We start from the raw sequence: 56471 nt of genomic DNA, 5'->3' as shown, positions 1-56471 counted from the left end.
AGGTCAGCACCTCGAGATAAGGAGGCAGCCGGTCGGCGAACGCCTCGGCCAGCGGCTCGAGCCGCGCGCCCCAATCGCGATTCCCATGCCGGGCAGCTTCGTCGTGCAGTGCCAGCAGCCAGCCCCAGCCATAGGGGCGCTCGAACCCGCGCGCTTCGGGTCGCTCGAGATAAACGAGTTCGGCGGCCAGCTTTTCGTGCGTAAACGTCGCATCGGCGAGTGCCGCGATCTCCTCCGCCTCCGCCATATCGGGATAGAGCCGCCGCAGCGTCAGCAACATCCACCAGGAATGGACGCAGGAATGCCAGTCATAGCTGCCGAAGAACGCCGGATGGAGCGCGCGCGGCGTCCGGGCATCGGCGTCGCCGGTCATGACATGATCGAGCTTGTTGGGATATTCGCGCGCGACGTGCCCGAGCGCGATCCGGGCAAAGCGCCGCGCCAGCTCTTCGGTCAGTTCCATAGCAGGAATGCCCCGACATAGATGATGACGACATTGCATACCCAGAGCGGGATTGCGGTGCCCACCTGCTGGCGAATGACCGCATTCTGGTCTTTCAGTTCAAGCAGTGCTGCGGGCACGATGTTGAAATTCGCCGCCATCGGCGTGAGCAGGGTGCCGCAGAACCCCGCCAGCATCCCCACCGCGCCGATCACCGCCGGCTCGCCGCCGTATGTTTCGACCAGCAGCGGGATGCCGATTGCCGCCGCCATCACCGGGAACGCGGCAAAGGCGTTGCCCATAATCATGGTGAACAGCGCCATGCCGAGCGCAAAGACCACCACCGTCAGAAAGACGCTGCCTTCGGGGATCGCACTGCCCGCCGCACCGCCGATGATCTCGCCGACGCCGGCGAGCGCGAATACCGCGCCAAGAGCCGCCAGCATCTGCGGCAGGATCGCGGCCCAGCCGATCGAATCGATCAGGCGGCGGCCCTCTTCGACTGGCGCCAGAGCGGGCGGCCGCAGCCAGAGCATCGCGGCAATCAATGCGGCGACGACGCCGACGCCGAACAGGATCAGCGTTTCGCGCCGCGGCTCGAACAGTCCGGTCTCGGACAAAGGGGTGTAATTGTAGAGCAGCGTCCCCGCCACTGCCGTCACCGGCACGATCAGCGCGGGCACGAATAGCCGGTTGCCGAGCGTTTGGGCGAAGGCGCGCCGTTCTTCGAGGCCGGTCGTGGCCGGTTCGCTGCGCGTCAGCCGGCCCGTTCCCGCAATCGCTACGAGTGCGAGAACCAGCCCTCCATTGGCGAGATCGGAGAGATGGCTGCCGAGGAAGAAACTTGCCGCAAGCAACCCCCAGAACGCCGCGTTGCCGAACCGCCGATCGCGCAAGCTGAGCAAGGACCAGGCCGCGAAGAAAGCGCCCGCGAGCCAGTAGAGCCACTCATAGGTGATCATGCGCGCACTCCGGCCAACCGCCGATCGAGCGCGCGGATACGCCAGCTATGGATGATGAAAGCACAGATCGCGGTCGGGATCGCCCAGACTGACAGTTCGAGCGGGGTAAGCGGATAGCCGTAGCTTTCGAACACGCCCTGAATCAGGAGGATAGAGGCGATTGCGAAGAAAATGTCTTCGCCGAAAAACAGCCCGACATTGTCGGTTGCCGCCGACATCGCGAGCACCCGCTCGCGGTTGTCATCGCCCAGCCGCCCGTGTGACTTTTCCGCCGCCGCCTCCGCCATCGGCGCCACCAGCGGACGCACGGCCTGAGGGTGGCCACCGATGTCCTTCATGCCGAGCGCGGCGGTGATCTGACGAAAGCCGAGATAGATGGTCAGCAACCGCGCCATGGTCGCCCCGCGCATGGTCTCGATCAGGCCGCGGGCGCGCTGTTGCAGGCCGTAGCGCTCGAGCAGGCCGATGACCGGCAGAATGATCCAGGTGACCGAGATGTAGCGATTGTCGTTGAAGGCGCGGCCCAGCGCCTCGATCACCGCGACGAGGTCGAGCCCCGCAAGCAGCCCCGTCGCCACCGCCGCGCCGACCACCACGAGAAGCGGATTGAACTTCAGGGCAAAGCCGATGACGACCAGCGCGATGCCAAGCAGCGGCCAGTAATTCATTCCGCTTTCCCGAACCCGCCGCCGCCCGGCGTCAGGATGACGAAGCTGTCGCCCGGCTCCATCTGAGCCGAACCCGTCGCGCCTAATTCCTCGCGCGAGCCGTCCGCCCGCTCGACCCAATTGCGCCCGGCCTCTGCATCGCCGCCGCCCGCCAGCCCGCGTGGCGGTACTTCGCGGCGATTGGCGAGCATGTTGGCACGCATGGGGGCAAGAAAGGTGATGCGCCGCTCCACTCCGTCGCCGCCGCGATATCGCCCCTCGCCGCCCGAGCCGCGGCGGATCGCGAACCGATCTAGCCGCACGGGGAAGCGGGTTTCGAGGATTTCCGGATCGGTCAGCCGGCTGTTGGTCATGTGGGTCTGCACCGCGCTCGTCCCGTCGTGATCGGGCCCCGCGCCAGAGCCGCCGCAGATCGTCTCGTAATATTGGCGCTCTTCATCGCCGAAAGTGAAGTTGTTCATCGTCCCTTGCGCGGGCGCCAACCGCCCGGTCGCGGCGAACAATGCATCGGTCACGACCTGGCTCGTTTCGACATTGCCCGCGACCACCGCCGCGCCGGGGCGAGGACCCAGCATTGAGCCTTCGGGCACAATCAGCTCGACCGGGCGCAGGCATCCATCGTTCATCGGGATGGCATCATCTATTAGCGTGCGCAGGACATAGAGCGTGGCCGCACGGGTGATCGATCGCGGGGCGTTGAAATTGTCCGCGAGCTGGTCGCTTGTCCCGGTGAAGTCGATGGTCGCGCAGCGGCGTTCTCGGTCGACCCGGATCGCCAAATACACCTCGGCGCCATTGTCCATGGCGTAGGCGAAACTGCCATCCTGGAGCCGATCCAAAAGGCGGCGCACGCTCTCCTCGGCATTGGCGAGCACGTGCTCCATATAGGCTGCGACGCGCCCCGCCCCCTGTTCGCGTGCCGCGTGTTCGAGCAGCTCCGCGCCGCGCGTGCAGGCGGCAAGCTGGGCGCGCAAGTCGGAGAGGTTTCGCTGCGGCGCGCGGGCCGGGTAGCGCCCGCTTGAAAGCACCTTGCGGACCGCCTCGGTGCAGAATGTGCCCTCATCGACCATCAGGAGGTTGTCGATTAGCACCCCCTCCTCTTCGATAGTCCGACTTTCAGGCGGCATCGATCCGGGCGCGATGCCGCCAATATCGGCATGGTGCCCGCGCGCCGCGACGAAGGCGTCGGGCGCCTGCGATGCGTCATCGTAGAAGACCGGAACGATGACGGTGATGTCGGGAAGATGGGTGCCGCCGCGATAGGGGTCGTTGAGGACATAAGCATCACCGCGGCGGAATCCGCGGCCATCGCGCGCCGTCCCGTCCGTATCCTGCCCGCGCTCCTCGATCACTCGCGCGATGCTGTCGCCCATGCTGCCAAGATGCACCGGAATATGCGGTGCATTGGCGATCAGCGCGCCGCGCGCGTCGAACAGCGCGCAGGAGAAATCGAGCCGCTCCTTGATATTAACCGAAGTCGCGGTCGATTGGAGGACCACGCCCATTTCCTCGGCGATCGCCATGAACAGATTGTTGAAGATCTCGAGCCGGACCGGGTCGACACAGTTGTCGTACTTGTCCCCGACCGAGTGCTCGGGCCGCAGCGGTACGGCGCGAGTCAGGACCAGGGTGCCCTCCTCAGCGAGGTGCGCCTGCCAGCCTTCCTCGACCACCGTGGTCGAACCGGGGTCGATGACGAGCGCGGGCCCTTCGACCCGTTCATCGGCACTCATGCCTGCGCGCTCGATCGTGCGCCAAGTGCCCGAAGCCTGCGCGCCGACACCTGCAGGCGCCGCCTCGACCTTGCCCAGCCCGCCCGCATCGCCATTCGCCTCGACGCTGAGCGCTTCGACGATGATCGGCGCGTCTGCATCCGAATAGCCGAAGCGATGGCGGTGCCCTTCGCGAAAGGCGCGCGCCATCTCGTCGCTTTCACCGCACGCGATGGTGAGCATCGAATCGCTCCCCTCGAAGCGCAGCCGCGCTCTTGCCGTGAGTGTGATCGTTGCCGGCGAGATACCCTGCTGCATAAGTGCCTCGCGGGCCTCTTCCTCGAGAGCATTGCGTTCCGCCTCGAAGCCCTCTTCGAGCGGTCGCACCAGGCTTTTCTCTCGGATCGCCTTTACTGGGGCGAGGCCGATGCCGAAGGCCGAGAGGATGCCGGCAAGGGGATGTATCAGTACGGTTTCAATACCGAGCTCGTCCGCCACGCGGCAGGCATGCTGTCCCCCCGCCCCGCCGAAACAGGCGAGCGCATAGGTCGTCACATCGTGCCCGCGCGCGACCGAGATTTTGCGGATCGCATTGGCCATATTGTCGACGGCGATGGCGAGGAAGCCATGCGCCACCTCTTCAAGCGAGAGGTCCTGTCCGATTCGTTCGGCCACCTCTTCGAGCGCGCGGCGCGCCGCAACGGGGTCGAGCGGCTCGTCGCCGCCGGGTCCGAAGACGCTGGGGAAGAAGGCAGGGTCGATCCGTCCCAGGAAAAGGTTGCAATCGGTCACCGTCAGGGGGCCGCCCTTGCGATAGCAGGCCGGCCCCGGATCGGCGCCCGCGCTTTCCGGCCCTACCCTGAGGCGCGCACCGTCATACGAGCAGATCGAGCCGCCGCCCGCCGCCACGGTATGTATCTGCATCATCGGCGCCGCCACGCGAACGCCGGCGACCACGCTGTCGCCGGTCAGCTCGTAGGACCCGGCATAATGCGCGACGTCGGTGCTGGTCCCGCCCATGTCGAAACCGATCAACCTGTCATGGCCGAGCGGGGCGCATGCTTTCACCATGCCCACGACCCCGCCTGCCGGTCCGGAAAGAATAGCGTCCTTGCCGCGAAAGGCGTCTATTTCGGCAAGGCCGCCATTCGACTGCATGAAGCGCAGATGCTCCGCCTGCGGCAATCCGACGCGCAAGGCGTCGGTGTATCGGCGCAGCACGGGCGAGAGATAAGCATCGACCACCGTCGTATCGCCGCGCGGCACGAGCTTGATGAGCGGAGCCACCTCGTGGCTGGTGCTGACCTGCGCAAAGCCGATCTCGCGCGCGATGAGTGCCAGCTGCTCCTCGTGCTCGCGATAGTTCCAACCATGCAGGAGCACGATCGCCACCGCATCGAAGCCGGCGGCGCGCAAAGCCTCCAGATCGGCGCGCGCCGCCGCCTCGTCCAGCGGCTCCAGCACCTCGCCATCCGCCGCCACCCGTTCCGCGACTTCGATCACTCGCGAAGGCAGCTGTTCGGACAGTACAATATGCCGCGCGAAGATCTCCGGCCGCGCCTGCGTCCCGATCCGCAGCGCATCGGCGAACCCTCGCGTGATGATCAGCGCCAGTCGCTCGCCCTTGCGCTCGAGCAGGGCGTTCGTCGCAACCGTCGTCCCCACTCGCAACTCGGCGATCGGACCCTCGCCATGGCGCTCCATCAATCGCCGCACCGCCTCGCTCGCCGCATCGTCGTAGCGCTGCGGATCTTCGGAAAGCAGCTTATCGGTAACCAATTCGCCAGTCGGGGTTAGCGCAACGACATCGGTGAAGGTTCCCCCGCGGTCGACGGCGAAGCGCCAGGCGCTCATGCTCGGTTCTCTTGGAAATTTGGCGATTGCACGTTCAATCCATGTGCTTGAGGCCGACGCGCAGATAGTCCCAGCCGGTGATGCAGGTCAGCGCGGCTGCGGCCCAGAGCGAGGCGAGGCCGACGACATGAACCCAGCTTTCCGCGAGGGTCTGGCAGTCCGGCCCGGGCGACTGGCACGGCTGGCCATGCACCGCGCCCCCCAGGATGAGCGCGCCGAGTGCCACCAGCTGGAACGTCGTCTTCCACTTGGCGAGCCGCGTCACCGGGACCGAGACCTGGATGCCGCCGAGGAATTCGCGCAGGCCAGAGACGGTGATCTCGCGAACGAGGATGACGAGCCCCGCGATCACATGCATGTCGCCCACATATGGGCCACGCAGATAGCCCTGCGCGGTCAGGATCAGGATGACGGCGGCGACCATGATCTTGTCCGCGATCGGATCGAGGAAAATGCCCAGCTTCGACACCGTCCCTTGCGCACGCGCGAGGTAACCGTCGAAAAAGTCGGTGATCGCGATCACGCAATAGATCGCAAAGCCGATCAGATAACCCACGCGCCAATCGGGCCACCACAGGAGGAAACCGAGCAGCGGAACGGCCAGAATGCGCGACAGCGTCAGGAGATTCGGCAGCGTCAACATCGTCTGGCCCAGCGCCTTAGCGGCTTGCGGACCCAATCGAAATACCGTCCGTCCGGCACGGGGACGCTCTTCCCCGGCATTCGACGCGCAGGCTTGTGCGCCCTCGCGTTGTGACTACATGGGCACATCGACCAGCTACGGGCCATCCAAGCGCTTCACGCATGACCACATCGACCAACCTCATGCGCCAGAAGCGGTTCCTGCCGCTGATGGTCACGCAGTTCTTCAACGCCTTCAACGACAATCTCTACAAGACCGCGCTGGTCCTGTTCGTAGTCTATTCGGTCTATAACGACGAGAAGCAGGAGGCGCTGTTCAGCGGGCTGGCCTCGGTCATCTTTATCGTTCCCTTCGTCATGCTCTCCGCGCTGGCCGGGCAGCTCGCCGACACGCGCGACAAGGCGGCGATCATCCGGCGGGTCAAGATTTGCGAAATCGGCTGGGCCTCTCTCGGCGCGGTCGGCCTGTTCCTCGCCTGGCAGGGCATCGCGGTGCACAGTTTCGCTATCCCGCTGCTGCTCTTCGTCGTGTTTCTCGCCGCAGCGCAGTCCACTTTCCTCGGGCCGATCAAATATGCGATACTGCCGCAACATCTTAAGAAAGAAGAGGTTTTGCCAGGCACCGGCCTGATCGAGGCGGGGACCTATATCGCGATCCTGGCAGGCACCACTCTCGCCGGGTTCATCAGCATCGAGGCGGCGCTTATCGTCGTCGTCGTCACCGCTTTTGTCGGCTATTTCGCCAGCACTTTCGTGCCCGACGCCCCGCCGCAGAGCAATTACGAGATGCACTATCCGTTGCTCGAACCCTTTGCGAAAAAAACGCCCTCCAAGCCCCTGCGCTGGCTTGGCTATCCCTTGGTCGCGATTGCGGACCAGGCGGTGATGAGCTGGAAGCTCGTGCGCGACACGATGCACAATCGCGAAATCTGGCTCGCCATCGTCGCGATCAGCTTTTTCTGGACCATCGGGGCGGTGCTGTTCATCCAGTTCCCGCCGCTCGCCAAGAATCAGCTGCTCGCCTCGAAAGAGGTCGCGAGCCTGTTTCTCGTCATCTTTTCGGTCGGCATCGCGATCGGATCGCTCGGCATCAATGCGCTGCTGAAAGGCGAGGTCTCGGCGCGCTATTCGCCCGCATCGGTGATCGTCATGGGATTGTTCGTCGCCGGCTTCTACCTGATTTCAAAAGCCTGGACGCCCAATGCGGGGGGCGAATTGCTGCCGATCGAGCTGTGGCTGTTGGAACCGCTTGCAATTCCGCTGATGTTGACCTTGCTCGGCGTCTCAACTGCCGGGGGCTTCTTCGTCGTGCCGCTTTACGCTTTCCTTACGACGCGCTGCGCCCACGATGCCGCGAGCCGCACCATCGCTGCGAACAATATCGTCAATTCGCTGGCGATGGTGCTGGGATCGCTGGTCGCGATCGGCCTTACCTCGCTCGGCATCGACGTGACCGAGCAATTGCTGCTTGCGGCCGCCATGTCGGTGGTGTCGGCATGGCTCGGCTGGCTGCTCTTGCAGGCGGAGCGCGATGCAGCGCAGCAGGCGGCCGGAGCCGCTGCACCTGCCGAATAGGGCCTAGACGATGAAGACCAGCACCGCCGCGAACACCGCGAAATAAACGCTGGCAAAGCCGCGCACATCCTCGCGCGTAAGGGTCCAGATATCTGCCGCCTCGGTGGGCGGCGCTTCCAGATCGAGCTCACCCTGTGTCGCATGGGGCGGCAGGAGAGCGCGGAAAGGATGGCGCGCCTGCTCGCTCGTCAGGACCAGCGCGCGGCGGCGACGCCCGGGAAGGCGGCGACGTTCGATTTCGGGGCCCGGGGGCGCGGAGAGCAGGGAGTCGATAGCAAAGCTCGTCTGTGTCATGCGTACGAGAATTAACACTTTTTTAAGGACTTGCGAGCCCCCGCCTTGCGCTGCCTCGAATAGGGACAGTCAGTTCGCGTTGTGGTTAAATCCGGGAACATCTCGCGGCAGGCGTCAGGTCCGCCGGGTGCAAGCGATTGCCCCGCGCGAGCGTGCTCGCTACGGGCCGTAGCGCCCCGTTCGCGAGGAGATTTCCGCTTGACCGATAATCGCCAGACCGCCGCACAACTGCTCGTCAGATGTCTCGAGGAGCAGGGCACAAACCGCATCTTCACCGTGCCGGGCGAGAGCTTCCTCGCGGTGCTCGACGCGCTTTACGATGCGAAAGGCATCGACGCCGTGACCTGCCGGCAGGAAGGGGGCGCCGCCTTCATGGCCTGCGCCGACGGGGCGATGACGCAGCGACCGGGCGTCGCATTCGTCACCCGCGGTCCGGGCGCGACCAACGCTTCGATTGGCGTGCATGTGGCGATGCAGGATTCGCAGCCGATGGTGCTGTTCGTCGGCGATGTCGCCCGCGACATGCGCGATCGCGAGGGTTTCCAGGAACTCGATTTCTCGGCTTTTTTCGGCCCCGTTGCCAAATGGGCGGCGCGGATCGACGATCCGGCGCGCATTCCCGAATATGTGACCCGCGCATTCTCGGTCGCGATCAGTGGGCGGCCCGGGCCGGTCGTCTTGGCCCTTCCCGAGGATATGCTGCGCGAAGAAGTGCCCACAGACCTTGCGCCTCGACCGGTCGCGGTTCGCCCGGCGCAGGCGGTGTGCCCCGATGCGATGCAGACGCTGTTCGCGCTGTTGGCCGATGCCGCCAGCCCGATCGCGATCATCGGCGGAGCGGGCTGGAACGCGAAGGCGCGGGACCATTTCGAAAGTTTCGCGTCCAGCATCGGCCTGCCGATTGCGACCGCTTTCCGTCGCCAGGACGCAATCGCCCCTACCTCCCCAATATATGCCGGGAACCTCGGCTACGGCCCGAACCCCAAGCTCGTCGAACGGGTGAGGTCTGCCGACCTCGTCATGGCGGTAGGTGCGCGGCTGGGCGAAGCGACGACCGACGGCTACACCATGCCGACGCCCGATCATCCGGGACAACTGCTGGTCCATGTCCACCCCGACCCGGACGAGATCGGCAGGGTCTACCGCACCGATCTCGGGCTTGCCGCAAGCGTCGATGAATTTGCCGAGGCGGCGGCGCTGTGGGAGGACCATGCGATCATCTCCTTCGACGCCGGCGCTGAGGCCAATCGCGAATGGCGCGACTGGGCGAGCTACACACCGTCACCGGATGCCTTCGCGCTCGATATGGCAGCCTGCGTCACAAGCTTGCGCGAAGCGCTCCCGGGCGATACGATCGTCTGCAACGGGGCGGGCAATTTTGCTGGTTGGTGGCACCGCTATTGGCGATACGAAGGCTTTCCCAGCCAGCTTGCTCCGACTGCGGGGGCCATGGGCTATGGTGTACCTGCCGCTATCGCCGCGGCGCTGCGCTATCCCGAACGCCAAGTGGTCGCAGTGGCCGGCGACGGCGATTTTCTGATGAACGGCCAGGAACTCGCCACCGCCGCACAATGCGGCATCGATCTGCTGGTGCTGGTGGTCGATAACGGCGCTTACGGGACCATCCGAATGCATCAGGAGCGCGACTATCCGGCGCGCGTCGCCGCGACAAGCCTTGCCAATCCAGATTTCGCGGCGCTCGGCGCGGCATTTGGCGCGTGGAGCGTGACGGTCGACACGACGCAGGGGTTCAAGAACGCGCTAGAGGATGCGAAGGGACGCAGCGGGCTGCGGCTTATCCATATGAAGATCGACGTCGAACAACTTTCAGCCAGCGGCGCGACCGTCTCCGGCCTTCGCGATTGCGCGCGCTGACCCCCGCACATCGCAAGGGCCGCTCCCCGGCGACGGGAAACGGCCCTTGCTAAGTTTTATAGAAGTGCGCGGGTTAGATGTCGTTACCCATCTTGCCCTTCACTTCGCCCTTGGCTTGGTCGACTTTGCCTTCCGCTTCCTCGGCGCGGCCTTCGGCGCGGGTCTGCGGATCGTTCGACTTCTGCTTGAGTTCGCCCTTGGCTTCCTTGAAGTTGCCTTTCGCTTTGTCGGTCAGTTCACCCATGATGTATCTCCTTGATATGGCGGGGTTTGACAGTCCTCATACAACTCACGTCCGCCATCATTGTTCCGCATTTCGAAGGTGTAATCGTCAGCGCAGCGTCATTCCGCCATCGACCATATATTGTGATCCGCTAACATAGGATGCCGCATCGGAGAGCAGGAACAGAGCGACCTCGGCGACCTCCTCCGCTTCGCCAAGGCGACCCAGCGGCACCTGCGATTTCACCTGTTCGAGAAACTCTTCCTTCTGCTCTTCGTCCAGACCCATGCCTTCCATGAAACTGGTGTCGATCGGGCCGGGTGCGATCGAATTGACCCGCACCCCGCGCTCCGCCAACGCCATCGCCCAGCTGCGCGTCATCGCCGTCACCGCGCCCTTGGTGCCCGCGTAGACCGTGCCCTCTGCCTGTCCGAGATAGGGCGCGACCGAACTGGTGACGACCACTGCGCCCTTGTCCGCAATAAGGTCCATCATTGCCGCCATCTGGAGAACGGGACCGCGCACATTTACATTGTGCATGGCATCGAAAAACTCGGCATCGTTCTGGTCGTTCGGGCGAAACTTGCCGTAGCCCGCATTGAGCCACAGTCCGTCGATCCCGCCCATCTGGTCCCGGACCTTTTCGGCAAGCTCCTTTGCGGCCGTCGGTTTGCTGGCGTCGTTGCGCAGGACGAGGGAACCTGAGGGGAGTGCGCGGCCCGCTTCATCGAGGTGATCCTGGCTGGTGCCGGTAACGGCGACCTCGCCGCCCTCCTCGACGATCTTCTTCGCTGCCGCGAGCCCCATACCGCTGGTGCCGCCGGTGATGAGAATGCGCTTATTTTCGAACCTGTTCATGATGTCTCCGTTGCAAAGGGGGTGCTTTCCCTCATTCAACGGAGCAAAGGCGCGCCGCGTTCCGGCCCCTTGAAGCAGGCGGGCTCAACTCTCCGCCATCTCGCAGATGATCGACCATTCCTCGGGCGTTATCTTCGCCACCGAAAGCCGCGACTGGCGCACCAGTTCGCACTGCTCGAGCCGCGGCTCGGCCTTGATCTCCTTCAAGGTCACCGGCCGTTCCAGACGCCGCTTGGGCTTCACCTTGACCGCAGCCCATTTTCCCGTCTCGTCGGTTGGATCATCGATTCCGGCCACCGACACTTCGCAGATGCCGACGATCTCCAATCCCTCGCGCGAATGGTAGAAAAACGCCTCGTCGCCGACTTCCATCGCGCGCAGATTGTTCTTCGCGGTATGGTTGCGCACCCCATCCCATACGCCCTCCTTCTCGGCGACGAGATCGTCCCAACTATACTTGAAGGGTTCGGATTTCATGAGCCAGTAATTGGCCATCGCACGCTCCTTGAATATCGTTCTGGTCGGACGATCGTCGCTTAGCCCGACGCGGCAGAACCATAAAGACCGCGGCCGGGTCTTTTCCGTGAGCACAGGCGCGATCGGATTAACTCGATCTTCAGTATCACAGGCCATTGCGGGCAGCTCGAATGACGTAACGAGCGAGCCGGCAATGGGGCGATCGAACAGGGCAACCAACAACCAGACTCCGGGCGAGATTTGGGCCGACGTGCCTGAAGCTGCGCGCGGGAGCTCGCCCTATTTTTCAAGTGGCATGGCGCTGGGCGATGGCGTGTCCTATCCGCGCTCCGAAGATAGTCGTTCAGACAAGCCAAAGCATGACATCCTCACGCTTGGCATAGCTGCTGCCGCGATTATCCTGTTCGTCGCGATTGGCGGCGCCGTCCTGCCCGACGCAATCGCAGCGCTTCTCGGACGTGGTGCTCCGCCAGAGCCATTGCTCGTCCAGGCACTGCTGCTCAATATTGCGCTGATCATGCTGGGCTGGCGGCGCTACCGCGACCTGCAAGCCGAGATCGGCGAACGCCGCCGGGCTGAAGCGGCGGCGCGCACGCTTGCCGACATCGACGAGCTGACCGGGTGCCTCAATCGCCGCAGCATGACACAGGCGACCGAAGACCTTCACCGCCGTGTCAGCGCGCGTGGTATGGCGCTCGCCTATTGCATGATCGACCTCGACAATTTCAAACAGATCAACGACATGCATGGCCATGCCATGGGCGATGCGACCTTGATCGAATTTGCCCGGCGCATCCGCAGCGAGCTGCCCCGCGATGCACGTCTGGCGCGGCTCGGCGGCGATGAGTTTGCGTTCGTCACGCCTTACGATCCTGCGCAAAGCGAGCGGATCGACGACCTCGTTCTGCGTATTTTTCAGGCTATGTCGCTGCCCTTCGATACCGGCGGCATGAGCCTCGATGCGACAATCTCGATCGGAGTGGCGAGCGATCATGACGATGCCGGCGAACGCCTGCAGGGTGCCATTTCGGACACTCTCATGATGCGCTCTGACATCGCGATGTATCATGCAAAAAAACACGGCAAGAACCGCTATTTCTGGTTCGAACCGACCATGGAAAACGAATTGCGCTTCCGCAACGAGCTCGAAACCGGCATCCGCCTCGGCCTCGAGCGGCGCGAGTTCGTTCCCTATTACGAACAGCAGGTCGATATCGATACCGGCGACCTCGTCGGCTTCGAGATGCTCGCGCGTTGGCAATCGCCACAGCTCGGTATCGTCAGCCCGGAAATCTTCATCCCTATCGCCGAGGAAATGGGTCTGATCGGCGAACTGTCCGGCCAGTTGATGAACCGGGCATTCGTGGACGCGCTCGAATGGGACGATGCGCTGACCTTGTCGATCAACATCTCGCCGCTGCAATTGCGCGACCCGTGGTTTGCGCAAAAGCTGCTCAAGATGCTGGTCCAGCACGGTTTCCCGCCATCGCGCCTCGAGATCGAGATTACCGAGAGCTGTCTTCACGAGAATATTCAACTGGTGAATTCGATGATCGTATCGCTGCGCAATCAGGGCGTGCGGGTCAGCCTGGACGATTTCGGGACGGGCTATTCCTCGCTCACTCAGCTACGCACATTGCCTTTCGATCGCCTCAAGATCGACCGCAGCTTCATCAGCGAGCTGCGTCGTTCCGAGCCCGATTCGAAGATCGTCAATGCGATCGTTTCGCTCGGGCGTGGGTTGCAGATGCCGATTACGGTTGAGGGGATCGAGGACGAGGCGATCCTGGAAGCGCTCAGGAAAATGGGCAAGCTCAAGGGCCAGGGCTATTTCTATGGCAAGCCCGAGACCGCACAACAGGTTCGCGAGCGGTTGAACCTGCTCGGCTTGCTCGGTTCCCGCGCCCAAAACAAGGATTCGTCGAACGGCGGCGGTTCGGTGGCGGCGGACGACGCGACACAGCCTGCATCCATATCGATCAAGAGCCGGGCAGGCTGAACCCCGCCCCTGCGTCGCGCGCCACTTCGGGGGCGTGCGGGACTGGACGCTCGGGCCACACCCGCATAGACGCGGGCTCGCCATGCGGGTCCCTTTCATCAAGATGCACGGTCTCGGAAACGACTTCATCGTGCTCGACGCGCGCGAGGAAGCCTTGCCTGCGATGAGCGCACCCGTCGCCGCGCGTTTGGCGGACCGGCGCGCGGGGATCGGCTGCGACCAGCTGATCCTGCTCGAGGCGAGCGAGACGGACAATTTTCGCATGCGGATTTTCAATTCCGACGGCGGTGAGGTCGAAGCTTGCGGCAATGCCGCGCGTGCGGTCGCGTTGCTGCACGGGGCCGAGGCGGTGGTCGAAACCGCAGGCGGTACCATCGCGCTGCGACCGGGCAATGGCGAGGCGAGTGTCGACATGGGTCGACCGCGCTTCTCCTGGGAGGAAATCCCGCTCGCCTATGCGATGGACACCGGATCGCTGCCGCTCGCCTGGGGGCCGCTCGCGGCGCCAACGGCTATCAATGTCGGCAATCCCCATGTGGTTTTCCTGGTCGAGGATGTCGCCGCTATCGATCTGGCGCATTGGGGACCAGAGATCGAGCAGGACCCAGTTTTCCCGGAAGGCATCAACGTTAACGTCGTCTCGCTTGCGGGCCACGACCATTTGCGCCTGACGGTCTGGGAGCGCGGCGCCGGGCTGACCCGCGCCTGCGGGACCGGTGCCTGCGCCAGCGCGGTCGCGGCGATCCGGCGGGGGCTGGTGAAGGACGAGGTGCGCGTGTCGCTGCCCGGTGGGGACCTGTTCGTAAACTGGCGCGAGGGCGAAGCGATCGAGATGCGCGGCCCCGCCAGCGAAGCGTTTCGCGGCTCCTTCGACTGGGAGCAATACGCATGAGCGCCGGGTCCGAAACCGCGGCGCGTCCCGAGGTCGTCTCGCTCGGCTGTCGCCTCAATATCGCCGAGAGCGAGCGGATGCAGGCGATGCTCGGCGAAGCGGGCGACGTCGTGGTCGTCAATTCCTGCGCGGTAACGCGCGAGGCGGTGCGCCAGACCCGTCAGGCCATCCGCCGCGCCCGGCGCGCACGGCCCGATGCGCGCCTGCTGGTGACCGGCTGCGCCGCGGAAATAGAGCGTGCGGAGATCGCCGCGATGCCCGAAGTCGACGGTCTGATCGCCAATTCCGCCAAGCTCGATCCGCGCAGCTGGAACGTGCCAGTGGCCGAAACCCCGGCGCCACTCACCCGCACTCGCGCCTTTATCGCGGTCCAGAATGGCTGCGACCACGCCTGCACTTTCTGCGTCATCCCGCAGGGACGCGGACGCAGCCGCTCGCTCGGCATCGCCGAAGTGCAGCGCGAGGTCGAACGTCACCTCGAGCAAGGCGCCAAAGAAATCGTGCTGACCGGTGTCGATCTGACAAGCTGGGGACATGATCTGCCTGACAGCCCCTCCCTCGGGATCCTCGTCGAGGCCATCCTGAACGCCTTCGCAGAGCTTGAACGCCTGCGCCTATCCTCGCTCGACGGGATCGAGATCGACGAGCAATTGTGCGAAATGCTTGCCGGCGAAGCGCGCATCATGCCGCATCTGCATCTTTCGCTTCAGCATGGAGACGACCTCATCCTCAAGCGTATGAAGCGCCGTCACAGCCGCGCCGACGCCGTCGATCTGGCGGCGCGCCTGAAAGCCTCCCGCCCCGAAATCGCGATCGGCGCCGATCTCATCGCCGGTTTCCCTACCGAGACGCCAGCGCATCACGCGGCCAACCTTTCGATCATCAACGAGCTCGACATCGTGCACGGCCATATCTTCCCTTATTCCCCCCGCCCCGATACCCCGGCGGCGCGCATGCCGCAGGTCGATCGGGCGGCGGTGAAAGCGCGCGCGGCCGAACTGCGTGATGCGGTCAAAGCGCACCGCTCCGGCTGGCTCGCGGGTCATCTCGGCACCCCGCTTGCCGTCCTCGCCGAGCGCGACGGCACCGGCTATTCCCCCTCCTACGCACGGGTCCGCCTGCCCGAAGGCAGCACGGTCGGCGAAGTGCACGAGGTCATCCCCACCCGCATCGAGGAAGGCGTGCTGGTATGAGCGAGAACGGCCAGACCAGCTGGGGCGACCGCGTCCTTGGCGGCTTTCGCAAGACGTCCGAGCGGCTCGGCAGCAACCTTACCGGCGTCGCCACGCGTCTCGACGACGCGACGCTCGACGATATCGAAGATGCACTGATCGTGTCCGACCTCGGCCCCGCCGCCGCCGCCCGCATCCGCAGCAAGCTGGCCGACAAGAGCTTCGGGCGAGAGATAACGCAGCGCGAACTGAAAGAGGCGGTTGCCGCCGAGATTGCCGAGATCCTTCGCCCGGTCGCAAAGCCGCTTGAGATCACGGCCTTTCCGCGCCCGCAAGTCATCCTCGTCATCGGCGTCAATGGATCTGGCAAGACCACCACCATCGCCAAGCTCGCGCACCTCTTTACCGAGGAGGATTACGAAGTGCTGCTGGCCGCGGGCGACACGTTCCGCGCCGCGGCCATCGGCCAGCTTGCGACCTGGGCCGAGCGCGCGGGCGTCGACCTGGTGCGCGGTCCCGAAGGCGGCGATCCGGCCTCGATCGTGTTCGATGCGGTCAAGCAGGCGACCGACACCGGGATCGACGCATTGGTGGTCGACACCGCCGGGCGCTTACAGAACAAGCGCGAATTGATGGACGAACTCGCGAAAATCCGCCGCGTGCTGGGGCGGCTGAACGAAGCAGCACCGCACGACGTGGTGCTGGTGCTCGATGCGACCAATGGACAGAACGCGCTCTCCCAGATCGACGTCTTTCGGGAAATCGCAGGTGTCACCGGTCTTATCATGACCAAGCTCGACGGTACCGCGCGCGGCGGCGTGCTGGTCGCGGCGGCGGAGCAATATGGCCTCCCCATTCACGCCATCGGCGTCGGCGAGAAGATGGAGGATCTGCGGCCCTTCGATCCAGACCTCGTCGCGAAGGTCATCGCCGGGGTCGCCTGATGGTCGATACCAAGCCAAAATCCGCCGCTTCGAGCTGGCTCAACGTCGCGGTCGATTACGGGCCGCTACTCGTCTTTCTGGCGGTCTATCGCTTCAACGCGCCGTCCGAAAGCAACGCCGCGAGCGAGCTGCTGGCGATCATATATGGAACCGGGGCGTTCATGGTGGCGGCGGTCGCAGCCCTGCTGATCTCGAAATGGCGGCTCGGCCGGATTTCGCCGATGCTGTGGTTCTCGACGGCGCTCATCGTCGGCTTCGGCGCGCTGACGATATTCTTCGGCGATCCGACCTTCGTGCAGTTGAAGCCGACCATCATTTACACAGCGTTCGGCATCGCCCTGCTTGCGGGCTACGCGACGGGGCGCGCGCTGCTGAAGGTTCTGCTCGAAGCGGCATTCGAGGGCTTGAGCGATGCCGGCTGGCTCAAACTGTCGCGCAACTGGGGCGTTTTCTTCCTGGTGCTCGCGGTCCTCAACGAGGTGCTTCGGGCGCAAATGAGCTTCGAGGGCTGGCTGTGGGCCAAGTTCTGGGTGTTCATGCCGCTGACATTCCTGTTTACCTTCGCCAATATCCCGATGCTGCTGAAGCATGGCCTCAGCATCGATGCCGAAGAGGAAGCGGTGAAGAATGAGCCACCTACGGCCTAGTCACTGGACGGTGTGGGCCGCGGCGCTCGCCGTTATTGCCCTTGGCGCGCCGGGAGCAGCGCAGCCTGCCCTGCCGATGAGCGAGGCGGAGGCCGACGCCCCTGCCCTTCCCGAAATCCTGGACTCGCGCGAGCGTGCCGAGATCATCGACCGGCTGCTTGCCGAGCGGCTCGACACATTGATGCCGCGCCTGATGCGCGAAGAAGGGATCGATCTTTGGCTCCTGATGAGCCGCGAATATTTCGAGGAGCCCGCACTTGCGACCATGCTCGATGCGCAGAGCTTTCACGCGAGGCGGCGCACGATCCTGATCTTTCACGATCCGGGGAATGGCGCGCCGATCGAGCGATTGACGGTGAGCCGATATGGCCTCGCCGACCTGTTCGAACCCGCCTGGGACCCGGACGAAGAACCCCACCAGTGGCAGGCGGTCGCCGACCTCGTCGCAGAGCGTGATCCCCAGACCATCGCCGTGAACGTGTCGGACGCAACGCGCTTCGGCGACGGAATGACGAAGAGCCAATACGATGCGATGATCGCCGCCCTGCCGCAGCACCTGCAGAACCGGGTAATCTCTGGGGAGCAGCTGGCGGTGCGCTGGCTCGAAACGCGCATTCCGGCGGAAATGCAGATGTATCCCGGCATCGTGCGCATCGCACACGCCATCATCGGCGAGGCCTTTTCGCGGGCCGTCATCACGCCGGGCATCACGACCGCCGCGGATGTGCAGTGGTGGTATCGCGATCGGCTTTTAGGCCTGGGCCTCGAGCCCTGGTTTCACCCTTCTGTAGGCATCCAGCGCGAAGGCGCCGAAGGCATCCTGCGCGGCGATGAAGTGATCCAGCCCGGCGATCTGCTCTGGACCGATTTCGGCATCACCTATCTGCGCCTCAACACCGACACGCAGCATCTTGCCTACGTGCTGAAACCGGGCGAGCTCGAGGCGCCCGCAGGCCTCGCACAAGGTCTCGCCAATTCTAACCGCGTGCAGGACATCCTGCGCGAGGAAATGAAAACGGGGCTGTCCGGAAATCAAATCCTCGCGAATGCCCGCAGCCGCGCGACTGCGGAAGGGCTCAATCCCTCGATCTATTCGCATCCAATCGGCTATCACGGCCACGGCGCAGGCACGGCGATCGGCTTCTGGGACAATCAGGATGCCGACTCGCGTGGCGAGGACATCCTGCGCCCCGACACCGCCTGGTCGATCGAACTCACCACCTATGCCGCCATCCCCGAATGGGGTGGCCAGCGCGTCGATTTCCGCACCGAGGAGGACGCGTATTTCGATGGCGAAACGGTGCGTTTCCTCGACGGGAGGCAGACGGAGATCACTCTAATCCCCTCGGACGATCCGAGATGAGGCAAACCCGCGGCATCGACGGAAGCGCCGGCGATGTCGATTACGGTGAAATCGGCGCGAGCTATGCCCGATTTCGCCAGCCCGAGCCTCTGATCGCCGCGCAGATCCACCGCGCGCTCGGAAATGCACAAGCCGTGCTCAATGTCGGGGCAGGTGCGGGGTCTTATGAACCGGAGGACCGCGAGGTCACTGCAGTCGAACCCTCGGCCTCCATGCGCGCCCAGCGCCCCGCTCACCTCGTCAGAGCGATCGACGCCGTCGCCGAGGACCTGCCCTTCGACGACGATAGCTTTGATGCGTCGATGGCCAGCGTGACGGTCCACCAATGGTCTGACCTGGAGAAAGGTCTTGCCGAAATGCAGCGCGTCACGCGCGGTCCGACCGTGCTGCTAGTTTGTGACCCTGCACAAATGCACGAATATTGGCTGTCGGATTATATCCCCGAAGTGCGCGAAAACGAGGCACGGAGGTTTCCGGCGATCGAACGCCTTGTCGCTGCATTAGGCGGCAATGGGCGGATCGAACCGGTACCGATACCGCTCGGTTGCCGGGATGGCTTCAATGAGGCGTATTACGGGCGCCCCGAGATGTTTCTCGATCCCAACGCGCGCCTCGCCTGCTCGAGCTGGAGCCTCGTTCCCGAAGAGGCTGTTGGACGGTTCGTCCGCACGCTCTCCCGCGATCTAGAAAGCGGGCGCTGGGACAAAGAATACGGCCATTTGCGCACGCAGCCTTTCTTCAATGGGCCGCTGCGCCTCGTCATCGGCAATCCCGGCGCGGTCCACTAAATCTCGACCTGGCTCCCAAGCTCCACCACGCGGTTGGTCGGCAGCTTGAAGAAATCCATCGCGCTGGCGCTGTTCCTAAGCATCCAGGCAAACACCTTTTCCCGCCAGATCGGCATGCCCGGCTTGTCGCTGGCGAGCAGCGTCTGGCGAGAAAGGAAGAAGCTGGTGTGCATCATGTCGAAATGCCCCCCGCAATAGATGCCCATTCCTTTCAGCCCCTCGGGCACGTCGGTCTCCTCCATGAAACCATAATGGAGCACCGCGCGGTAGAAACCGTCGCCCATATCGACATATTCGCAGCGTTCCTCCGGATCGACGTAGGGCACGTCCTGGATGTCGACGGTCAGGATAACGACGCGTTCGTGCAGCACCTTGTTGTGCTTGATATTGTGCAGGAGCGCGGAAGGGACGCCCGCGGTGCTCGAGGCCATGAAGATCGCAGTCCCCGGCACGCGCAGGGCGGAATTCTTGGCCGACTTGGCGAAAATTTCCATCGGGAGCGCAACCTCGCTCATCCGCTCGCGCATCAACTTGCGCCCGCGCGACCAGGTAGTCAGCAGCGTGAAGGCGATGAAGCCGACCAACAGCGGGAACCAGCCGCCGTCCGGCACCTTGGTGAGGTTGGCGGCGAAATAGGCGCCGTCTACGATCAGGAACAACAGGACGACAGGGGCCGCGTACCACCATTTCCACTTCCAGACGCTGACGAACAGCAGCCCCATAAGCAGGGTGTCGATCGTCACCGCGCCCGTCACCGCGATCCCGTAGGCGCTGGCGAGATTGGACGAGTTCTGGAAGGTCAGCACCAGCACGATCACCGCGACCATCAGCGCCCAGTTCACAACCGGAATGTAGATCTGCCCGCCCTCGGTCTCGCTCGTATGCAGGATCGAAAGGCGCGGCATAAAGCCCATCTGCACGGCCTGATGCGTGATCGAGAAGGCACCCGAAATCACCGCCTGGCTCGCGATGAAAGTTGCGACGGTGGCGAGGAAAACGAGCGGCAGACGCCACTCTTCGCTGGCAAGCAAGAAGAAGGGGTTCTGGACTACCACCGCGGCCTCTTCTGCCGGCAGCCCGGCGATCATCGCGCCCTGGCCGAAGTAGTTGAGCAGCAGACACGGCATGACGAAGCCGAACCACGATAGACGCATCGGTCCGCGCCCGAAATGTCCCATGTCCGAATACAGCGCCTCAGAGCCCGTTACCGCCAACACGACGGCGCCCAGCGCGAGGAATGCAACCAGCCCGTCGGTCACGAAAAACATCACCGCGTAATAGGGATTGAGCGCCCATAGGATGTCGGGGTTCTGGATGATCTGCCATCCACCCAGCCCCGCGATGACCGTGAAATAGACGATCATCACCGGCGCGAACAGTGCGCCCACCTTGGCCGTGCCGCGGGCCTGCAGCATGAACAGGAAAACCAGCAGCCCGAGCGCGATCGGGATCACATATTGCTGCAATCCGGCATCGACCACGGTCAGCCCTTCGACCGCCGAAAGCACCGAGATCGCCGGCGTGATCATGCTGTCGCCGTAGAACAGCGAGGTCGCAAACACACCCAGCAGCACCACCAGCCAGCCATAGCGCGTCTTGCCCATATGGCGCGAAAGCAGTGCCACCAGGGCGAGCGAACCGCCCTGCCCCTTATTGTCCGCGCGCATCAGGATCGTCACATATTGAATCGCGACGACCAGCAGCATCGACCAGAAGATGAGGCTGACGACGCCCAACACGTGCATACGGTCGATCGCGACATTGGCCGTCCCGGCAAAGGTCTCGCGAAAGGCGTAGAGCGGGCTGGTGCCGATATCGCCGAAGACGATACCGATCGCGCCCACCGCGAGCGCCGTCTTCGACCCGCTATGCGCGTGCCCGCTGGAGTGCTTCTCCAGAGCCCTGCCATCGTTGAGGGGTGCGATCTCGCTCATCTTTCGGCGCATATCCCGAAGCGATCGGACGCGCTTACAGCAGCGTCTTTGTAAAGGCCGCGCCCTCTAGCACCCGCGGTTCGCACTCGCAACATGGCCGGCCGCCAGCGCCCCTTACTGAAGCATCGGGGCGTTGGCGATCATCTGGTCGAGCCGGGCGATGCGCTGCTCGATTTCCGGTCGCCAGGGCGCGTCGTCGGGCGAGTTTTCGATCAGACGCGCCCAGGTGTTGCGCGCCGCGCGCACTTCGCCGGTTTGCAGAAAGGCGAAGCCGAGAAAGAAGTCGGCCCCCGGATTGCCCGGATCGAGCGCGCGTGCCTTGCCATAGGCGTAATTAGCGGCCGGCGTGACGAAGCCGTCGGCATGACCGGTCAGCGCCATGCCGAGTGCGAGCCAACCTTCGAGATGTTCGGGATTGTCGCGCAGCCCCTTGCGCAGCAGCCCCGCCGCATCGTCGAACTGGCCGCGCCGGGCGAAGCCATCGGACAGCATCAGATAATCGGGTTTGGGCCGCGCCGGGTCGAACAGAGCGCGGCGCGCCTCGACCATCTCCTCACCCGACTGGCGATCGATTTGGATGTCGGGCGCGGTCGGACTGCCCTGCTGTCCGGGCGAACCCTGCCAACTGTAACCGACAAGGCCGAGCAGCAGGACCGCTCCGAAAACCGCGAAGCCGCGCTGCGGCAGGTTGAGGGTGAAGGCCGCGATCGCGAAGCTGACCAATGCGAGCGCAAGAATGGCGAGCCAGGCGCCGATCATGGCCGCGCTTCCCGGTCGGATCGCGTGCGGCCAAGCCGGCGGAGCAGGATCAGGCCGACGATCGCCAGCAGGAGGAGAGGAATCGCGAAGAGCGGCCAGGTGGTTGCGCTGACTTCGGGCTGATAGCTGACGTAATCGCCATAACGCCGCACCAGCCAGGCGCGCACCTCGGTCGGGCTTTCGCCGGCAAGGAGGCGCGAGCGGACCTGGTGGCGCATGTCGCCGGCCATGGGCGCGTCGCTGTCGTTGATACTTTGCGACTGGCATTTGAGGCAGCGCAGCGTTTCCATAAGTGCGGTGGCTTCGGCTTCGAGCGCCGGGTCCTCAAGCTGCGTATAGGCATAGGGCGCAGGCGGCATCGCCTGCTGCGCCTGGGAGGGGAAGGCCAGAGCCAGCAGCGCGATTCCTGCGAGTGCAAGAACCCAGCTTTTAAGGATGCGGGCGACAGGCGAAGTAATCATCGAACCTCGTCCAGCTTCTCAAGCAGGACCGGCACGTCGCTCGCCCGGACATCGCCGATATGTTGATAACGGATATTGCCATCGGCATCGATAACATAGGTCTCCGGCACGCCCGAGGCGCCGATCTCCAGCATCAGCGAAGAGATGTCGTCCGCGCCGATCCGGCTATAGGGATTGCCGTAGCGCTGAAGGAAATCCGCCACCGCTTCGGGCCGGTCGCGCACTGCGATGCCGACGATTTCGACCCCTTCCTCCCTGAGCCGTTCGAGCTGCGGCGCTTCGGCGATGCAGGGAAGGCACCAGCTCGCCCAGATGTTGAGCAGCCGCGGTTCGCCGCCGACGAAATCTTCGCGTTCAGCGCCCGGCATTCCCTCTAGCGCCGGCTCGAGCGCGAAGTCGGGAAGCGGTTGCTCGATCATTTGGGAGGGGACGTTCTGCGCTTTGGGCTGCGTCAGCATGTAACCGGCCAGCCCTGCGAAAAAGGCGAACAGACCGAGCGGAACGAGATAGACGAGGCGCATTATTCCGCAGGCTCCGGCGCCCTGCCCGCGGACAGAGCCTCGATATCCTCCCGCCGCTGCGTTGCGAGCCGCGCAGCGCGGCGGCGGCGCAGGTCGACCTCGATCCGTCCGACGATTGCCAGCACGCCGCCTAGCGCGATCAGCAATCCGCCATACCAGATGAAGGTGACGAAAGGCTTCCACCAAACCCTCAGCTGCCAGCGCGTGTTGCCGGCTGCGTCGACCCCCGCCTGGTCGCCGATCACGGCGTAGAGCTGCCCGTCCCAGCGCGTGATCAGCGCGCTCTCGCTGGTCGCCTGTGGCGGCGCCCAGAAATTGCGCGCCTGGGGTGTGAGGAGCGTCGGCTCACCATCTCCGCGCGAGGCGAGGATACGCGCCTCGACCGCGGTCCAGTTGGGGCCGGCGACCGGATCGACGCTTTGCAATTCGATCGTCCAACCGGCGACTTCCTCGCGTCCACCCGGCGCCACGGCGGCGAGTTTCTCGCTGGTGAAGGCGCTTTCGCTGGCCATGCCAAACAGTGAGACCGCGACGCCGAAATGCGCCATGATCATGCCCCAGGTCGCCGTCGGCACGCGCCCCAGCTTGCGACCGCGCAAGGGCAAAAACGCGGCAATGGCGAGCCCGACCGACAGCGCGAGGCCGAGCACCGGCAACACCGCGTAATCTCCGAGCACCGCGACCAGCGCGATCACGCCGATGACGACCGCGGCAAGCAGGGCAAGCTCGAACTGGATGCGCTTGGGGCTGTCATCCTTCCAGCGCAGCAGCGGCCCCACCGCCATGACCAGGAACATCGGGATCGCGAAAATTGCGCTCGCCGGGTTGAAATAGGGCGGGCCGACGCTGACGCGGACATCGAATGCCTCGGTCAACAGCGGATAGAGCGTGCCGAGCAGCACGATCGCCAAGATCGCCGAGAGCATGACGTTGTTGAAGACGAGCGCGCCCTCGCGGCTGGTCCAGGTGAAGCGCTTGCCCTCCGCAATGCTCGACGCGCGCACGGCGAATATGGCGAGCGCGCCGCCGATATACAGGCCGAGCAGGACGAGGATGAAGGTGCCGCGTTCGGGATCGACCGCGAACGCATGAACGCTGGTGAGCACCCCCGAACGCACCAGGAAAGTGCCCAGCATCGACATGGAGAAGGCGACGACGCCGAGCATGATCGTCCAGGTACGCAACGCGTCGCGCGCCGCCAGCACGCTAACCGAATGGAGCAAAGCGGTCGCGGCCAGCCACGGCATCAGCGAGGAGTTCTCGACCGGATCCCAGAACCACCAGCCGCCCCAACCGAGCTCGTAATAGGCCCAGTAGGAACCCGCCGCGATGCCGAAGGTGAGGAAGACCCAGGCGCCAAGCACCCAAGGGCGCATGACCTTGGCGAAGTCGGGGTTCACCGCGCGGGTGATCAAGGCGCCCATGCACAGGCTGAAGGCGACCGACAGGCCGACATAGCCGACATAGAGCGTGGGCGGATGGATCGCGAGGCCGATATCCTGCAGCAGCGGATTGAGACCCGAGCCCTCCGGAACCGGCACTGGCAGCCGCTCGAACGGGTTGGAGGAGAGGAGCAGGAAGGCGTAAAAGCCGAGCGCGACGAAACCCTGCACCCCGAGCGTTGCGGACATGGTTGTTTCCGGCAATCGGCGCTCCAGCCCCGCCAATAGACCGCCCGACAGCGCGAGGACCGCGATCCACAGCAGCATCGAACCTTCGTGATTGCCCCAGGTTCCGGTCAGTTTGTAAATGAAGGGCTTGGCCGAATGGGAATGGGTTGCGACCAGCTTGATAGAGAGGTCGGTGATCGCGAAGGCGTAGAGCAGCAGGACAAAGGCGAGCACCGCGAGGAATGCCTGAACCACCGCAGCGGGCCGGGCATAGATCGCGGCCTGCGCCCCGCCTTGCCGCACGCCGAGCGCGCCGGCCACCATCTGCAGGGCGGCAAGAGCGGTGGCAAGCCAGAGGGCCGCAAGACCGAGTTCGGCGATCATCGCGTTCTACTCAAGCCCCGCGACCGTTTCGGCGTATTCCTGCGACTTCTGATGCCCTTCAAGCCCTTCGAGTTCGCGCGGCACGTAATTCTCGTCATGTTTGGCGAGCAGATTGGTCGCGAGGAAGGTGCCGTCGGCCTGGAGGCTGCCCTCGGCTACGACACCGGAATTCTCGACGAACAGGTCGGGCAGGATACCGCTGTAAGTGACCGGAATTTCGTCCGCGCTGTTGCCGGTGACGACGAAGTGAACGGTAACGCCGTCCGCCTGCGTTTCGATCGAGCCTTCCTGCACCATGCCGCCAAGACGCACCGCCTGGCCGATCTGCGGAGGCTCGGCGGCCATCTGTTCGGGCAGGTAGAAATAATTCGCCTGATTGCGCAGCGCCCAGGTGGCGATGAGCCCGGCCGCGACAATCGCGATCAGCGCGAGCACCACCAGCGTCATGCGTTGATGTTTGGCTTTCATGGCGCCGTTCTCATTTCCGTTTCATATCCTCGCGCCGCTTTTCCGCGCGGCGCATCGTGCGATAGCTCCACGCCGCAAGCATGCCGATCGCGATCAGCGTCAGCGCATAGGCGGCAATCACATAGGGCCAATGGTCGAGCGTCTCGCGCATCAGGCGCCTTCCCCGACGGCGGCTGCAAGGTTCGGACGGGGCACAGGCGACGTATCGTCGAGCGCCCGGCGGCGCAGGCGCGCCTCGACCTGCTGCTCGGCGATCAGCGCCCGCATCCGCATCAGGACGAGCGCGCCGAACAACAGCGAGAAACCCAGCGTCGAAATAAGGAGCGGCACCAGGAAGGTCGCGTCGATCGCGCTCTTGCCGACGGTGATGGAAGGCGGCTGGTGCAGCGAGTTCCACCACACGACGCTGCGATTGATGATGGGGACGTTGATCGCTCCGACAATGCCGAAAATGGCCGCGATCTTGTGAGATCCGCCCTCGCGCGCCGCCGCCTGCGACAGGGCGATATATCCGCCATAGAGGAACAGCAGAACGAGCATCGAAGTCAGCCGCCCGTCCCATTCCCACCAGGTGCCCCAGGTCGGCCGGCCCCAGATCGAGCCGGTCGCAAGACACAGGGCGCAAAACACCATGCCGGGCACCGCAATCGCGCGCGCGGCAATGCCGGCGAGCGGATGTTTCCATATCAGCAAAGCTGCGCTGGCGATCGCGAGGCCGCCCCATCCGCCCATCCCTAGCCACGCGGCCGGCACATGCACGAACAAGATGCGCACGCTTTCCCCCATCAGCCGGTCGGGCGGGACCACCGCCAATCCCCAAGCGATAGCGCCCAGCGCGAGCGCCAACCCGCTCCAGAAAAGGAGCGGCATCAGCCACCGCGCGAGCGACAGAAAGCGTTTCGGATTGGCGTAGATATGCACGTCAATAATCCCCCTCACCAATTTAGTGTCTCAGGCGCTGGCGGCAAGGGCGCAAAAGACGCAACCGCACAGGAGATCATGTGCAAGACGGGCGTCAGCCGCGTCCGATCAGCTCCTGCGCCATCGTGTCGGCGACAATGTCAGGCGCGATGCCGTCCGCTTCGCTGGCGCGCCAGATCGTCTCGAGCCGGCCGGGGATCTGATCGATCAGCGCATGGACGTCGCTTACATCGGCTTCGCGCGAATCTCGGCGCGCCAGATATTCGGTCGCGACCGAGATGATGCCGCCGGCATTTATCACGTAGTCCGGGGCGTAGAGCGCGCCCTGTTCGAACAAAAGCTTGCCATGACGCGCGCGGGCGAGCTGGTTGTTTGCTCCGCCGGCCACGATCTGCGCCTTCAGCTTCGCAATGGTCTCTTCATTCAGGATGGCGCCAAGCGCGTTCGGGCTAAGGACATCGCATTGCACCCCGAGCACTTCGTCGGGTGCGACGACCTCGGCTCCGATTTCCTGCGCCAGCTTTTCGACGCCGTGTTTGTCGATATCGGCGAGCGTCAGCCGCGCCCCGTCCTTGGCGAGCAGCCGCGCGACGCCACCGCCGACGCTGCCCGTTCCCTGGACCGCGACATGGACGTCCTTCATGCTGTCGGTCTTGAGGCGATGCTTCACCGCCGCCTTGATGCCGAGATAGATGCCGCGTGCGGTGAACGGACCCGGATCGCCGCCGGCATTGCCCTCTCCCGAGACCGGCAGGCCCGAGACATGCGCGGTTCTCCCGGCGACCTCGACCATGTCGGCTTCGCCGATCCCGACATCTTCCGCGGTGACATAGCGGCCGCCAAGCCCTTCGACCGCATCTCCGAAGGCGGTCAGCATGTCCGGCGTCTTGGTGCGCCCCTCGTCGGCCAGGATCACCGCCTTGCCCCCGCCCATCGGCAGTCCGGCCATCGCGTTCTTGTAGCTCATCCCGCGCGACAGGCGCAGCGCATCGCGAAGGCCATCCTTGGGGTCGGGATAATGCCAGAACCGGGTGCCACCGGCGCCCGGCCCGAGATGCGTCGAATGGACCGCGATAATCGCCGTCAGGCCCGATGCCCGGTCGCGCACGACCTGGACGATCTCATGATCGTCGAAATCGGGTTCGGTCCAAAAAGCGGTCATGTGTCGGCCCCCACGAAGATAACGCGCCGAACACGACAACCGGCCTGCAAATGCCGAAGGCTGAAGGGAGAATGGGGCGATCGACGGGGTTCGAACCCGCGACCTCCGGTACCACAAACCGGCGCTCTAACCAACTGAGCTACGATCGCCACACCTATTCCCGCTCCTGCCCGGCCCTTACGCCAAGGGCCGCCGCCAAGACGCGCAAGGGCGCCGGTTTACGCGTGGCCGAAGCACGGTCAAGGCCGCTGTGAGCGGGCGCGAGCCTGTTGCATAATGCCGGGCGGTTGGGAAGTGAAAACTGCGCCGTTTGCCGCCCGACGCAAGATTGTTGCGTGCTCGGATCGTGCGCTTGCCACGTCGCGAGCGGTCGCGCAAAAAGAGGCGATGGAACAGATCGTCGAAACCGTATCGGCACGGCTCGCCTCGGCTCCGAATGTGCAGCGAGTGCCTCATTCCGGGCTGGAATTGTTCCAGGCCAAGCGCTTTCTGCCACCCGAAATGTGTGCCCGTCTGATCGCGCTGATCGATCAGGACCGCAGACCGAGCACGATCGCCGACAGCGATGGCGACGAAGCCTTCCGCACCAGCGAAACCTGCGACCTCGATCCGACCAATGCGGTCGCCAGGGAACTGGAAGAACGTCTCTTCGCACTCAACGGGATCGATCCGGCGCATGGCGAACCGATCCAGGGACAGCGCTATGCTATGGGACAGGAATTCAAGGCGCATACCGATTATTTCGAGCCGCACGGTCAGGATTACGAGCAATTCTGCGCGGTTTCGGGCCAGCGCACCTGGACGTTCATGATCTATCTCAACGCCGTCGAAGCCGGCGGCGCAACCCGTTTCAAGGTCTTGGGCAAGACGTTCCAGCCGGAGCAGGGCAAACTCCTGTGCTGGAACAATCGCCTCCCCGACGGAGGCGTCAATCCGGCAACACTGCACCACGGAATGAAGGTGCGCCGCGGCGTCAAATATATCATCACCAAATGGTATCGCGAACGGCCGTGGGGATAATCGCCCCCGCGCGGCACTGAAAACCTGGCAGAAACGAAAAAGGCGGCCCCGTCGGACCGCCCCTCCCATGCACCCTTGAGGATGCAAAGCGTGTCGCCGCTTACTTCTTGAGGCTGAGCCCACCGAAGCGCTTGTTGAAGGCAGCGACGCGGCCGCCTTCCTGAAGCTGCTGCTTGCCGCCGGTCCAGGCCGGGTGGCTGGTGGGGTCGATGTCGAGCGACAGGGTGTCGCCCTCGCTACCCCAGGTCGAGCGGGTCTGAAACTCGGTGCCATCGGTCATCTTGACCGTGATCATATGATATTCGGGGTGCCCATCGGTTTTCATGACATATTCCTTAGAAGCTTGAGCCGGTTCCGACCGGCGGTGCTATGAAACGGGAAGAAGCGCGCCAGATAGAGCGCTGCGGAGAAAATGCAACCATCTGTGTGGCCACGTCGCCCGCGCCGGTTCAGGAAGGCGGATCGGCGATCATCGCGGTGAACTCGGTATCGCAGGTGGTCTTGCCCTCGACACTCGCTCGGCCCTTAAATTTGTAGATCGTGCGCCGTTGCTGCAGGAACTCGACTTCGAGATCGAGCAGGCAACCGGGCTTGACCGGCGAGCGGAACTTGGCGCTGTCGATCCCCATGAAGATGACCAGCTTACCGGTGCCGGCAAGCTCGAGCGTTTCGATACCGAGGATCGCTGCGGCCTGAGCCAGCGCCTCGATCTGCAACACGCCGGGCATGATCGGCGCGCCGGGGAAGTGACCCTGGAAGAATTCCTCGTTCATGGTCACCGCCTTGACCGCGTGAATGCGCTCGTTCAGATGCAGCGCCTTCACCCGGTCGACCAGCAACAGCGGATAGCGATGCGGCAGGGCCTTCAGGACCTTGTGAATGTCGTAATCGATGTCTTGCGACATATCCGAAGTGTCGCTCATGCCCTGCCCCTTTTCGTGCTGCGCGAAATCGAGGTCAGCGACCCGCGGGTGCCTGCGGCTGTTGCTGTTGCTGTTGCTGGCCCTGCTGCTGCTGGATCAGCTGTGCGGTCAGCAGCGTTTGCTGGATCTGCTGGAAAATCTGCGCCGCATTGCGGTTGGGTCGATAATTGGCCGGCGGGACGATCTGGACCGAAGGCACGCGGGTGTTGAGCGCGGCGGTGATCTGATCGGTGATGTCGGCGCCCTCGGCGGCGAACTGGATCGTGTCGGGGACCAGCACCATGACGATCTGCTGCTGCGTGGTCACGTCGGTCAGAGCGGTGCCGTACTGCGCCAGGATCTGCTCGACGGCATAGACCCGCGCTGCGTTCACCTGGTTGGTGATCGCCGCCACTTCCTGTTCCAGCGTCTGGATCTGCGCGAAGTTCGACGCCTGCTGTACCGCGGGCAGCTCGTTGTCTTCGAGCTGGCCATTGCCGTTCGTATCGAACGGCTGAAGCAGCGTCGTCAGCTCCTGCTGCTTCGCCTGGCGCTGTTCGATCTGTGCCGCATAGGTCGTGCCGATCTGCTGATAGGCGTTCTGCAAAGCGCTCGAACCGATGATCGCGCGGCCGATATCGGCGGTGGCGACCCGGCCTTGAACCTGCGCGGCGGCGGGCGCCGAAGCGGTTGCGGCGAGCGCGCAGGCAGCAAAACCGGTGGCGGCGAGAAATTTGGAAAGACGTGTCATTAGAATTGAGTTCCTACGTTGAACGTGAGCAATTTATCATCGTCCCCCTCGACCTTGCGAATGGTCTGCGCAAGGTCGATGCGGAACGGACCGAAGGGTGAGTTCCAGTTGACCCCGAAGCCGGCGGTGATGCGCGGGCTGGGCGAATCGCCGAGGAAAATCTCGCGGATTGCGCTGCCCTGACGGATCAGGCGGGTATTGGGCGTGACCCCATCGTCGGCGAAGGGATCGGTCGTCACCTCGCCGGTATCGGCGCTGAGAAACAGCGGATTGCCGCCGCTGTCGAGCTGCGGAAGCCCGGTCGGGTTATCCTGCAGGATCGGCGTCTCGACATCCCACAGGGCGCCGATATCGACGAATACCGAAGGTCGCAATCCAAGCTCGCGAGCGCCGCTTCCCAGCGGCAATTCGAGTTCGGCACGCGCGAGATAGTAGTTGCGGCCTCCCAGCGAATCGTCGCGAATTCGTTCGCGGTCGGTAATCAGGGTCGGATTGCCGTCTTCGTCGATCACCGGATTGTTCTGGGCATCGAGAATGTAACGCTGCGTCAGCACGCGCGGGCCGACGCCGCGAATGTCGAAGCCGCGAAATTGCGGTTCGCCGAGGAAGAAACGGTCGGTCAACAGGATGTCGTCGACCCCATCGCCCGGTTCGCCGCGCTCCTGCAGCGGGAAGATCGTTCCTCCCTCTACCGCGACCGAAAAGATGAAGCCCGACCGCGCGATGTTCCAGAATTGCTGGGCACGGCCGCGCATGCGCAGATAGCGCACATCGCCGCCCAAACCGGCGAACTCGGTGCTGAACGAGACCAGTCGTCCGCGGGTCGGTCGGAAGCCGGAATTGAGCGTGTTGTAATTCAGGCTCAGCCCGACAATCGAACTCAGACGATTGCCCAGCTGATCGCACAGGAAGCGTCCGGCGAGCAGCGGGTCGCATTCGAGATCGCCATCGCCGTCGAGATCGGAGAAAAACAGGTTCTCGTCGAGGCTGACCTCGTCGTAATTGAGCGTATAGCTGCCGACCAGCGACATGAATTCGGTCAGCGGGACACCGAGCCGCACCGCACCGCCGGTGGTCGCCTGTTCGAAGGTCGTGTTGCGATCGTTGCCGAAGCGATTGAAGCTGTTGAAGTCGCGCCGATAGAGATCGCCGCCCGCGGAAAGATTGCGGTCGAGCACGTAAGGTTCGGTGAAGCTGACCTGCGCCGAACGGGAGAATTGCGAATAGTTGAGCGACAGACCGATAGTCTGGCCGCGCCCGCGGAAATTGCGCTGACGAATGCTGCCGGCAAGAATGAACCGCTCGATCGAGGAGAAGCCGGCCGAAAACTGCAATTCGCCGGTCGGCTGTTCCTCGACATTGGCCTCGAGCACGATCCGGTCGGGGGCCGAACCCTCGACCTGGTTAACCTCGAAATTCTCCTGGAAATAGCCCAGCGAGTTGATCCGCGCGGTGGTCCGCTGCACGCCGAGCGAATTGAACGCATCGCCTTCGGACAGGCGAAACTCGCGCCGGATGACCTTGTCCTGGGTCAGCGTATTGCCATTGACGTCGACCCGCTCGACATAGACGCGCGGCGCCTGGCGCAGGACGAAGGTGATATCCATCGTCAGATCGTCGGGATTGCGATCGAAGCGCGGCTGAACGTCGGCAAAGGCGTAGCCGAAGCGCCCGGCAAGCTCGGTCAGCGATTCGACCGTATCCTCGACCGATTTCGCATTGTAGAATTCTTCCTGACGGATCGCGAGCGTTGCGGCGAGCTGATCGCTGTCGAAATCGCGCAGCTGGCTTTCAACCTCGATGTCGCCGAATTTGTAGCGCTCGCCCTCTTCGACGACATAGGTGATGATGAAGTCGCGCTGGTCGGGCGTCAGCTCGGCGACGGCGGAGACGACGCGGAAGTCGGCATAGCCTTCGGTCAGATAGAACTGGCGCAGCTTCTGCTGATCGAACGCCAGGCGATCGGGGTCGTAGCTGGTATTGCTGCTGAAGAAGCGGAAGAAGCGCGCCTGCTTCGTCACCATCTCGCCGCGCAGCTCGTTGTCGGAGAACTCCTCGTTGCCGATCACGTTGATCTGGCGGACGCGCGACTTCGGGCCCTCGGTAATCTCGAATACGATGTCGACGCGGTTTTGCGGAAGCTGCACCATCTGCGGCTCGACCGTGGCGGCAAACCGGCCCTGACGCTTGTAGAGCTCGATGATGCGGGCAACGTCAGCGCGCACCTTGGACCGGGTGAAGATCTGGCGCGGGGCAAGCCGGATTTCGGGCAGGATCTTGTCGTTGTCGAGCCGGTCGTTCCCTTCGAGAACGATGCGGTTGATGACCGGATTTTCGGTCACCGTGATGACAACGTTGCCATTGTCGTTGCGGATCGAGAAATCAGCGAACAGTTCGGTCGCGCCCAGATCCTTCAGCGCCTCGTCGGCGGCGGCGGAGGTGTATTCCTGGCCGACGCGCAGGCGAATATAGGAAAGAATGGTGGTGGGCTCGAGACGCTCGGCGCCCTCGACACTGATCGAGCGGATGGTGTTGGCCGCAGGTGCTGGGGCGGGCGCGGGTGCGGGCGTTGGCGTTTCACCTTGCGCCGGGGTCGTCTGCGCCGGGGCCGTTGCCGCCGGCTCCTCGTCGCCCGCATCCTGCGCCAAAGCGGAGAACGGCACGCCCGCCAGCATGGTCGCGCCCGTCAGGGCAAAAGCGAACCGTCCGGCGGCGTTCCTGGAAGAAACAGGCGCCGCGCCTGTCTGGTCACATCGATACATGAAGAAAACCGTTCCCGTCCAAACCCGTGTGCGGGGCGCAAGGCCCGTAGCCTTGCTTTCAAACCGGCAGTCCTCACCGGCTCAACCCAGAATATTCGACCCGCCTCGCGTCCCCTTCGCGGGCCCCGCCTTTGCCCATGCCGGAAGCGCGGGTCAAGCGGGCTGGCCGGCCTTTGAACGGCCAATTCGAGGCCGTCCGTTGCCTATCCCAGGCGAGCCGTCCGAACGACGCGGTAGGCCATTCGGTCTCAGTGCCCGGAATGCGCGCTCAACTGCCGAAAAGCGGCAGCGAGATCACATCGTTCACGGTGACCACCACCATGAACACCAGCACGACGGCGATACCCGTACGGTAGGCCCATTCCGTCGCCTGCGGCCCGACCGGTTTGCGGCGGATCGCCTCGGCGGCATAGAACGCAAGGTGCCCGCCATCGAGCGCGGGGATTGGCAAGAAATTGATGAATGCCAAATTAAGCGAAATCAGCGCGGCGAAATTGATGAAGGCGACGAGGCCCAAGCTCATCTGTTCGCCGGAAAACTTCGCAATCTTTACCGGCCCACCCAGCTCTTCGATCGAGCGGTCGCCGGTGATGATCTGGCGAATGCCGGTGACCATCATCACCGTCACTTCCCAGCAACGCTCGGTCGCAAGCGGGATCGATTCGAGGACACCCACGTCCTCGAACACATATTCGCCGCCCGCCGGGGCCACGCCGATCTGGCCGATGACGCTGATATTGCCGAAATTGTCGCTTTCCTCGATCCGCGCGGCGGTGACGGGCAATTCGAGAGTTTCGTCATCGCGGGCAACGCTCAATACCATGGCGCGGCCGGGATGAAGCATCACTTCGGTGCGGATCGCGTCGAAATCGGCGACCGGTTCGCCGTCGATCGCGACGATCGTGTCGCCCACTTCGAGGCCCGCCTCTTCGGCGGCGGAACCGGGCGCGAAGGCGCCGACGGTGCGCGAATCCTCCGCGCCGGCGATGGTCGGATTGCCGTAGATGACGAAAAAGGCGGCGAAGATACCGATCGCTACCATCAAATTGGTGACCGGCCCCGCGGCGACGATCAGCGCGCGTTTCCATAAAGCGGCGCTCTGGAACGCGCCTTCTTCTCCTGCGGATACCGAAGCATCGGGGACGCTGGCAGGATTCATGTCGCCCTTGAACTGAACGTAGCCGCCCAAGGGAAGAACGGAGAGCCGCCACCGCGTGCCGCGCCTGTCGGTGAAGCCCGCGATCTCGCGCCCGAAACCGACCGAGAACGCCTCGGCCTTCACGCCGAACAGCCGCCCCACCAGGTAATGACCAAGCTCGTGAACGGTAACCAAGGGCCCCAGCAACAGCAGGAAGCCGGCGAGGTACATCCAGAACGGGGGCTGATCAAACACGGGGGCCGGTCTCCACGATGGTCTGCGCCTGTCTGCGCCCGGCGCGATCGACGGCGAGCACTTCGTCCAGATTTTGCGGACGCGGCGGCAGGTTGCTGGTTTGCAGGGTTTCCTCCACCACTGCCGCAATGCGTGTGAACGCGATCTGACCGGCGAGAAAGGCGGCGACCGCGATCTCGTTCGCCGCATTCAGCACGGCTGGCGCAGCCCCGCCCGCCTGGATCGCCTCGCGCGCGATCCGGGTTGCGGGAAAGCGCTCTTCGTCCGGCGCAAAAAAGGTGAGTTCGCCCATCGCGGCAAGGTCAAGCGGAGCGAGCGGCGTTTCCATGCGCGCGGGCCAGGCGAGGCAAGAGGCGATCGGCACGCGCATATCCGATGGGCCGAGCTGCGCGAGCGTCGAGCGATCGCGATATTCGACCATCGAGTGGATGACGCTTTGAGGATGAACGACGATGGCGAGACGATCGAGCCCAACCGGAAACAGGTGATGCGCCTCAATGTACTCGAGGCCCTTGTTCATCATCGTCGCGCTGTCGACGCTGATCTTCGCGCCCATCGACCAGTTCGGGTGGGCCACCGCCTGTTCCGGCGTGGCCGCCTCGATCGCGGACATGTCCCATTCGCGAAAAGGACCACCGCTCGCGGTCAGGGTGATACGCGCGACGTCCTCGATCCGGCTGCCGGAGAGGCACTGAAATATGGCGTTGTGCTCGCTATCGGTCGGCAGAAGGGTCGCGCCGTGCTCGGCCACGGCGGCGATCATCACTTCGCCGGCGGACACCAGCGCCTCCTTGTTGGCGAGCGCGATCGTGCCGCCGCGCTCGATCGCCTGCATGACGGGGCCGAGGCCCGCACAGCCGACGATTGCCGCAACGGTCAGGTCGATCGGCCGCGCCGCGGCATCGCACAGGGCCGCCGCGCCGCCCGCCGCCTCGATCCCGCTCCCTGCGAGCGCCTCGCGCAGCTCGGGAAGGCAGCTCTCATCGCCCACGACCGCAAGCTTCGCATCGAACTCGCGTGCCAGCTCGGCAAGCTGCGCTGCGCTGCAATGGGCGGTCAGCGCCTCGACCCGCCACGCCTCTCGCTCGCGCCGGATCAGGTCGAGCGTCGATGCCCCGATCGAACCGGTTGCCCCGAGGATCGTCAGGCTCCGCGTCATTGCAGCCCTAGATAGGCCGGTACGACCGCGACCAGGAACAGGACGAAGAACACCATGATGAACCCGTCGAGCCGATCGAACAGGCCGCCATGCCCGGGAATGAGTCTGCCCGAATCCTTCACCCCGGCGCGCCGCTTCATCCAGCTTTCGAAAAGATCGCCAGCTTGCGCGAGGATCGCGACGAGCGATCCCGTCAATGCGGCCAGCGCAATGGCGAGCGGGGTGTAGCCCGGCCCGGAGGCGGCCCCGAGATCCGCCACTTCGATTGTGATCAACACCAGACTTGCCGCCACCATTCCCCCGAACAGCCCCGCCCAGGTCTTGGAGGGGCTGACCGCCGGGATAAGCTTGGGCCCGCCGATTGTGCGCCCTGCAAAATAGGCGCCGACATCGACAGCCACGACCGGGGCGAGAAAAACCAGCAGGACGGTCCACATATCGTAATTGAGACGAACCTGGATCACAGCCAGCGCCGCCGCGCCCACATAGAGCGCGCCGAGAAATTGCCAGGCGACTTCGCTCATCGGCGACACGCCGAATTCGCGCGTCAGCAGGTTCCATTCCCACAGGACGAGTCCGGCGAGCAACACCACGAAGGCGATCCACGGCCAGCCGCCGAACCACAGCGCGATGATCGCGAGACCCGCCATGAAGACGCCCGACACCAACCGGACAGGCAGATCGTTCATCGCGCCGGCGGCAGCCACCGGCGGCGGATCGAGGGACGGGCGGTCACCGTCCGCCATAACGTCGCTCCCTAGAGGCGAAATTGTCGAGCGCCTGTGTCAGATGGGCGGGCTGGAAATCCGGCCACAGTGTGTCGACGAACAGCATCTCGGCATAGGCCGCCTGCCACAGCAAAAAGTTCGACAGGCGGATCTCCCCGCTCGTGCGGATCAGCAGGTCGAGCGGCGGCAGGTCGCGCGTATCGAGATGGGCCGCGATCGTTTCGGGCGTGATCGATCCCTCCTTCGCCGCCTTGGCAGCGGCGCGGGCGATCTCGCTTTGCGAGCCGTAATTGAGGGCGACCGCCAGCCGCTTCGTGCCGTTCGCGGTTTGCGCCAGCGCGTCGCGCAGCATGTCGACGATGTCCGGCGCCAGCGCTTCCCAGTCGCCAATGATCTTCAGCTTGACGTCGTTGGCGATGAATTCGGGCAGATCCGATTTGATGAAGCGGCGCATGAGGTTCATCAGGTCGTCGACCTCGTCCTCGGAGCGTTTCCAGTTCTCGCTGCTGAAGGCATAGAGGGTCAGGCATTCGAGGCGCATCGGCTCCAGGGCGCGCACCAGTCGCCGCACCGCTTCGACCCCGCGCTGATGTCCAATGGCGCGCGGAAGCCCGCGCTTTCTCGCCCAGCGGCCGTTGCCGTCCATGATGATGGCGACATGCCTCGCGCCGCCGCCGCCCCCTTCCCCGCCCGGTGCCCCGTGCGTGGTAGCTTCGTCAGGATATGATGCAGGGCTGTCGCCCATGCGCTCTCCCATCGCATCCACCTTGGCGCAGCTTACTGCGTCAGGATCTCCTGGACCTTCTTCTCGACCGCCGCATCGATATCGGCAATGTGCTTGTCGGTCATCTTCTGCACCTCGTCCTCGAGCCGTTTGCGCTCGTCTTCGGAGATTTCCTTCTTCTTTTCGTCGGCCTTTAGAGATTCCATCCCATCGCGCCGGACGTTGCGCACGGCGATCTTGGCCTTCTCGCCATATTCGCCGGCCAGCTTGGCCAAGTCCTTGCGCCGCTCTTCGGTAAGGTCGGGCATCGGCAGGCGGATGGTCTGGCCGTCGGTCATCGGATTGAGCCCGAGATTGGCTTTGGTGATCCCCTTCTCGACCGCGCTGACATTGCTCTTGTCCCACACCTGGACCGCCAGCATGCGTGGTTCGGGCGCGTTGACCGTCGCAACCTGCGATATCGGCATCATCGAGCCGTAGACTTCGACCACCACTGGGTCGAGCAGGCTGGTATTGGCGCGTCCGGTGCGCAGGCCGGAAAGATCGCCTTTCAGCGATTCCACCGCGCCATCCATCCGGCGCTCGATGTCGGCCTTGTCATATTGCGGCATAGTCTATGTCTCTTCTTATCAGTCTTTGCGAACAATGGTTTGCGTGCCCTCGCCCGCCAGCACGCGCGCGACATTGCCTTTTTCGCGGATCGAGAAGACCACTATCGGAATGTCGTTCTCGCGGCAAAGGGCAACCGCGGTGGCGTCCATAACCTTGAGGTTGTCGGAAAGCACGCGGTCGTAGGAAATCGTTTCGAAACGGCGCGCTTGCGGGTTGTGCTTGGGATCGCTGTCATAGACCCCGTCGACGCTGGTTCCTTTCAGCAGCGCATCGCAATTCATCTCCGCTGCACGTAAGGCGGCGCCGGTGTCAGTGGTGAAGAACGGGTTGCCGGTGCCCGCGGCGAAGATCACGATCCGGCCCTTCTCAAGATGCCGTTCGGCACGCCTGCGGATATAGGGCTCGCACACGCTGGCCATCGGGATCGCGCTCTGCACCCGGGTCTGGACGCCCAGCTGTTCGAGCGCATTCTGCATGGCCAGCGCGTTCATCACCGTGGCCAGCATGCCCATGTAATCGCCCGTCGTGCGGTCGAGCCCCTTGGCCGCCGCGCTGATGCCGCGAAAGATATTGCCCCCGCCGATCACCAGGCAGACTTCGAGCCCTGCCTCGCGCGCCGCCTTCACCTCCTCGGCCAGCCGCGCGACATAGGCGGGGTCGATCCCGTATTCCAGCTCTCCCATCAAGACCTCGCCCGAAAGCTTGAGCAGGACACGCTTGATTTCGGGTAAGGGCATGGGAAAGGCGGGCTCCAAGCGAAGGGGCGGCGGCAGGGTGCGCGATGGCCGCGTGTATCGGCGGCGTTCCCCGCTGCCAAGGGGATAAGCGGGGCAATTGGCGGTTTGGCGGGTTACTTCGACGGCTCAGATCGGTGCTTTTGCGACATGCCCCACGAAAAAGGCCGCCGCAGCGCTGTGCTGCGACGGCCTTCGTTCTTGCCGTAATTCTTAGGAAGCTGGCCTCAACCGCCGACGGCTGCCGCGACTTCCGCGGCGAAGTCGCTCTCTTCCTTCTCGATGCCTTCGCCCAGCTGATAGCGGACATAATCGGTCAGCTTTACGCTGCCGCCATTTTCCTTGCCGAACTTCGCGACCGTGTCCTCGACGCTGGTCTTGTTGTCCATGACGAACATCTGCGACAGCAGCGCGTTCTCCTTGGCGTATTTCTTGACCGCGCCTTCGACCATCTTTTCCTGCACCGCTTCGGGTTTGCCGCTTTCGGCGGCTTTTTCCTGCGCGATCTTGCGTTCACGCTCGATGATCGCCGGATCGAGGCTCTCGGCATCAAGCGCCTGTGGGAACATCGAGGCGATGTGCATGGCAAGCTGCTTGCCCAGCGGCTCGAGCGTGTCGGCGGAGAGATCGCTTTCGAGCGCAACCAGCACACCGATCTTGCCGAGACCCTCGGCAGCGGCGTTGTGGACGTAGGACGTGATCGCGCCCTGCGACACCGAGACCGTCTTCATGCGGCGGATCTGCTGGTTCTCGCCGATCGTCGCGATGTTGTCGGTCAACTTGTCCGACACGCTGCCGCCGCCGGGATAATCGGCCGCCTTCAGCGCCTCGACATCGTCATTGTCGAGGGTCAGCGCGACTTTGGTCACCGTGCGCACGAAGGCCTGGAACTTGTCGTTCTTTGCGACGAAGTCGGTTTCCGAATTAACCTCGACCGCGACACCCTTGGTGCCTTCCACGGCGACGCCAACGAGGCCCTCGGCCGCGGTGCGGCTCGACTTCTTCTGCGCGGTGGCGAGACCCTTGGCGCGCAGGGCGTCGACCGCCGCGTCGAGATCGCCATCGGCTTCGCTCAAGGCCTTTTTCGCGTCCATCATGCCCGCTCCGGACATTTCGCGCAGTTTCTTCACATCGGCGGCAGTGAAATTCGCCATCGGATTTTCCTTTGCAATAACGGAGGTTCGAGCGCCGGGGCGTCCCGGCGCGCTAATATCATCTTGTGACAGGCCGCTTACGAAGCGGCGTGCTGCGGAGCTAGCCGCGATCAGGCGCTTTCGGCAGGCGCGGTGTGCTCTTCGTTCACCGGAACCTGCGGCGTCGCATCTCCCGCGGGCGGGGTTTCGGACGCGCCGAAATCCTCACCGGATTCCTCGACCGCACGTCCGCGCCCGGCATTGGCCGCATCGCCGATCGCCTGGCAGTAAAGCCGCACCGCGCGCGCTGCATCGTCGTTGCCGGGGACCGGGAACGCGATGCCGCTCGGATCGACATTGGTGTCGAGCACCGCGATCACCGGGATGCCGAGCACGGCGGCTTCCTTGATCGCGAGATCTTCCTTGTTGGCATCGATCACGAACATCACGTCGGGAATGCCGCCCATATCGCGGATACCGCCGAGCGACATTTCGAGTTTGTCGCGCTCACGGGTGAGCTGAAGGACTTCCTTCTTGGTGAAGCCGCTGGTGTCGCCGCCGAGCTGCTCCTCGAGGGTCTTGAGACGCTTGATCGAGCCGCTGATCGTCTTCCAGTTGGTGAGCATGCCGCCCAGCCAGCGATGGTTGACGAAATGCTGACCTGACTGACGCGCGGCTTCGGCGATCGGCTCCTGCGCCTGACGCTTGGTGCCGACGAACAGCACCTTGCCGCCGGCGCGCACGGTCTGCTCGACGAAATCGAGTGCGCGCGCAAAGAGCGGCACGGTCTGCGACAGGTCGATGATGTGGACACCGTTGCGCGCGCCGAAGATATACGGCTTCATGCGCGGGTTCCAGCGGTGGGTCTGGTGGCCGAAATGCGATCCGGCCTCGATCAATTGCTGCATCGTGACGGTGGTGGCCGCCATAGGTAATTCCTTTCCGGTTGTTCCTCTGGAAGGCCGGGGAGACTGCCTGAACGGAAATTCCGCGCCGGGCAGCACCGGTATGTGTGGCCAACCATGTGAATTTCGCCCGGCTTCGACCATGCGCTGATTCGCAAAGCCGGTTCGAGCGATGGCGGGGCACATAGAGACGCCCGCCCACAAAATCCAGTGGCAAAAGACCATTCGGGAACACAAGCGGAACAAATCGCTTGACCGCGCAGAACATCTGAGGAACAACGCGTAAGGAACAAACATGGAACAATAGACGGGGCGCCGCGCCCCAGCGAGGAAACCGCTATGCTGATCGCGATGACCATCACCTGCCTGTTTGCAATCGTAGGCATTGCGAGCGCGCTCAGCCTGCTAGATACCGCGATGCGCACCCGGTTCGCCTATCGCGCGCTGTCGCAAGACCGCACCTTGCTGCGTATGGGCTTCGTCAATCAGCTTCCCGCCCAGGACCAGCGTCTGCGTTCGTGCGGCGTTCGTCCTGCACGTCGCAGCATGCGGCGACGTCCTAGTCTGGGCGGGACGAGCGCGCTGAAACCGGCTCCCCTGTTCGGCTAAGCGGGAGCGGCCCGAAACTAGCTGTCTTTAGAAGCTGCCAGGCGCTCTCGGCGACGGCGCTTGACGTTGCCATAACGGATCAGCGCCAAGGGCATCAGCGCGAGGTAGCCCACGCTGATCGCGGTCAGGGTCCACCAGGGTTCCAAGAGAAGCGCTGCAAAGGCGATTGCGACAAAAGCGATCAACCACAGGCGAATGTCGCGCTGGGGCCGGATCGCGGTCCAGCTGAACGTCGCCATGTTCGAGATGAAGAGCACCGCGATCGCCGCGACCCATAGCGTATTGAGCAGCGGATCGCGTGCGAGCTCCGCCCCGGTTTCGAGCCAGATATAGATCGGCATGAAGGCTAGGCCCGCACCCACCGGCGCGGGAACGCCGGTCAGGAAGCCAGCCGATTTATGCGGCTGATCGGTCACATCAATGCGCGCGTTGAACCGTGCCAGTCGTAAAGCGCAACAGATTGCGAAAGCGAGCGCTGCAAACCATCCGAAGCGTTCGAAATCCTGGAGCACCCACAAGAACAGGATGATTGCCGGCGCCATTCCAAAGGACAAAGAATCGGCAAGGCTGTCGAGCTCCGCACCAAACCGCGACTGCGCATTGAGCAAGCGGGCTATGCGCCCGTCGAGCCCGTCCAGGATCCCCGCGAGCACGATCGCCAGGATCGCGAAACGCCAGTTCTCGTCGATCGCGAAGCGGATACCGGTCAGACCGGAGCACAAAGCCGCCGCGGTGATTGCATTGGGCAGCATTGCCCGCAGGGTAAGCCCGGTGCCTTCGTTCTCGTCGTCGACCTCGTCTTCGTGGGCGCCGGCCCGCGCGGGCTCGAACCCACTCGCAACCAAATCATCGCTATCGTCTTCCGATGCCTTGGGTCCAAGCCGCGCGCCGCCGCGCCCGCGAGGTGTTCGCGCATTCACAGGCGGGGGTCCAAGCGGCTCATTGCGCAATGCCTTCGAGCAGCGCAGCCTGCCCCAGTTCGGCCAGGATGGTCTCGCCGGCGATGGTCTTTTGACCCATCAGCACCTTCGGCTCGGTCCCAGCGGGAAGATAGACGTCGACGCGGCTGCCGAAGCGGATCAGCCCCACGCGTTGACCCTTGGCTACGGTGTCGCCGGGCTTCACGAAGGGCACGATACGCCGCGCGACCAGTCCGGCGATCTGGGTGAAGCCGATCTTCAATCCATCGGCGCGCTCTATCAGCACGTGCTGGCGTTCGTTCTCCTCGCTCGCCTTGTCGAGATCGGCATTTACGAACTTGCCCGGCACATAGACCACGCGGCGCACGATCCCAGCGATCGGCGCGCGATTGATGTGCACATCGAACACGCTCATGAAGATCGAGATGCGCGTAACCGGTTCAGCACTCAGCCCGGTATTCCCGGATCCGTCGTCGAGCTGCATTTCCGCCGGCGGCTCTACGTTGCGGATCAAGGTGACGAGCCCGTCGGCGGGTGCGACGATGGCATTGTCAGCCTGTGGCACGACGCGTTCGGGATCGCGGAAGAAAGCGAATACGCCGATCGACAGCAGCAGCAGCGGCCAGCCGATGATCTCCCAGTCGAACACGAGCAGAGGTATCGCGGCGATCGCCAGCGCGATAATGCCGTATTTGCGCCCTTCGGGATGGATTGCGGGCCAGTTCCAGCTCGCTTCGCCGCGACCGTGATTGTCGAGTATTTCGCCTGCCATAGGTCGGCTATCTAGGAACGCGGAAGCAGCGCGACAAGCGGCGCGGGGCGACAGTCAGACATTCAGCCTCCCTTGCGCACGAACACCGTGCCCGCCGAATAACCTGCGCCGAAGCTGCATATGAGCCCGGTGTCGCCGGAGACCAGATCCTCGCTGTGAAGGTGAAAGGCGATTATCGAGCCTGCGCTCGACGTGTTACCATAGGTGTCTAACACAGTCGGGCTTTCATCGTCATTCGCCTCATGTCCCAGCACGCGCTGCGCGATCAGACGGTTCATCCCGGCATTGGCCTGATGCAGCCAGAGACGGCGCAAACCTGCAGGATCAAGATCAAGCCTATGCGCTTCCTCGACGATCATTTCCGCGACCATCGGCACCACCTCCTTGAAAACCTTGCGGCCCTCCTGGATGAATAGCTTATCCGGATCGCCCGCGCTTTCGGGATGCGCGCGGTTGAGGAAGCCGAAATTGTTGCGGATATTGTTGGAGAAAACCGTCTTCAACCTGGTACCGAGGATCTCCCAATGCGCGTTCGGGGCGATGGCCGCATCCTCGATCAGCACTGCGGTCGCAACGTCGCCGAAAATGAAATGGCTGTCGCGGTCGCGCCAGTTGAGATGGCCCGAGGTGATCTCGGGGCTGACCACCAGCACGGATCTGGCATGGCCCGCGCGGACATAATCCGCCGCAGTCTGAATCCCGAACGTCGCCGAGGAACACGCGACATTCATGTCGAAGCCGAACCCCTCGATCCCCAGCGCGTGCTGTATCTCGATTGCCATTGCGGGATAGGCGCGCTGCATGTTGGAGGCCGCGCACAAAACCGCATCGACATCCTTTGCATCGCGCCCCGCCCGCTCCAGCGCCTGGCGCGCGGCGATTACGCCGATCTCCGCCATGATCGAGGGCTCGTCGTTCGGTCGATCTTCGAGCCGCGGAGCCATGATCTCGGGATCTAGGATCGGCGCCTTGCTCATGACGTGCCGCGCCGTGATCCCGCTCGCCTTCTCGATGAATTCGACCGAGGAATGGGTCAGCGCATCGACTTCGCCCGCCTCGATTGCGGCCGCATTGGCGGAATTGAAGCGATCGACATAGGTGTTGAAGCTGGCGACGAGTTCTTCGTTGCTGATCGATTCGCTCGGAGTAAAGAGGCCGCTGGCGGAGATGACGGGACGCCCGGTCACAGCGGGATCTTGTTCCTCGTGCGAGGCGCGTTCGCCGGTGGCACGGGAGGGGGAGGAGAGCGTGTCTTGCATGGCGCGCATGAATAGGGGCCGCCCCCGGAGCCTGCAAGCCTAGCCATCGCCGCTCGCGGTGCCCTTTCCCCAAACCGCTTGTCGCGGCAAGCCTCCCGCCATAGCAGGAGGCAGTGACCGATTTCCTCATCCTTGCCACCATTCTCCTCGCGGTCGGGGTTATTGCCGTGCCGATTGCGGCGCGGCTGGGACTTGGCTCGGTGCTCGGCTACCTGCTCGCCGGCATGGCGGTCAGCCCCGCACTCGCATGGCTCGGCGTCGATGTTCTTTCGCTTCAACACTTTGCCGAATTCGGCGTGGTGATGATGCTGTTCATCATCGGGCTGGAGCTCAACCCGCGCAAACTGTGGGAGCTGCGCACGCGCCTGCTCGGTCTTGGCGGTGGGCAGGTGCTGGCAACCATGCTGGTTTTCGCATCCTATTCGCAGATCATGGGCGATCGCTGGCAGACCAGCTTTGCGATCGGCATGATCCTCGCCTTATCCTCCACCGCGATCACCCTCCAGACACTTGACGAAAAGAACCTGATGAAGACGGAGGGCGGGCAATCCTCCTTTTCCGTTCTGCTGTTTCAGGACATCGCCGTCATCCCGATGTTGGCGATCATTCCGATCCTCGCGGTGCCGGAACTCGCGGCCCAGACGGCAGGCGACCATTCTGGCGTGGATCACGCGGCCGGCGAAAGCTGGATGGCAACGCTGCCGGCATGGGCGGCGGGGCTGGTGACGTTGGGGGCGATCGCCGCGGTGGCGCTGGCCGGCATCTTCCTGACCCGGCCCTTGTTCCGTTTCATCGCCAAGGCGGGCTTGCGCGAATTATTCACGGCCACCGCGCTCCTGGTAGTCACCGGAATCGCTCTGCTGATGACCGTGGTCGGCCTTTCACCCGCGCTTGGCACCTTCCTTGCCGGGGTCGTCCTTGCGAACAGTGAATATCGCCACGAGCTGGAGTCCGACATCGAACCCTTCAAGGGACTGCTGCTGGGTCTGTTCTTCATCACGGTTGGTGCCGGCATCAATTTCGCGCTGCTCGTTGAAAGCTGGCAGGCGGTGCTCGGCTGGACCGCGGTGCTGGTCTTCACCAAGATCGCGGTCCTGTGGGTCTTGGGCGGGATGTTCGGCATCGGCGGCCAGGATCGCTGGCTGTTTGCGCTCGGCCTTGCGCAGGCGGGCGAGTTCGGCTTTGTCCTGCTGAGCTTTGCGACCGGCAACAACGTCATTCCCGCAAGCCTCGGCGACCAACTGCTACTGATCGTGGCGATGTCGATGCTGATCACGCCGCTGCTGTTCATCCTCTACGAGCGGGTCATCGTGCCGCGTTACGATCAAAGCCGCGAGCGTGCATTCGACGCGATCGAGGAGCGCAGCGATATCGTCCTCGCCGGGCGCGGCAGGGTTGGCGGCATCGTCGACCGAATGCTGGAGAATGCGGGCTACCGCGCGACCGTAATCGATTATTCTTCCGAGCAGATCGATCGCCTCGCCAAATTCGGCATCCGCACCTATTACGGCGATGCGACCCGGCCAGACCTGCTGGCTTCTGCGGGGATCGCACAGGCGCGGCTGCTGGTGGTGGCGATCGACGACCGCGAGGCGACCAATCGTCTCGTCGGACATGTCGTAAAGCAATACCCGCAGGTCCACATCATCGCGCGCGCTTTCGACCGCACGCACGTATTCGAACTGTGGTCGCTGGGTTGCCGCGACATCATTCGCGAAACCTATGACAGCTCGCTGCGCATGGGCCGCTCGGCCTATGAAGCGCTCGGCGTCGAAAGCGAGCAGGCGCATGAATTGACCGCCGCTTTCGAGGCGATGGACCGCAAAGCGATGGAACCGATGGCGAACGCCTTCGACATCGACACGCCGCCTCACGAGAACGCAGCGATGATCGCGGTGATCAAACGGTTGCGCAGCGAATGGGACCCGCTGCTGCGCGAACAGATGGCGGCCATTATGCGCCGCGACGACCTGGACGAGATCGACGAAGCCGCGGAATAGATGCGCGCAACTTAACGAGCTGTCGGCGAGCTTCGAAGCAGCCCAAAGTAAACTGTCAGATAGAGGTGGTGGCAGGGCTTGAATCGAACCGTCAAAATAACGCTTTGATATCAGTCCTGTTCTTGAAGTGAGCGCGAGGCTTCCCCCACACCCTCCCCCACATTTTCGTTCATTTAACGGTGGTTCGGTTCAGCGTTTTGGCCAAGAAGCTGAATGAGACGAAGGTTGGTAAGCATCATATCGCGACGTATTCGGCAGCGCTACAGGCAATACCGCAGCGTCTCGAAAGTGCAGCGAGCGGCTGCGCGACGGAGCCAGGGAGATCGCATCCATTTCCGGCTCCAGGCGCAAAGGCGGCAGCTCTTCCCACATACCGACAGACTTGCAATCACGCATTATTGTTGCCACATATACATGAGGCTTTAGCACAAGCCTGCTACCCGTCATTGCGAAGCTGTTGACAGCACTGCATCGATAACATTTTTCACTTTCATCATTTTTTCGAGCTTGAAAGGCGGTTGACGGGTGACGCTCCTATCCAAGCTAGGAGAAAACAATGTTGAATGAGAATGTTCGCCCGTCGTCCATCGACGGCATAAAGCGCTTGGCCACGCAAATTAAGAAGGTTCAGGGCGTCAAGCACGCCGCAGCATTGGACATCGCTGCGAAGGCTGCTTCCTTCGAAAATTTCAAACATGCCCGCCGATCCCTTTCTAGCCAAGCCAATCCAACGGGGTCCAAGCACCAGCTGTTCATCACGATCTACTGGCGGGAAACAAGGCCGTTCCGGCAAGGCCGGGAAACCTTGCAGATCGATCTGGCGAAGCCATTGCTGGAATTATGTAGCAAGTTCGAACTGAAGATGGCTAGGGGGCTTTGGGGCCGCTTGGTGGCACCGGACCATATTGTCCATGACACCGTTGCCCAATCTCAAGATTTTGCCCGAGGCGAGATTTGCAAAGCCGCCAGAACACTTCGGTTTATGGAGGCAACTGGCCTGCGGCCATCGAATGACTACCTCGCAGCTTATCCGGGCAGAGACCATGACAACAAGCTACCGAACTCCGATCATGCCACGGATTGGTATGATCCAGCGAATGGTCAGTTTGTGCTCGTCGATGAGCCATATTCGCCAGCAGTTGTAAGCGAAAAGCGGGCGGAATGGGCGCAGCAGCATGGTTGGCACCTTCAGGCTTCGAAATGGCCTGGCATCTATTATCCGCACCACTGCAGCTTCTTCGTCGCGACCGACTCTTCGAGTGGATATGATTTCGCCGCGCTAATCAAGAAGATCGATAGCCTAGAAGCACCTCTGCTCGTGGAGGATTGGAACGGTACTTCTGTTCCAGGTCACGAGGTGTTCACAAGCCCTATGGCAACAACACCTCAGGATATGCGTCGTGCCAGATGCAAAGGGACGATAATCCGGGAAGCCAGTCAAACCACAGTCCCATACGGCGCGTTCGGCCACGAGAGACGCAAGCCGAGGGCCAAGATGCCTATCCCATCGCATATTGAGGCCGGGAGAATCATCAAGTCAGTGCTGGCGTCGGCGCAAAAACCGTATTCAGTAAACCAAAGAATGGATTCAGTCCGATCTACGCTGGAAGACTGGATGAGCAGTGAAATTCGACGAGACGAGTTGGACGGCCCGGAATTTTTCGATGTTTACTACCACGATGCTGATGAAACAGGGCCGTATGCAGAGGCATCGAAATCATCAGAAGGGCTCATTCGGATTTTGGACGAACTGAAAGCAAAGCTCAGCGTGCATTATCCTGATTGCGCACCATTGAGGCAGCAATTCGGCAAGATCGATACAGCGATAAAGATAATTCGCAGTCATATCGCGAAACGCCAGGACCGCTGAGACGGACGGGCTGCTCCTTGATAGCCAAGAAGCAGCCCGCTTTCTATTGGCGCTGACGCTCAACCAGTCCGTGCAAGCTGGCAGTGGTAATACGCGTTGCTTTGCCAATTTTGACGGTTTCAAGTTCACCGTGGGAGATCAGCTCATAGAGCTTTGTGCGCCCGACGCCGATCATGCGGGCAGCATCATTGACCCTTACGCAGATCGGCTCGACGGATTGCTGGCCGCTCATTCCGCTGGTTCCTCTTCACGGTAGTGAGCGGGATCGGCGATCCAGCGATTGATGGCTGACTCATGCCAGCCTGCACCGTGCACACTGATCTTCACCTGTGACGGAAACGTGCCCTCGGCGATCTTGCGATAAATGGTGGAGCGGGAAAGGCCGGTGCGGTCGAGCACGGTCTTCAAGCGGATGATGCGTTCTGTATTGGACATTGGGCCTTCTCATTTTGACACTGGCAGCCCCTCTACGGAACATAATGAGAACATTTAAGGATAACGCAAGGTGTCGTCCCGAATTGAAAATCGGTTCTAACCGCCCCGGTTAGTGTGAAAGAGAAGGCTACGGATTTATTGAGACGTTCTTGGACGAGTGTCGGAGAAAGTTCTGCAAAGTAAGAAAATTTCCCCGTAGAGCAAATATCGTCACCCTGCGCGCGAATTCACGTCGTAAATGGCGAAATTGCGCGCCGCGCCTACCGAAATCTGCGCGAATCGAATGCGCTCAGCGCCCTGCCTCAGGTTTGCGAAATCGCAAGAACGCCAAGCTTAACTATGCGAATTGGCTAGGTTTCAAACCGGCAGCTTGCTCGCGGGGATCAGCGGGCCGTCACAGATGCGTTTGAGAAGGTCTGCCTGTTTCGGCTCCAGTCCGACGAGCAGCGTCAGGACGTTGAGCACGTTGATAAGTTCGCTGGTGTATTCAGGCAGCCAGTGATCGGGCTGGATATCGCCGAGAGGGGACGGCGGGCGTTTGTCGCCGATTAGGGGGCGTTCGCGGTCCTTGCGACGATAGCTGAACCACTGGCGGAGCACCTGCTTGCCGGAAACCTCATAGGCCCAGACTTCCGGTGACACATTGTCGATGAAGCCGGTGCCGACCAGCAGACGGCGCTTTGCCGCATCATAGTCCAGCGTGTCAGGGAAGCCCTCGGGCGTCGAAGGGATTGCGCCGTCCTTGGGGATGACCGGACCACCCTTCGCCACTCTGGGAGGCTGAGGCGGGTCTTCGGTGGCGAAGCGTTCACCGAAGGTGTGCAGGCGGACAACTTCGTGTCCCAGCTTGGTGGCTTCCGCGAACAGCGCGGCATCTGCAGTCAGAGGGACACGTAGGCCGGGACGGACGAGATCTTCGGCAAAACTGGCGGTGTAGGCCGGATGCGCGAGCAGTGCCGCGACATAGGCAAAGACATCGATCGGATCGACAGGCGCACCGAAAGCCTTGGCCAGCAGCGCGACGACGGCGGGGGATATATTTGACTCGGTCGCGGCGGCGTTTTTCCAGAGGGCGAAAGCGCGACCACCGCGACCGGCGTAGTGATGAAGGTCGGGAATTACGGCGAGAGCAGTCGCGCCAGGACCGTTGCTAGGAGCGCGGTCCATTGGTGCCGTGAGATAGACTTGCTTACTGCTGTAGTTGTCCCAGAGGCCGGGATTGGGGCGATTGATGAGTCGCTTGTCGGGGATGATCCATTGGCGGTCAAACGAACGGAAGCCGTATTGGGTCGGTTGAACCAGCTTTAGGGCAGCAGTCGCGTTGACCTTAAAAGCGGGATCATCACTGTCACGATGCGCAAGGCCGAATTCAATCGAGGCCAACTTCTCGTGATGGCCGGTGAGACCTTTATTTTCGGGTTTTGAGATAGTCCGGTCGCCACCTTGATGCGGCTGAAACCACTCTTCGCGCTTTGCCGCTTTCGGCTCGTCGATCAGCCGTTTCCAACGTTGCTTCAGCGACACTTGATCCGGCGCAATGATCCAAGTGCGCCCAGGCATTACACCCGAACCGCAATCGCCAATCACGGCGTCAAGCGAAGCAAAGGCGCCCCAACCTTCGCGCAGTTCGGGGAGAAATGGCGCACGCGGATCAGACGGGCAATCGCTCCATCCCTTGCCACCAAGCGTGACTGTTTTCAGCTCAGCGAATTTCTCATCACGCCGCCCTTTTGCCAGCGCACGGTAGCGCACCCTTGCAGCACCTTCGCCCGGTGTGCGTGAACGGCTGGCGAGCACAATGCAGACCGGGTGCTGCACGCCTTGGAATATGCGTGTCGCCACTTCTGGCTGATGCCCTTCAGGCGAACAATCGATCACCCAGATATCGTCGCACTGGCTGCGCAGATCGGCCCGCATCTTCTGGAAACCTTGGCCGTTGAGGAAGCCAGAAACAGTGATGTAGCAGACCATCCCGGCGAGCTTTTCTTCGACCGGCGGCTGCTTGTCGCGCCCTCCCGCGCCTTGCTCGAAAACCTTCCACGCTGCCCAACGCCAAAAGTAGATGTAGAGGTTGCGCAGGTGCTTTGCATGCGTTCCGATCTTCCACGCCTTGGGCGGCTGCCAGTCGTTCAGCGGCGCACTCTTGTTCTTGTTTCCGCTCTCGATCCACGCACCCTTACCCTTGGCCTTTTCCTTGTAAGGCGGGTTGCCGATCACGACGGTAATCGGCTCGCTGCGCTTGACCTTGTTGGCCTCGGTCCGCGACTTGGAAATCTCGCGGTAGATACCCTGTCCGCTCTCGATATCGGCGTAGGGATCGCCCAGGGTATCGGTGACAAACAGGCGCGGCGTGGCGTCCGCGCCGATTTCCAGCATTTCTGCCAGAAGCCGCAACTGCGCCACAGCGAACGCGCCGAACTGCAATTCGAAGCCGATCAGTCGCCCGGCCACATCTTCCATCATAGGCGCTACCGCGCCGGGACCACCATGGTTCGCCTCGATGGTGGCTTTGATCCGCTCAATCGTGCCAAGCAGGAAGGTGCCCGATCCGGTAGCGGGATCGACGATATGCACGTCCTTTCCAGCCAGCCCATCGGTAATGCCGAAGCGCGGACTCTTGAGCGCCTCGTCGCAAAGCCGCACCATCGTGCGCACCACTTCCGGCGGAGTGTAATAGCTGCCCGTCAGCTTGCGCAGCTTGTTGTCGTAAACCTCAAGGAAGTTTTCGTAGAAATAGAGCCATGCCTCGGGGTCGCCCTTCGACACCTTGGCCCACGAAACCTCGTCGAGCACGCGAGTCAGCGTATCGAGTGCGGGGCCGAGGTTGAGGTCCTGTTCGGTCAGCAGCCGCAGCGCGGTGCCGATCAGCGTATTCGCCTTGCCGAGTTCCTTGGCGACATGATCCAGTCCGCCTGCCAGCGACATGTCTTTCGACTTCGCCATGAGCAGCCCGAATGTGACTGCCTGCGCATAACCATCGGCGAATTTGTCATCATCCGCATCGGGGAACAGCAACGCCTTCCAGTCGTCCTTGAGGTCCGTCAGCTTGGTGTTCTTTTTCGACGCATTGAGCTGTTCGAGCACTTCGTCCCGCAGGAACCGGCACAGCCGCGCCGACACGCGGGCCAGCTCGTTCGCACCCTTGGGAGCAATGGGTTTCCAAGTCAGGAAATCGTTCAGCAGTGGCAGAAACGTTTGCGGCGCGGTGAGCTTTGCGCCCGCAAGTTCGACCCCGCCATCAAGGTGGACTATCTGCCCGACCAGCGCCCCATCGCGCCACAATGAGAAGCTGTCGCCATCAGTGTAGAGCAGGTTGGGCAGCGCCTTCAGCTTATCCCATTGCTCCTTGTCGTGGCCGGTCTTCCACTTGCGTGGATCGGCACCCTTGCCCGGAGCCTTCACTTCGATGAAGCCGACCAGGGCATTGTTGACCTTGACCGCATAGTCAGGCCGGGTGCGCATTTCGGCGAGCGAGGTTTCGCCCGTCATCACGAGGTTCTTCACGGCAGGATGAAGAATCGCCGCGACCTGTGCGAAGAGCGTTTCGAGCGGCGCACGCAGCTGGTCTTCCGGCTGGCCGTCACCGCCAGCCAGCTTCGCCTTGGCCGAAGCGCCAAAATCTCCCACAGCCTTTTCGATGGTGCTGGCTTGCGTCACCCGGTATCTCCCGTTCATATTGTCATCTGACACAGGGCGAGCGATGCCCGCAACGGCTTTGGACAAGTAAATGGCGGAAGAAACTGGCGATCTGTTCGTTGGTCCAGCCCAAATGGGCTTCGACCTCGGCGATTCTGTGCCCGCGCCGTCCTGCGAACCGGACCGTGACGAAGTACGTCGCGAATTGCAGGAAGTATTGGCCGAAGCCCGAAGTGCCAAGGATCAATGCCCGTGGGACGAGCGGACCTTAAAATATCACAAAGTCGTCTTTCCGCAGATGGCAAACTGGTTGCCCGAAGATGAGCGGGACCAATTACGATTCGAATTCGCGCAGGAAGTCGAACGGATCGAGTTGCTGCTGGCAGCCTGATCACCGGCTGCACTAAGCTTCCTGTTCAGCCTCAAACGCCCGCTTGCCCTTGCGCCGGAACAGCACCAGCGCCTGCGCGCCATCAGCTCCGCGCAGCTTGGCGGCAACCGTGATGAACGCGCCGTAGAGCGCGGCGCGGTCGTCATCGGTCAGCTCGACCAGATCAGCCTTTGCCACGAGGCCGCCCAGCTCGATCAGTTGCCGGGTCCGTTCGCGCCGTTTCACTTGCCATTCGCGCATGTCAGTTCGTGCCCTTGCCGCCTCAAGCCGATGCCGCGCCGCCGTCGAGCGGCAGAGTGCCTTCCGGCCGTTTGTCAGGTCCGTTCGCAGTGTTGTGCAACTTTCCCTGAAAGAAGGCGGCGCCGCGCTTGCGCCAGCCCTCCCCGGTTGCCTTGTCGGTGTTGGCCACAGCTTCGAGCAGCGCGCCTGCCAGCACATCGGCATCGAGCGCGTCGGCCCCGGTTGCCGTGACCAGCGTACCGAGGTCGCGCACGCGGCGTTCCTTTAATTGCTTCGCCTTGTCGGCAAGAGCCTTCAGCTCCGAATCAAAATCGCGGGGTTTGCGCATATGTTATCTCCATCGTTGGTGTGATGGAGCCATGATAATCGGTGAGCTCTCCCAATGCAGTAAGGTCGCCGGGACAGTGTGAAACCGCCTAGTCCCGATCAGGATTTTATCATGAGAGGGCGCGCTTATACGTCGTGCCGACGTGGCGTATGGAGTGTAACTGGATTGCCGTCATGGCAATCTTTCACTTCAGCGCAAAGGTCATCGGAAGGTCGAGCGGACGCAGTGCCGTGGCGGCTGCGGCCTATCGTGCTGGCGAGAGATTGCACGATGAACGCATCGACAGAACCCATGATTTCACCAACAAGGCAGGCGTTCTTCACTCCGAGATAATGCTGCCAAAGGGCGCGCCCGAAGCTTTCACCGACCGGGCCACATTGTGGAATGCGGTCGAGGCCGCCGAGAAGCGCAAGGATGCCCAACTCGCCCGCGAAGTCGAGTTCGCTTTGCCTCGCGAGCTGTCGAAGAAGGACAATGTCAAGCTGGCGCGTGAGTTCGTGAAGGCCGAGTTCGTCGAGAAAGGCATGATCGCCGATCTCAATGTCCATTGGGATATTGGCGAAGATGGCAAGGCCAAGCCGCACGCGCATGTCATGTTGACGATGCGCGAGGTGACGAAGGACGGCTTTGGCGCGAAGGTCCGCGACTGGAACAAGACCGCGCTGATCGAGCGGTGGCGCGAGCGTTGGGCCAATCACGTCAACCGCGTATTGGCGGAACGCGACATCGACGCGCGGATCGATCATCGCAGCCTGGAAGCGCAGGGGATTGCGCTGGAACCGCAGGACAAGATCGGCCCCGCCGCCTCACGCATTGGCGGACGCGGGCTGGAAGCCGAGCGGATCGAAGAGCACCGCGCCATTGCCCAGCGCAACGGCGAGCGGATCATCGCCAATCCGGCGCTGGCCCTGGATGCCATCACGCACCAGCAAGCGACGTTCACCAAGCGCGACCTTGCCGCATTCGTTGACCGGCATAGCGACGGAAAGGAGCAGTTCGATGCCGCCTACAATGCGGTGCGCGCATCGTCTGACCTGATTGCTTTGGGCAAGGATGGACGCGAGCAGGATCGGTTCACTTCGCGCGCTATGATCGAGACCGAAAAGCGGCTGCATCGCGCTGCCGAAGCAATGGCCGCGCAGGCCAAGCACAACGTCAGCGATGTCCAACGAAACGCCGCATTCGCCAGCGCCGCGAAACGTGGTCTGGTTCTCTCCGGCGAGCAGAAATCCGCCTTCGAGCACGTCACCAACAGCAAGGGTCTTGCGGTTGTCGTTGGCTACGCCGGGACCGGCAAGAGCGCCATGCTGGGCGTTGCACGCGAAGCGTGGGAAAGCGCAGGCCTAACCGTGCGAGGCGCAGCCCTGTCCGGCATTGCCGCCGAGGGGCTGGAGAACGGCTCCGGCATCGCGTCACGAACCATCGCCAGCCTTGAGCACCAGTGGAGCAAGGGACGCGAGCAGCTCACGTCCCGCGACGTGCTCGTGATCGACGAAGCGGGCATGGTCGGCACACGCCAGATGGAGCGCGTGCTGTCCCATGCCGCCAAGGCCGGAGCGAAACTTGTGTTGGTCGGCGACCAGCAGCAGCTTCAGGCCATCGAAGCAGGCGCGGCGTTCCGGGCGATCCACGAACGACACGGCGGCGTCGAGATCAGCGAGGTTCGCCGCCAGCTTTCCGCATGGCAGCAGGATGCAACCAGGCAGCTTGCTACGGGCCGCGCGGGCGAGGCAATCCGTAGCTACGAAGAGCGCGGCATGGTCCATGCCGCCGAGACGCGCGAGGTTGCACGAACTGCGCTGATCGAGCGCTGGAATGAGGAACGGCAGGCCAGCCCCGGCGATAGCCGGATCATACTTACGCACACCAATGATGAGGTCCGCGAGCTGAACCAGATGGCGCGCGGAAAGATGCGCGAGGCTGGCGCGCTAGGGACCGATGCCACGATCAAGGCGGCACGCGGCGAGCGGCAATTTGCATCGGGCGACCGCATCATTTTCCTGCGCAACGAGCGCTGGCTTGGGGTGAAGAACGGCACGCTGGGCACGGTCGCAATGGCCAGCGCGCAACGCATGGCCGTCCGCACCGGTGATGGCCGCGAAGTTGCCTTCGACACCAAGGATTATGCCCATATCGATCATGGCTACGCAGCCACGATCCACAAGGCTCAGGGCATGACCGTGGACCGCGCCCATGTGCTCGCTACGCCGGGTATGGACAGCCATTCCGCCTACGTCGCCATATCGCGCCATCGCGAAGGGCTGGCGCTGCATTATGGCCGCGATGATTTTGCCAATCAGTCGAAGCTGGTTCGCACGCTGGGCCGTGAGCGGGGCAAGGATATGGCGGGCGACTACAAGCCCGAGCAGGCCTTCGCCGAACTGCGCGGGATCAGCTTCCTCGAGCGGATTATTGAGATGGTTCGGCCTGTGCCGGAGAAGGCCAAGTCCATCTTCGGAAACTTCCGCCCGCACGCACGCCATCTTGAGCCAATCCCGGCGCACACAAACACCCAGAACGACCAGCGCCGCGCGGTCGAACGATACGCCCGTGCGCTTGGCGATATTGGCACGATGCAGGCCCAGGGTTTGCCCATTCTCCCACACCAGAAGGACGCGCTGGAGAAGGCTGGAAAGGCCGTCGACGCGATCCGGCCCCATGCTGCCACCGATCTCGCCAAGGCGCTAGAGCGGCGTCCTGAACTAGTTGCAGAGGCCGCAGGCGGGCGCAGCCTGGAAGCCATGCGCGCCATGCAGCACGAAGCCGCAGTGCGCACCGATCCGGCGCTGCGAACCGAGCGCTTTGTCAGCGACTGGCAGGGACTTAGCACAGCACGCAAGCAGCTTGAGCAGCAAGGTGACCGCGCAGGCGCAGCCCGCGTGTCCGCGAAGCAGAATGAAATGGCGAAGGGGCTTGAACGCGATCCGCAGGTCGAAAGCTTGCTGCGCGGCAAGACCCGCGAACTTGGCATCGATCCCAAGCCCGAACGCAGCATCGCAAACGAACTCACCGCAACCCTTGCCCGCGAGCGCACCCGCGCCTTCGACATGGGCATTTAGGAGAAACGACATGGAAGACGATCACATCGAAGAAGTGCAGCTAGACCTTGAAGTCGAGGATCCGCCAACCCCGGAACCACAACCGGAGGCGGCGACGGAAACCGATCCGGCAACCGAAGCCTTCGCCCGCCTCGAAGGCGAAATGGCAATGGTACGCCATACGGTGCAAAACATGGCCAGGGAGCGAGCCGACATCGTGATCCCGGACTACACCGCAACTCTCAGCCAGATGGCCGAACAGTTGGTACAGGTCTCGAAGACGTTGAGCACAATCGGCAGCAAGCCTGCCATCGAGATGACGCCGGAAGACGTTGCAGTCCAGATCAAACGCACCTCTCTCGACATGCTGCGCGACAGCAGCGACCTGTTCCGGCAGGGTCGCAAAGATCTGGACATCGCAACTGGTCGGCTCGCTGCAATTGTCGGGCGTGTCCGCACCGAGGCCGAGCAGAAGCGTCAGACCTGGCGCTTTGCAGGCGTCGGGCTGGTTGCCGGTATCCTGCTTTGGTCGATCCTTCCCGG

Annotated in this window: 54 protein-coding genes and 1 tRNA gene (2 of these 55 running past the window's edge); 16 read left to right on the top strand and 39 right to left on the bottom strand. The window is 63.1% G+C overall.

Translation table 11 applies throughout. From position 1 onward, the window contains the following. The 5 genes in view from V2I30_RS02805 to pgsA are tightly spaced (at most 34 nt apart) and all read right to left on the bottom strand, a layout consistent with a single transcriptional unit that may run on beyond the window. Positions 1 to 463: the 5' portion of a DUF2891 domain-containing protein gene (locus V2I30_RS02805; protein WP_330660531.1), read on the bottom strand. 524 nt of this gene lie to the left of the window's left edge; 463 of the gene's 987 nt are visible here — the first part of the coding sequence; the start codon lies at positions 461 to 463; the stop codon falls past the left edge of the window. Beyond that, positions 454 to 1404, bottom strand: a complete 951-nt coding sequence (locus tag V2I30_RS02800; RefSeq protein WP_330660530.1) for a DUF979 domain-containing protein — start codon at positions 1402 to 1404, stop codon at positions 454 to 456. Before V2I30_RS02800 ends, V2I30_RS02805 begins: the two co-directional genes overlap by 10 nt. Further along, positions 1401 to 2072, bottom strand: a complete 672-nt coding sequence (locus V2I30_RS02795) for a DUF969 domain-containing protein (RefSeq protein ID WP_330660529.1) — start codon at positions 2070 to 2072, stop codon at positions 1401 to 1403. The genes V2I30_RS02800 and V2I30_RS02795 overlap by 4 nt, the downstream gene beginning before the upstream one ends. Next, the gene (locus V2I30_RS02790; protein WP_330660528.1) at positions 2069 to 5638 is read right to left on the bottom strand and encodes a hydantoinase B/oxoprolinase family protein; all 3570 of its coding nucleotides are present in this window, start codon (positions 5636 to 5638) and stop codon (positions 2069 to 2071) included. The genes V2I30_RS02795 and V2I30_RS02790 overlap by 4 nt, the downstream gene beginning before the upstream one ends. A 34-nt stretch (positions 5639 to 5672) precedes the next feature. Then, on the bottom strand, positions 5673 to 6281 hold the full coding sequence (gene pgsA / locus V2I30_RS02785) for a CDP-diacylglycerol--glycerol-3-phosphate 3-phosphatidyltransferase (RefSeq protein WP_330660527.1): 609 nt from the start codon (positions 6279 to 6281) through the stop codon (positions 5673 to 5675). A 161-nt stretch (positions 6282 to 6442) separates the two neighbouring features. Between pgsA and V2I30_RS02780 the strand changes: the two genes are divergently transcribed. Further along, positions 6443 to 7855, top strand: coding sequence for an MFS transporter (locus V2I30_RS02780; protein ID WP_330660526.1), 1413 nt, complete (start codon positions 6443 to 6445; stop codon positions 7853 to 7855). Between the two features lie 3 nt (positions 7856 to 7858). Here the strand turns inward: V2I30_RS02780 and V2I30_RS02775 are convergent, their stop codons facing one another. Further along, the gene (locus V2I30_RS02775; protein WP_330660525.1) at positions 7859 to 8149 is read right to left on the bottom strand and encodes a hypothetical protein; all 291 of its coding nucleotides are present in this window, start codon (positions 8147 to 8149) and stop codon (positions 7859 to 7861) included. Positions 8150 to 8347: 198 nt separating this feature from the next. Between V2I30_RS02775 and V2I30_RS02770 the strand changes: the two genes are divergently transcribed. Further along, on the top strand, positions 8348 to 10024 hold the full coding sequence (locus tag V2I30_RS02770; RefSeq protein ID WP_330660524.1) for a thiamine pyrophosphate-dependent enzyme: 1677 nt from the start codon (positions 8348 to 8350) through the stop codon (positions 10022 to 10024). A 73-nt stretch (positions 10025 to 10097) separates the two neighbouring features. Here V2I30_RS02770 and V2I30_RS02765 read toward each other — a convergent pair whose 3' ends face one another. The 3 genes from V2I30_RS02765 to V2I30_RS02755 form a co-directional block, all read right to left on the bottom strand. Continuing rightward, positions 10098 to 10268, bottom strand: coding sequence for a CsbD family protein (locus tag V2I30_RS02765; protein WP_330660523.1), 171 nt, complete (start codon positions 10266 to 10268; stop codon positions 10098 to 10100). Between the two features lie 87 nt (positions 10269 to 10355). After that, entirely contained in the window at positions 10356 to 11105 is a 750-nt protein-coding gene (locus tag V2I30_RS02760) for an SDR family oxidoreductase (RefSeq protein WP_330660522.1), read from the bottom strand. An 84-nt stretch (positions 11106 to 11189) separates the two neighbouring features. Next, positions 11190 to 11600, bottom strand: coding sequence for an EVE domain-containing protein (locus V2I30_RS02755; protein ID WP_330660521.1), 411 nt, complete (start codon positions 11598 to 11600; stop codon positions 11190 to 11192). 175 nt (positions 11601 to 11775) lie between these two features. Here V2I30_RS02755 and V2I30_RS02750 point away from each other — a divergent pair, with 175 nt between their 5' ends. The 7 genes from V2I30_RS02750 (at position 11776) to V2I30_RS02720 (ending at position 19387) form a co-directional block, all read left to right on the top strand. Further along, positions 11776 to 13581: a putative bifunctional diguanylate cyclase/phosphodiesterase gene (locus tag V2I30_RS02750; protein ID WP_330660520.1), complete on the top strand. Its 1806-nt coding sequence runs from the start codon at positions 11776 to 11778 to the stop codon at positions 13579 to 13581. An 82-nt stretch (positions 13582 to 13663) separates the two neighbouring features. Continuing rightward, a complete protein-coding gene (gene dapF / locus V2I30_RS02745; RefSeq protein WP_330660519.1) occupies positions 13664 to 14473 on the top strand; it encodes a diaminopimelate epimerase in 810 nt (269 codons plus the stop codon). Next, a complete protein-coding gene (locus tag V2I30_RS02740; protein WP_330660518.1) occupies positions 14470 to 15666 on the top strand; it encodes a MiaB/RimO family radical SAM methylthiotransferase in 1197 nt (398 codons plus the stop codon). The genes dapF and V2I30_RS02740 overlap by 4 nt, the downstream gene beginning before the upstream one ends. Beyond that, positions 15663 to 16589: a signal recognition particle-docking protein FtsY gene (gene ftsY / locus V2I30_RS02735; protein WP_330660516.1), complete on the top strand. Its 927-nt coding sequence runs from the start codon at positions 15663 to 15665 to the stop codon at positions 16587 to 16589. Before V2I30_RS02740 ends, ftsY begins: the two co-directional genes overlap by 4 nt. Beyond that, positions 16589 to 17236, top strand: a complete 648-nt coding sequence (locus V2I30_RS02730; protein WP_330660515.1) for an inner membrane-spanning protein YciB — start codon at positions 16589 to 16591, stop codon at positions 17234 to 17236. The genes ftsY and V2I30_RS02730 overlap by 1 nt, the downstream gene beginning before the upstream one ends. After that, the gene (locus tag V2I30_RS02725; protein WP_330660514.1) at positions 17217 to 18599 is read left to right on the top strand and encodes a M24 family metallopeptidase; all 1383 of its coding nucleotides are present in this window, start codon (positions 17217 to 17219) and stop codon (positions 18597 to 18599) included. Before V2I30_RS02730 ends, V2I30_RS02725 begins: the two co-directional genes overlap by 20 nt. Beyond that, on the top strand, positions 18596 to 19387 hold the full coding sequence (locus tag V2I30_RS02720; RefSeq protein WP_330660513.1) for a class I SAM-dependent methyltransferase: 792 nt from the start codon (positions 18596 to 18598) through the stop codon (positions 19385 to 19387). The genes V2I30_RS02725 and V2I30_RS02720 overlap by 4 nt, the downstream gene beginning before the upstream one ends. Here V2I30_RS02720 and V2I30_RS02715 read toward each other — a convergent pair. The 10 genes from V2I30_RS02715 to V2I30_RS02670 form a co-directional block, all read right to left on the bottom strand. Next, complete coding sequence (locus V2I30_RS02715) at positions 19384 to 21321, bottom strand: potassium transporter Kup (RefSeq protein ID WP_330660512.1); 1938 nt, start codon at positions 21319 to 21321, stop codon at positions 19384 to 19386. The genes V2I30_RS02720 and V2I30_RS02715 overlap by 4 nt on opposite strands. A 114-nt stretch (positions 21322 to 21435) precedes the next feature. Further along, positions 21436 to 22080, bottom strand: a complete 645-nt coding sequence (locus V2I30_RS02710) for a tetratricopeptide repeat protein (protein WP_330660511.1) — start codon at positions 22078 to 22080, stop codon at positions 21436 to 21438. Further along, positions 22077 to 22541, bottom strand: coding sequence for a cytochrome c-type biogenesis protein (locus tag V2I30_RS02705; protein ID WP_442896889.1), 465 nt, complete (start codon positions 22539 to 22541; stop codon positions 22077 to 22079). Before V2I30_RS02705 ends, V2I30_RS02710 begins: the two co-directional genes overlap by 4 nt. Continuing rightward, a complete protein-coding gene (locus V2I30_RS02700) occupies positions 22538 to 23062 on the bottom strand; it encodes a DsbE family thiol:disulfide interchange protein (RefSeq protein ID WP_442896888.1) in 525 nt (174 codons plus the stop codon). Before V2I30_RS02700 ends, V2I30_RS02705 begins: the two co-directional genes overlap by 4 nt. Continuing rightward, a complete protein-coding gene (locus V2I30_RS02695; protein ID WP_330660510.1) occupies positions 23062 to 25056 on the bottom strand; it encodes a heme lyase CcmF/NrfE family subunit in 1995 nt (664 codons plus the stop codon). The genes V2I30_RS02700 and V2I30_RS02695 overlap by 1 nt, the downstream gene beginning before the upstream one ends. A gap of 6 nt (positions 25057 to 25062) precedes the next feature. Further along, positions 25063 to 25524 carry a cytochrome c maturation protein CcmE gene (ccmE, locus tag V2I30_RS02690; protein ID WP_330660509.1) on the bottom strand — a complete coding sequence of 154 codons (462 nt, stop codon included), beginning with the start codon at positions 25522 to 25524 and terminating at the stop codon, positions 25063 to 25065. Between the two features lie 10 nt (positions 25525 to 25534). Then, a complete protein-coding gene (gene ccmD / locus V2I30_RS02685) occupies positions 25535 to 25675 on the bottom strand; it encodes a heme exporter protein CcmD (RefSeq protein WP_330660508.1) in 141 nt (46 codons plus the stop codon). Next, positions 25675 to 26445, bottom strand: coding sequence for a heme ABC transporter permease CcmC (ccmC, locus tag V2I30_RS02680; protein ID WP_330660559.1), 771 nt, complete (start codon positions 26443 to 26445; stop codon positions 25675 to 25677). Before ccmC ends, ccmD begins: the two co-directional genes overlap by 1 nt. A gap of 94 nt (positions 26446 to 26539) precedes the next feature. Next, positions 26540 to 27607 carry a Leu/Phe/Val dehydrogenase gene (locus V2I30_RS02675; RefSeq protein WP_330660507.1) on the bottom strand — a complete coding sequence of 356 codons (1068 nt, stop codon included), beginning with the start codon at positions 27605 to 27607 and terminating at the stop codon, positions 26540 to 26542. A 72-nt stretch (positions 27608 to 27679) separates the two neighbouring features. Beyond that, a tRNA-His gene (locus V2I30_RS02670) sits at positions 27680 to 27756 on the bottom strand. Positions 27757 to 27994: 238 nt separating this feature from the next. On the opposite strand from V2I30_RS02670, the gene V2I30_RS02665 reads away from it, so the two are divergent. After that, positions 27995 to 28627, top strand: coding sequence for a prolyl hydroxylase family protein (locus V2I30_RS02665; RefSeq protein WP_330660506.1), 633 nt, complete (start codon positions 27995 to 27997; stop codon positions 28625 to 28627). 100 nt (positions 28628 to 28727) lie between these two features. Here V2I30_RS02665 and rpmE read toward each other — a convergent pair whose 3' ends face one another. The 12 genes from rpmE to rpsB form a co-directional block, all read right to left on the bottom strand. Further along, complete coding sequence (gene rpmE / locus V2I30_RS02660; RefSeq protein WP_330660505.1) at positions 28728 to 28952, bottom strand: 50S ribosomal protein L31; 225 nt, start codon at positions 28950 to 28952, stop codon at positions 28728 to 28730. Positions 28953 to 29076: 124 nt separating this feature from the next. Further along, positions 29077 to 29550 (bottom strand): 3-hydroxyacyl-ACP dehydratase FabZ, encoded by a 474-nt coding sequence (gene fabZ, locus V2I30_RS02655; protein ID WP_330660504.1) that lies wholly within the window; start codon positions 29548 to 29550, stop codon positions 29077 to 29079. Positions 29551 to 29584: 34 nt separating this feature from the next. Beyond that, complete coding sequence (locus tag V2I30_RS02650) at positions 29585 to 30280, bottom strand: OmpH family outer membrane protein (protein WP_330660503.1); 696 nt, start codon at positions 30278 to 30280, stop codon at positions 29585 to 29587. Continuing rightward, positions 30280 to 33042: an outer membrane protein assembly factor BamA gene (bamA, locus tag V2I30_RS02645; RefSeq protein WP_330660502.1), complete on the bottom strand. Its 2763-nt coding sequence runs from the start codon at positions 33040 to 33042 to the stop codon at positions 30280 to 30282. Before bamA ends, V2I30_RS02650 begins: the two co-directional genes overlap by 1 nt. A 268-nt stretch (positions 33043 to 33310) precedes the next feature. Next, positions 33311 to 34435 carry an RIP metalloprotease RseP gene (gene rseP, locus V2I30_RS02640; RefSeq protein ID WP_442896887.1) on the bottom strand — a complete coding sequence of 375 codons (1125 nt, stop codon included), beginning with the start codon at positions 34433 to 34435 and terminating at the stop codon, positions 33311 to 33313. Beyond that, complete coding sequence (gene dxr, locus V2I30_RS02635) at positions 34428 to 35594, bottom strand: 1-deoxy-D-xylulose-5-phosphate reductoisomerase (RefSeq protein WP_330660501.1); 1167 nt, start codon at positions 35592 to 35594, stop codon at positions 34428 to 34430. Before dxr ends, rseP begins: the two co-directional genes overlap by 8 nt. Further along, the gene (locus V2I30_RS02630) at positions 35591 to 36340 is read right to left on the bottom strand and encodes a phosphatidate cytidylyltransferase (RefSeq protein WP_330660500.1); all 750 of its coding nucleotides are present in this window, start codon (positions 36338 to 36340) and stop codon (positions 35591 to 35593) included. Before V2I30_RS02630 ends, dxr begins: the two co-directional genes overlap by 4 nt. After that, positions 36327 to 36968: a polyprenyl diphosphate synthase gene (gene uppS, locus V2I30_RS02625; protein ID WP_330660557.1), complete on the bottom strand. Its 642-nt coding sequence runs from the start codon at positions 36966 to 36968 to the stop codon at positions 36327 to 36329. The genes V2I30_RS02630 and uppS overlap by 14 nt, the downstream gene beginning before the upstream one ends. A gap of 131 nt (positions 36969 to 37099) precedes the next feature. Then, positions 37100 to 37657: a ribosome recycling factor gene (frr, locus tag V2I30_RS02620; RefSeq protein WP_330660499.1), complete on the bottom strand. Its 558-nt coding sequence runs from the start codon at positions 37655 to 37657 to the stop codon at positions 37100 to 37102. Between the two features lie 18 nt (positions 37658 to 37675). Further along, positions 37676 to 38395 carry a UMP kinase gene (gene pyrH / locus V2I30_RS02615; RefSeq protein ID WP_330660498.1) on the bottom strand — a complete coding sequence of 240 codons (720 nt, stop codon included), beginning with the start codon at positions 38393 to 38395 and terminating at the stop codon, positions 37676 to 37678. A 224-nt stretch (positions 38396 to 38619) separates the two neighbouring features. Further along, positions 38620 to 39546, bottom strand: coding sequence for a translation elongation factor Ts (gene tsf / locus V2I30_RS02610; protein ID WP_330660497.1), 927 nt, complete (start codon positions 39544 to 39546; stop codon positions 38620 to 38622). 110 nt (positions 39547 to 39656) lie between these two features. Then, positions 39657 to 40454, bottom strand: coding sequence for a 30S ribosomal protein S2 (rpsB, locus tag V2I30_RS02605; protein ID WP_330660496.1), 798 nt, complete (start codon positions 40452 to 40454; stop codon positions 39657 to 39659). 315 nt (positions 40455 to 40769) lie between these two features. Here rpsB and V2I30_RS02600 point away from each other — a divergent pair, with 315 nt between their 5' ends. Then, positions 40770 to 41039 (top strand): hypothetical protein, encoded by a 270-nt coding sequence (locus tag V2I30_RS02600; RefSeq protein WP_330660495.1) that lies wholly within the window; start codon positions 40770 to 40772, stop codon positions 41037 to 41039. Positions 41040 to 41056: 17 nt separating this feature from the next. Here the strand turns inward: V2I30_RS02600 and pssA are convergent, their stop codons facing one another. The 3 genes from pssA to V2I30_RS02585 form a co-directional block, all read right to left on the bottom strand. Continuing rightward, positions 41057 to 41884 (bottom strand): CDP-diacylglycerol--serine O-phosphatidyltransferase, encoded by an 828-nt coding sequence (gene pssA / locus V2I30_RS02595; protein WP_442896886.1) that lies wholly within the window; start codon positions 41882 to 41884, stop codon positions 41057 to 41059. A 94-nt stretch (positions 41885 to 41978) separates the two neighbouring features. Further along, on the bottom strand, positions 41979 to 42731 hold the full coding sequence (locus V2I30_RS02590) for a phosphatidylserine decarboxylase (RefSeq protein ID WP_330660494.1): 753 nt from the start codon (positions 42729 to 42731) through the stop codon (positions 41979 to 41981). 62 nt (positions 42732 to 42793) lie between these two features. Beyond that, positions 42794 to 43999, bottom strand: a complete 1206-nt coding sequence (locus tag V2I30_RS02585; protein ID WP_330660493.1) for a beta-ketoacyl-ACP synthase III — start codon at positions 43997 to 43999, stop codon at positions 42794 to 42796. Between the two features lie 104 nt (positions 44000 to 44103). Here V2I30_RS02585 and V2I30_RS02580 point away from each other — a divergent pair, with 104 nt between their 5' ends. Both V2I30_RS02580 and V2I30_RS02575 read left to right on the top strand, forming a co-directional pair. Beyond that, positions 44104 to 45990, top strand: coding sequence for a cation:proton antiporter domain-containing protein (locus V2I30_RS02580; RefSeq protein WP_330660492.1), 1887 nt, complete (start codon positions 44104 to 44106; stop codon positions 45988 to 45990). A 556-nt stretch (positions 45991 to 46546) separates the two neighbouring features. Continuing rightward, positions 46547 to 47860, top strand: a complete 1314-nt coding sequence (locus V2I30_RS02575) for a DUF5623 domain-containing protein (protein WP_330660491.1) — start codon at positions 46547 to 46549, stop codon at positions 47858 to 47860. A gap of 43 nt (positions 47861 to 47903) precedes the next feature. Here the strand turns inward: V2I30_RS02575 and V2I30_RS02570 are convergent, their stop codons facing one another. The 3 genes from V2I30_RS02570 to V2I30_RS02560 all read right to left on the bottom strand — a co-directional run bounded on the left by V2I30_RS02570 (position 47904) and on the right by V2I30_RS02560 (position 51952). Then, entirely contained in the window at positions 47904 to 48092 is a 189-nt protein-coding gene (locus V2I30_RS02570; RefSeq protein ID WP_170002018.1) for a helix-turn-helix domain-containing protein, read from the bottom strand. After that, positions 48089 to 48295 (bottom strand): helix-turn-helix transcriptional regulator, encoded by a 207-nt coding sequence (locus V2I30_RS02565; protein WP_067673162.1) that lies wholly within the window; start codon positions 48293 to 48295, stop codon positions 48089 to 48091. The genes V2I30_RS02570 and V2I30_RS02565 overlap by 4 nt, the downstream gene beginning before the upstream one ends. Positions 48296 to 48652: 357 nt before the next feature. Next, complete coding sequence (locus tag V2I30_RS02560) at positions 48653 to 51952, bottom strand: type ISP restriction/modification enzyme (RefSeq protein WP_330660490.1); 3300 nt, start codon at positions 51950 to 51952, stop codon at positions 48653 to 48655. A 70-nt stretch (positions 51953 to 52022) separates the two neighbouring features. On the opposite strand from V2I30_RS02560, the gene V2I30_RS02555 reads away from it, so the two are divergent. After that, complete coding sequence (locus V2I30_RS02555; protein WP_330660489.1) at positions 52023 to 52322, top strand: hypothetical protein; 300 nt, start codon at positions 52023 to 52025, stop codon at positions 52320 to 52322. Between the two features lie 12 nt (positions 52323 to 52334). On the opposite strand, the gene V2I30_RS02550 is transcribed toward V2I30_RS02555, so the two are convergent. Both V2I30_RS02550 and V2I30_RS02545 read right to left on the bottom strand, forming a co-directional pair. After that, positions 52335 to 52562 (bottom strand): conjugal transfer protein TraD, encoded by a 228-nt coding sequence (locus tag V2I30_RS02550; protein ID WP_330660488.1) that lies wholly within the window; start codon positions 52560 to 52562, stop codon positions 52335 to 52337. Between the two features lie 22 nt (positions 52563 to 52584). Continuing rightward, the gene (locus tag V2I30_RS02545; RefSeq protein ID WP_330660487.1) at positions 52585 to 52890 is read right to left on the bottom strand and encodes a conjugal transfer protein TraD; all 306 of its coding nucleotides are present in this window, start codon (positions 52888 to 52890) and stop codon (positions 52585 to 52587) included. A 173-nt stretch (positions 52891 to 53063) separates the two neighbouring features. Between V2I30_RS02545 and traA the strand changes: the two genes are divergently transcribed. Next, positions 53064 to 55949, top strand: coding sequence for a Ti-type conjugative transfer relaxase TraA (traA, locus tag V2I30_RS02540; RefSeq protein ID WP_330660486.1), 2886 nt, complete (start codon positions 53064 to 53066; stop codon positions 55947 to 55949). A gap of 10 nt (positions 55950 to 55959) precedes the next feature. Next, positions 55960 to 56471, top strand: partial view of a DUF6118 family protein gene (locus V2I30_RS02535; protein WP_330660485.1) — the 5' portion only. Its footprint extends 247 nt past the window's final position; 512 of the gene's 759 nt are visible here — the first part of the coding sequence; its start codon is at positions 55960 to 55962; its stop codon lies beyond the right edge, outside the window.

It is taken from the genome of Erythrobacter sp. (genome assembly GCF_036351135.1).
GTDB lineage: Bacteria > Pseudomonadota > Alphaproteobacteria > Sphingomonadales > Sphingomonadaceae > Erythrobacter.
Note: the sequence above shows the minus strand (reverse complement) of the source record. Positions and strands in the feature narration are given on the sequence as shown.

Excerpts from the sequence above, each read along its gene's own strand:
- V2I30_RS02800 (WP_330660530.1), bottom strand. The coding sequence starts at position 1,404 with ATGATCACCTATGAGTGGCTCTACTGGCTCGCGGGCGCTTTCTTCGCG.
- V2I30_RS02795 (WP_330660529.1), bottom strand. The coding sequence starts at position 2,072 with ATGAATTACTGGCCGCTGCTTGGCATCGCGCTGGTCGTCATCGGCTTT.
- V2I30_RS02790 (WP_330660528.1), bottom strand. The coding sequence starts at position 5,638 with ATGAGCGCCTGGCGCTTCGCCGTCGACCGCGGGGGAACCTTCACCGAT.
- pgsA (WP_330660527.1), bottom strand. The coding sequence starts at position 6,281 with ATGTTGACGCTGCCGAATCTCCTGACGCTGTCGCGCATTCTGGCCGTT.
- V2I30_RS02780 (WP_330660526.1), top strand. The coding sequence starts at position 6,443 with ATGACCACATCGACCAACCTCATGCGCCAGAAGCGGTTCCTGCCGCTG.
- V2I30_RS02775 (WP_330660525.1), bottom strand. The coding sequence starts at position 8,149 with ATGACACAGACGAGCTTTGCTATCGACTCCCTGCTCTCCGCGCCCCCG.
- V2I30_RS02765 (WP_330660523.1), bottom strand. The coding sequence starts at position 10,268 with ATGGGTGAACTGACCGACAAAGCGAAAGGCAACTTCAAGGAAGCCAAG.
- V2I30_RS02760 (WP_330660522.1), bottom strand. The coding sequence starts at position 11,105 with ATGAACAGGTTCGAAAATAAGCGCATTCTCATCACCGGCGGCACCAGC.
- V2I30_RS02755 (WP_330660521.1), bottom strand. The coding sequence starts at position 11,600 with ATGGCCAATTACTGGCTCATGAAATCCGAACCCTTCAAGTATAGTTGG.
- V2I30_RS02750 (WP_330660520.1), top strand. The coding sequence starts at position 11,776 with ATGGGGCGATCGAACAGGGCAACCAACAACCAGACTCCGGGCGAGATT.
- dapF (WP_330660519.1), top strand. The coding sequence starts at position 13,664 with ATGCGGGTCCCTTTCATCAAGATGCACGGTCTCGGAAACGACTTCATC.
- V2I30_RS02740 (WP_330660518.1), top strand. The coding sequence starts at position 14,470 with ATGAGCGCCGGGTCCGAAACCGCGGCGCGTCCCGAGGTCGTCTCGCTC.
- ftsY (WP_330660516.1), top strand. The coding sequence starts at position 15,663 with ATGAGCGAGAACGGCCAGACCAGCTGGGGCGACCGCGTCCTTGGCGGC.
- V2I30_RS02730 (WP_330660515.1), top strand. The coding sequence starts at position 16,589 with ATGGTCGATACCAAGCCAAAATCCGCCGCTTCGAGCTGGCTCAACGTC.
- V2I30_RS02725 (WP_330660514.1), top strand. The coding sequence starts at position 17,217 with ATGAGCCACCTACGGCCTAGTCACTGGACGGTGTGGGCCGCGGCGCTC.
- V2I30_RS02720 (WP_330660513.1), top strand. The coding sequence starts at position 18,596 with ATGAGGCAAACCCGCGGCATCGACGGAAGCGCCGGCGATGTCGATTAC.
- V2I30_RS02715 (WP_330660512.1), bottom strand. The coding sequence starts at position 21,321 with ATGAGCGAGATCGCACCCCTCAACGATGGCAGGGCTCTGGAGAAGCAC.
- V2I30_RS02710 (WP_330660511.1), bottom strand. The coding sequence starts at position 22,080 with ATGATCGGCGCCTGGCTCGCCATTCTTGCGCTCGCATTGGTCAGCTTC.
- V2I30_RS02705 (WP_442896889.1), bottom strand. The coding sequence starts at position 22,541 with ATGATTACTTCGCCTGTCGCCCGCATCCTTAAAAGCTGGGTTCTTGCA.
- V2I30_RS02700 (WP_442896888.1), bottom strand. The coding sequence starts at position 23,062 with ATGCGCCTCGTCTATCTCGTTCCGCTCGGTCTGTTCGCCTTTTTCGCA.
- V2I30_RS02695 (WP_330660510.1), bottom strand. The coding sequence starts at position 25,056 with ATGATCGCCGAACTCGGTCTTGCGGCCCTCTGGCTTGCCACCGCTCTT.
- ccmE (WP_330660509.1), bottom strand. The coding sequence starts at position 25,524 with ATGAAAGCCAAACATCAACGCATGACGCTGGTGGTGCTCGCGCTGATC.
- ccmD (WP_330660508.1), bottom strand. The coding sequence starts at position 25,675 with ATGCGCGAGACGCTCGACCATTGGCCCTATGTGATTGCCGCCTATGCG.
- V2I30_RS02675 (WP_330660507.1), bottom strand. The coding sequence starts at position 27,607 with ATGACCGCTTTTTGGACCGAACCCGATTTCGACGATCATGAGATCGTC.
- V2I30_RS02665 (WP_330660506.1), top strand. The coding sequence starts at position 27,995 with ATGGAACAGATCGTCGAAACCGTATCGGCACGGCTCGCCTCGGCTCCG.
- rpmE (WP_330660505.1), bottom strand. The coding sequence starts at position 28,952 with ATGAAAACCGATGGGCACCCCGAATATCATATGATCACGGTCAAGATG.
- fabZ (WP_330660504.1), bottom strand. The coding sequence starts at position 29,550 with ATGAGCGACACTTCGGATATGTCGCAAGACATCGATTACGACATTCAC.
- V2I30_RS02650 (WP_330660503.1), bottom strand. The coding sequence starts at position 30,280 with ATGACACGTCTTTCCAAATTTCTCGCCGCCACCGGTTTTGCTGCCTGC.
- bamA (WP_330660502.1), bottom strand. The coding sequence starts at position 33,042 with ATGTATCGATGTGACCAGACAGGCGCGGCGCCTGTTTCTTCCAGGAAC.
- dxr (WP_330660501.1), bottom strand. The coding sequence starts at position 35,594 with ATGACGCGGAGCCTGACGATCCTCGGGGCAACCGGTTCGATCGGGGCA.
- V2I30_RS02630 (WP_330660500.1), bottom strand. The coding sequence starts at position 36,340 with ATGGCGGACGGTGACCGCCCGTCCCTCGATCCGCCGCCGGTGGCTGCC.
- uppS (WP_330660557.1), bottom strand. The coding sequence starts at position 36,968 with ATGGACGGCAACGGCCGCTGGGCGAGAAAGCGCGGGCTTCCGCGCGCC.
- frr (WP_330660499.1), bottom strand. The coding sequence starts at position 37,657 with ATGCCGCAATATGACAAGGCCGACATCGAGCGCCGGATGGATGGCGCG.
- pyrH (WP_330660498.1), bottom strand. The coding sequence starts at position 38,395 with ATGCCCTTACCCGAAATCAAGCGTGTCCTGCTCAAGCTTTCGGGCGAG.
- tsf (WP_330660497.1), bottom strand. The coding sequence starts at position 39,546 with ATGGCGAATTTCACTGCCGCCGATGTGAAGAAACTGCGCGAAATGTCC.
- rpsB (WP_330660496.1), bottom strand. The coding sequence starts at position 40,454 with ATGGCGGCCACCACCGTCACGATGCAGCAATTGATCGAGGCCGGATCG.
- V2I30_RS02600 (WP_330660495.1), top strand. The coding sequence starts at position 40,770 with ATGCTGATCGCGATGACCATCACCTGCCTGTTTGCAATCGTAGGCATT.
- V2I30_RS02590 (WP_330660494.1), bottom strand. The coding sequence starts at position 42,731 with ATGGCAGGCGAAATACTCGACAATCACGGTCGCGGCGAAGCGAGCTGG.
- V2I30_RS02585 (WP_330660493.1), bottom strand. The coding sequence starts at position 43,999 with ATGCGCGCCATGCAAGACACGCTCTCCTCCCCCTCCCGTGCCACCGGC.
- V2I30_RS02575 (WP_330660491.1), top strand. The coding sequence starts at position 46,547 with ATGTTGAATGAGAATGTTCGCCCGTCGTCCATCGACGGCATAAAGCGC.
- V2I30_RS02570 (WP_170002018.1), bottom strand. The coding sequence starts at position 48,092 with ATGAGCGGCCAGCAATCCGTCGAGCCGATCTGCGTAAGGGTCAATGAT.
- V2I30_RS02565 (WP_067673162.1), bottom strand. The coding sequence starts at position 48,295 with ATGTCCAATACAGAACGCATCATCCGCTTGAAGACCGTGCTCGACCGC.
- V2I30_RS02555 (WP_330660489.1), top strand. The coding sequence starts at position 52,023 with ATGGCGGAAGAAACTGGCGATCTGTTCGTTGGTCCAGCCCAAATGGGC.
- V2I30_RS02550 (WP_330660488.1), bottom strand. The coding sequence starts at position 52,562 with ATGCGCGAATGGCAAGTGAAACGGCGCGAACGGACCCGGCAACTGATC.
- V2I30_RS02545 (WP_330660487.1), bottom strand. The coding sequence starts at position 52,890 with ATGCGCAAACCCCGCGATTTTGATTCGGAGCTGAAGGCTCTTGCCGAC.
- traA (WP_330660486.1), top strand. The coding sequence starts at position 53,064 with ATGGCAATCTTTCACTTCAGCGCAAAGGTCATCGGAAGGTCGAGCGGA.